This is a genomic window from Streptomyces luteolifulvus (assembly GCF_008806595.1).
In the GTDB taxonomy this organism is placed as follows: domain Bacteria; phylum Actinomycetota; class Actinomycetes; order Streptomycetales; family Streptomycetaceae; genus Streptomyces; species Streptomyces luteolifulvus.
The window spans coordinates 1-57,671 of the sequence record NZ_VZRB01000029.1 but is presented as its reverse complement, the minus strand read 5'-3'; the positions used below and the strand labels follow the sequence as shown (position 1 = coordinate 57,671).

At 68.2% G+C, this 57,671-nt stretch carries 41 protein-coding genes and 2 pseudogenes (1 of these 43 running past the window's edge); 23 read left to right on the top strand and 20 right to left on the bottom strand.

Annotated features, from left to right (window positions below):
- Nucleotides 1-173, bottom strand: partial view of an NlpC/P60 family protein gene (locus F7R91_RS31565; RefSeq protein ID WP_191971707.1) — the start only. 877 nt of this gene lie to the left of the window's left edge; only the first 173 of its 1,050 coding nucleotides appear in the window; it begins with the start codon at nucleotides 171-173; its stop codon lies beyond the left edge, outside the window.
- Between the two features lie 296 nt (nucleotides 174-469).
- On the opposite strand from F7R91_RS31565, the gene F7R91_RS31560 reads away from it, so the two are divergent.
- The 8 genes from F7R91_RS31560 (at nucleotide 470) to F7R91_RS31525 (ending at nucleotide 8,778) form a co-directional block, all read left to right on the top strand.
- Nucleotides 470-943, top strand: a complete 474-nt coding sequence (locus F7R91_RS31560) for a DUF6668 family protein (protein WP_150954676.1) — start codon at nucleotides 470-472, stop codon at nucleotides 941-943.
- 41 nt (nucleotides 944-984) lie between these two features.
- Nucleotides 985-1,314: a hypothetical protein gene (locus F7R91_RS31555; protein ID WP_225320880.1), complete on the top strand. Its 330-nt coding sequence runs from the start codon at nucleotides 985-987 to the stop codon at nucleotides 1,312-1,314.
- 194 nt (nucleotides 1,315-1,508) lie between these two features.
- Nucleotides 1,509-2,270 (top strand): hypothetical protein, encoded by a 762-nt coding sequence (locus tag F7R91_RS31550; protein WP_150954673.1) that lies wholly within the window; start codon nucleotides 1,509-1,511, stop codon nucleotides 2,268-2,270.
- Complete coding sequence (locus F7R91_RS31545) at nucleotides 2,270-3,541, top strand: hypothetical protein (RefSeq protein WP_150954670.1); 1,272 nt, start codon at nucleotides 2,270-2,272, stop codon at nucleotides 3,539-3,541. The genes F7R91_RS31550 and F7R91_RS31545 overlap by 1 nt, the downstream gene beginning before the upstream one ends.
- Nucleotides 3,528-5,027 carry an SCO6880 family protein gene (locus F7R91_RS31540; protein ID WP_150954668.1) on the top strand — a complete coding sequence of 500 codons (1,500 nt, stop codon included), beginning with the start codon at nucleotides 3,528-3,530 and terminating at the stop codon, nucleotides 5,025-5,027. Before F7R91_RS31545 ends, F7R91_RS31540 begins: the two co-directional genes overlap by 14 nt.
- Before the next feature lie 49 nt (nucleotides 5,028-5,076).
- On the top strand, nucleotides 5,077-6,546 hold the full coding sequence (locus F7R91_RS31535; protein WP_150954665.1) for an ATP-binding protein: 1,470 nt from the start codon (nucleotides 5,077-5,079) through the stop codon (nucleotides 6,544-6,546).
- Nucleotides 6,547-6,894: 348 nt separating this feature from the next.
- Entirely contained in the window at nucleotides 6,895-7,611 is a 717-nt protein-coding gene (locus F7R91_RS31530; protein WP_225320879.1) for an SGNH/GDSL hydrolase family protein, read from the top strand.
- A gap of 84 nt (nucleotides 7,612-7,695) precedes the next feature.
- A complete protein-coding gene (locus tag F7R91_RS31525) occupies nucleotides 7,696-8,778 on the top strand; it encodes a fatty acid desaturase family protein (RefSeq protein ID WP_150954659.1) in 1,083 nt (360 codons plus the stop codon).
- A gap of 939 nt (nucleotides 8,779-9,717) precedes the next feature.
- Here the strand turns inward: F7R91_RS31525 and cyaB are convergent.
- Both cyaB and F7R91_RS31515 read right to left on the bottom strand, forming a co-directional pair.
- Complete coding sequence (cyaB, locus tag F7R91_RS31520) at nucleotides 9,718-10,272, bottom strand: class IV adenylate cyclase (RefSeq protein WP_150954656.1); 555 nt, start codon at nucleotides 10,270-10,272, stop codon at nucleotides 9,718-9,720.
- Between the two features lie 20 nt (nucleotides 10,273-10,292).
- A complete protein-coding gene (locus F7R91_RS31515; protein WP_225320878.1) occupies nucleotides 10,293-11,093 on the bottom strand; it encodes an XRE family transcriptional regulator in 801 nt (266 codons plus the stop codon).
- Between the two features lie 100 nt (nucleotides 11,094-11,193).
- Here F7R91_RS31515 and F7R91_RS44385 point away from each other — a divergent pair, with 100 nt between their 5' ends.
- Entirely contained in the window at nucleotides 11,194-12,204 is a 1,011-nt protein-coding gene (locus F7R91_RS44385; protein ID WP_150954653.1) for a cysteine/serine endopeptidase inhibitor, read from the top strand.
- Between the two features lie 551 nt (nucleotides 12,205-12,755).
- Here F7R91_RS44385 and F7R91_RS31505 read toward each other — a convergent pair.
- From F7R91_RS31505 to F7R91_RS31490, 4 genes are all read right to left on the bottom strand, one after another.
- Complete coding sequence (locus F7R91_RS31505) at nucleotides 12,756-13,628, bottom strand: endo alpha-1,4 polygalactosaminidase (protein WP_150954650.1); 873 nt, start codon at nucleotides 13,626-13,628, stop codon at nucleotides 12,756-12,758.
- 60 nt (nucleotides 13,629-13,688) lie between these two features.
- On the bottom strand, nucleotides 13,689-15,074 hold the full coding sequence (locus F7R91_RS31500; protein ID WP_150954647.1) for a sensor histidine kinase: 1,386 nt from the start codon (nucleotides 15,072-15,074) through the stop codon (nucleotides 13,689-13,691).
- The gene (locus tag F7R91_RS31495; protein ID WP_150954644.1) at nucleotides 15,071-15,748 is read right to left on the bottom strand and encodes a response regulator transcription factor; all 678 of its coding nucleotides are present in this window, start codon (nucleotides 15,746-15,748) and stop codon (nucleotides 15,071-15,073) included. Before F7R91_RS31495 ends, F7R91_RS31500 begins: the two co-directional genes overlap by 4 nt.
- A gap of 1,096 nt (nucleotides 15,749-16,844) precedes the next feature.
- Nucleotides 16,845-17,990, bottom strand: a complete 1,146-nt coding sequence (locus tag F7R91_RS31490) for a hypothetical protein (protein WP_150954641.1) — start codon at nucleotides 17,988-17,990, stop codon at nucleotides 16,845-16,847.
- A gap of 488 nt (nucleotides 17,991-18,478) precedes the next feature.
- On the opposite strand from F7R91_RS31490, the pseudogene F7R91_RS43100 reads away from it, so the two are divergent.
- Nucleotides 18,479-18,820 (top strand): annotated as a pseudogene (locus tag F7R91_RS43100) (DUF4913 domain-containing protein); the annotation flags it as partial.
- 222 nt (nucleotides 18,821-19,042) lie between these two features.
- Here F7R91_RS43100 and F7R91_RS31480 read toward each other — a convergent pair.
- The gene (locus F7R91_RS31480) at nucleotides 19,043-20,347 is read right to left on the bottom strand and encodes an RICIN domain-containing protein (protein WP_191971706.1); all 1,305 of its coding nucleotides are present in this window, start codon (nucleotides 20,345-20,347) and stop codon (nucleotides 19,043-19,045) included.
- Between the two features lie 832 nt (nucleotides 20,348-21,179).
- Here F7R91_RS31480 and F7R91_RS31475 point away from each other — a divergent pair.
- Nucleotides 21,180-22,706, top strand: a complete 1,527-nt coding sequence (locus F7R91_RS31475; protein ID WP_408056076.1) for a penicillin-binding transpeptidase domain-containing protein — start codon at nucleotides 21,180-21,182, stop codon at nucleotides 22,704-22,706.
- 241 nt (nucleotides 22,707-22,947) lie between these two features.
- Nucleotides 22,948-24,576 (top strand): glycosyl hydrolase, encoded by a 1,629-nt coding sequence (locus F7R91_RS31470; protein WP_225320877.1) that lies wholly within the window; start codon nucleotides 22,948-22,950, stop codon nucleotides 24,574-24,576.
- 101 nt (nucleotides 24,577-24,677) lie between these two features.
- Here the strand turns inward: F7R91_RS31470 and F7R91_RS31465 are convergent, their stop codons facing one another.
- A complete protein-coding gene (locus tag F7R91_RS31465) occupies nucleotides 24,678-27,614 on the bottom strand; it encodes an AfsR/SARP family transcriptional regulator (protein WP_225320876.1) in 2,937 nt (978 codons plus the stop codon).
- Nucleotides 27,615-28,147: 533 nt separating this feature from the next.
- Between F7R91_RS31465 and F7R91_RS31460 the strand changes: the two genes are divergently transcribed.
- Nucleotides 28,148-29,524 (top strand): hypothetical protein, encoded by a 1,377-nt coding sequence (locus tag F7R91_RS31460; protein WP_150954629.1) that lies wholly within the window; start codon nucleotides 28,148-28,150, stop codon nucleotides 29,522-29,524.
- Nucleotides 29,525-29,873: 349 nt separating this feature from the next.
- Complete coding sequence (locus F7R91_RS31455; protein WP_225320875.1) at nucleotides 29,874-32,858, top strand: AfsR/SARP family transcriptional regulator; 2,985 nt, start codon at nucleotides 29,874-29,876, stop codon at nucleotides 32,856-32,858.
- A 1,739-nt stretch (nucleotides 32,859-34,597) separates the two neighbouring features.
- Here the strand turns inward: F7R91_RS31455 and F7R91_RS31450 are convergent.
- Nucleotides 34,598-36,064 carry an APC family permease gene (locus tag F7R91_RS31450; RefSeq protein ID WP_191971705.1) on the bottom strand — a complete coding sequence of 489 codons (1,467 nt, stop codon included), beginning with the start codon at nucleotides 36,062-36,064 and terminating at the stop codon, nucleotides 34,598-34,600.
- A 409-nt stretch (nucleotides 36,065-36,473) separates the two neighbouring features.
- Here F7R91_RS31450 and F7R91_RS31445 point away from each other — a divergent pair, with 409 nt between their 5' ends.
- On the top strand, nucleotides 36,474-37,289 hold the full coding sequence (locus tag F7R91_RS31445; RefSeq protein ID WP_150954622.1) for a tetratricopeptide repeat protein: 816 nt from the start codon (nucleotides 36,474-36,476) through the stop codon (nucleotides 37,287-37,289).
- Between the two features lie 216 nt (nucleotides 37,290-37,505).
- Here the strand turns inward: F7R91_RS31445 and F7R91_RS31440 are convergent.
- Nucleotides 37,506-37,745, bottom strand: a pseudogene (locus F7R91_RS31440) (transposase); the annotation flags it as partial.
- Nucleotides 37,746-38,530: 785 nt separating this feature from the next.
- Between F7R91_RS31440 and F7R91_RS31435 the strand changes: the two are divergent.
- Together F7R91_RS31435 and F7R91_RS31430 are read left to right on the top strand one after the other, a co-directional pair.
- A complete protein-coding gene (locus F7R91_RS31435) occupies nucleotides 38,531-39,364 on the top strand; it encodes a M20/M25/M40 family metallo-hydrolase (RefSeq protein ID WP_225320874.1) in 834 nt (277 codons plus the stop codon).
- Nucleotides 39,365-39,411: 47 nt separating this feature from the next.
- Nucleotides 39,412-40,851: a M1 family metallopeptidase gene (locus F7R91_RS31430; RefSeq protein WP_150954615.1), complete on the top strand. Its 1,440-nt coding sequence runs from the start codon at nucleotides 39,412-39,414 to the stop codon at nucleotides 40,849-40,851.
- Nucleotides 40,852-41,264: 413 nt separating this feature from the next.
- Here the strand turns inward: F7R91_RS31430 and F7R91_RS31425 are convergent, their stop codons facing one another.
- The 5 genes from F7R91_RS31425 to F7R91_RS31405 all read right to left on the bottom strand — a co-directional run bounded on the left by F7R91_RS31425 (nucleotide 41,265) and on the right by F7R91_RS31405 (nucleotide 45,386).
- The gene (locus tag F7R91_RS31425; RefSeq protein ID WP_150954612.1) at nucleotides 41,265-41,672 is read right to left on the bottom strand and encodes a RidA family protein; all 408 of its coding nucleotides are present in this window, start codon (nucleotides 41,670-41,672) and stop codon (nucleotides 41,265-41,267) included.
- Nucleotides 41,673-42,268: 596 nt separating this feature from the next.
- Entirely contained in the window at nucleotides 42,269-42,745 is a 477-nt protein-coding gene (locus tag F7R91_RS31420; RefSeq protein WP_191971704.1) for an ATP-binding protein, read from the bottom strand.
- A 219-nt stretch (nucleotides 42,746-42,964) separates the two neighbouring features.
- Complete coding sequence (locus F7R91_RS31415; RefSeq protein ID WP_150954607.1) at nucleotides 42,965-43,930, bottom strand: phosphotriesterase family protein; 966 nt, start codon at nucleotides 43,928-43,930, stop codon at nucleotides 42,965-42,967.
- Nucleotides 43,931-44,127: 197 nt separating this feature from the next.
- Nucleotides 44,128-44,946, bottom strand: a complete 819-nt coding sequence (locus tag F7R91_RS31410) for an alpha/beta fold hydrolase (RefSeq protein WP_150954604.1) — start codon at nucleotides 44,944-44,946, stop codon at nucleotides 44,128-44,130.
- Entirely contained in the window at nucleotides 44,943-45,386 is a 444-nt protein-coding gene (locus F7R91_RS31405; protein WP_150954600.1) for a hypothetical protein, read from the bottom strand. Before F7R91_RS31405 ends, F7R91_RS31410 begins: the two co-directional genes overlap by 4 nt.
- 223 nt (nucleotides 45,387-45,609) lie before the next feature.
- Between F7R91_RS31405 and F7R91_RS31400 the strand changes: the two genes are divergently transcribed.
- Entirely contained in the window at nucleotides 45,610-46,914 is a 1,305-nt protein-coding gene (locus tag F7R91_RS31400; protein ID WP_150954597.1) for a transcriptional regulator, read from the top strand.
- Nucleotides 46,915-46,924: 10 nt separating this feature from the next.
- Complete coding sequence (locus tag F7R91_RS31395) at nucleotides 46,925-48,415, top strand: aldehyde dehydrogenase family protein (protein ID WP_150954594.1); 1,491 nt, start codon at nucleotides 46,925-46,927, stop codon at nucleotides 48,413-48,415.
- Nucleotides 48,416-48,506: 91 nt separating this feature from the next.
- Here F7R91_RS31395 and F7R91_RS31390 read toward each other — a convergent pair whose 3' ends face one another.
- The gene (locus tag F7R91_RS31390; RefSeq protein WP_150954591.1) at nucleotides 48,507-49,511 is read right to left on the bottom strand and encodes an IclR family transcriptional regulator; all 1,005 of its coding nucleotides are present in this window, start codon (nucleotides 49,509-49,511) and stop codon (nucleotides 48,507-48,509) included.
- Between the two features lie 168 nt (nucleotides 49,512-49,679).
- Between F7R91_RS31390 and F7R91_RS31385 the strand changes: the two genes are divergently transcribed.
- The 3 genes from F7R91_RS31385 to F7R91_RS31375 are packed head-to-tail and all read left to right on the top strand — an operon-like array spanning nucleotide 49,680 to nucleotide 53,909.
- On the top strand, nucleotides 49,680-51,437 hold the full coding sequence (locus F7R91_RS31385; protein ID WP_150954587.1) for an acetolactate synthase catalytic subunit: 1,758 nt from the start codon (nucleotides 49,680-49,682) through the stop codon (nucleotides 51,435-51,437).
- Nucleotides 51,438-51,444: 7 nt separating this feature from the next.
- On the top strand, nucleotides 51,445-53,094 hold the full coding sequence (locus F7R91_RS31380; RefSeq protein WP_150954583.1) for an AMP-binding protein: 1,650 nt from the start codon (nucleotides 51,445-51,447) through the stop codon (nucleotides 53,092-53,094).
- Nucleotides 53,091-53,909, top strand: coding sequence for an SDR family oxidoreductase (locus tag F7R91_RS31375; RefSeq protein ID WP_150954580.1), 819 nt, complete (start codon nucleotides 53,091-53,093; stop codon nucleotides 53,907-53,909). The genes F7R91_RS31380 and F7R91_RS31375 overlap by 4 nt, the downstream gene beginning before the upstream one ends.
- 122 nt (nucleotides 53,910-54,031) lie before the next feature.
- On the opposite strand, the gene F7R91_RS31370 is transcribed toward F7R91_RS31375, so the two are convergent.
- A complete protein-coding gene (locus F7R91_RS31370) occupies nucleotides 54,032-54,952 on the bottom strand; it encodes a hypothetical protein (protein WP_150954578.1) in 921 nt (306 codons plus the stop codon).
- Entirely contained in the window at nucleotides 54,949-56,154 is a 1,206-nt protein-coding gene (locus F7R91_RS31365) for a hypothetical protein (protein WP_150954575.1), read from the bottom strand. The genes F7R91_RS31370 and F7R91_RS31365 overlap by 4 nt, the downstream gene beginning before the upstream one ends.
- Nucleotides 56,155-56,178: 24 nt before the next feature.
- On the opposite strand from F7R91_RS31365, the gene F7R91_RS31360 reads away from it, so the two are divergent.
- Nucleotides 56,179-56,880, top strand: coding sequence for a UPF0158 family protein (locus tag F7R91_RS31360; RefSeq protein WP_150954572.1), 702 nt, complete (start codon nucleotides 56,179-56,181; stop codon nucleotides 56,878-56,880).
- Nucleotides 56,881-56,893: 13 nt separating this feature from the next.
- Here F7R91_RS31360 and F7R91_RS31355 read toward each other — a convergent pair whose 3' ends face one another.
- Complete coding sequence (locus F7R91_RS31355; RefSeq protein ID WP_150954569.1) at nucleotides 56,894-57,208, bottom strand: hypothetical protein; 315 nt, start codon at nucleotides 57,206-57,208, stop codon at nucleotides 56,894-56,896.
- Nucleotides 57,209-57,671 lie beyond the last annotated feature (463 nt).

Genomic DNA, 57,671 nt, shown 5'->3' with positions numbered 1-57,671 from the left:
TCGGCCGGGACGCGCCCGGAGTCGAACGTGGTGGCGAACCCTACGGGGGCGGCGTCCTGTTCCTGCTCCGCGGCCCCCAGCACCGACAGGCCGACCATGGAGCCGAGCAGCCCGAGGACGGCGCAGCCCGTCACCAGCATCGCCGATCTCGCCTGTGTGGCCTGGCCGCTCATGTCCAACCCCCCAAGAAAGCCTGCGTTTTGGAAGCCCGTACGCCCAGAAAGGGCGTACCGCGCCATATATGCCTTGTTTCTGAAAAATCATTACTTGCACACTGTCGACAACCTGTGTATAAGTTTGGGCTGTTGTGTCAGCAGTTGAAGGAGATGCCGTGGCGGGGGATGTGCCGAATGTCAATCCCTGGTTGCCGCAGCCGCGCCCTTCGGGGGGCCTCAACGGGAAACCCCGGCGATCGGTTCAGGAGGCGTCGGCGGAGCTCACGGGCCCGGCGGCACCCCAGGGTGCCGGAGTGCCGCGGCCCGAGCGCGCGCTGCCCGTCGCCCGACCGCGGACGGATGCCGGACACGCCTGGTGGTGGGTGGGGGTACACGGCGGCGCAGGGGTCAGCACCCTGGAGCGGGCTGTGCCCGGCGGCCGGGATGCGGGCCGTGCCTGGCCGGTGTCCGGGGGCTCCCGGTCGGTCGTGCTCGTCGCCCGCTCCAGCGCGAACGGCATCAGGGCCGCGCAGAACGCGGCGCAGCAGTGGGCCTCCGGCATGGTCACCGGCATCGATCTGCTAGGCCTGGTCGTCGTCGCCGATGCCCCCGGCCGACGCCCCAAGGTCCTGCAGAACCTGGTGCGGCTGGTCTCCGGCGCGGTGCCCCGGCTGTGGGAGATCCCATGGGTGGAGCCCTGGCGGCTCGGCGAGTCGCCCATGGCCCACCTGCCCAAGGAGTGCGCGCCGCTGGCCCGCGACCTGACCCGGCTCACCCGGCCCGTATAGGCCGTCCCCGTCACCCCGTCCCCGTTACAGGGAGGAACCCGTTGTCCAGCCTGCTGGCGGCCGCTCTGGACGCCTCACCCCACATGACCTCTGTCGTCGATGTCGCCGCGGCGTCCGCCGGACCCTCGGGCGTGCCGGACGTCGGCGGGGGAGAGGCGCCGCCCGGCGCGGACGGGCTGCTGACGGTGCTGAAGTGGGTGGCATGGAGCGTCACCGCCCTGTGCGTCGCGGGCATCTTCGGCGTCGCCGCCAGGATGGCGATCGACCACTCCCGGGGCGGTGGCCGCGAGCACGCCAGAGGTCTCGGCTTCGTCCTGGGGGCGTGCCTGCTCGTCGGCTCCGCGTCCGGGATCGTCGGGGCGCTCGTCTGAGCGGTCATGGCGATGTCGGCTCCGGTTCGGCAGCGCCCCAAAGGGGCGCGGGGAACTGCGCGACCAGCCACGACGGTGCCGCAGACGATCGGCGGCATGTCACGGCACGTCCAGCGGCGCGCTGAGCGCCGAGATCCGCAGGACGTCTCATCAGGCGTCTCGTCTCCTGACAACCCACGAGGATGGGAAGGAACATGGCAGAGCCCGGCATCCGCGCGGCGCCCGACGAGCCGCGCAGTCCGTGGCTGCGTACCGGCTTCGTCCTCGCCGCCGCGTTCATCGGCTTCGTCGCCGTCATCGGAGCGGCGATCGCCGTCGGTTCGGACACCTCGGGCAACGACGGCTCCACCACGGCTCAGGCACTCGGCACCCGCACCGCCGACCCGCCGCGGTCCACGCCCGCCGCCGACGGCGCCGAGTGCCCCGAACTCGCCGACGAACGGCAGGACGTGCCCACCTCCGCGCCCGCGGGCGTGACCTGGACCCTGTACGAAGCCGTCGCCCTCCCCTCCTCGAAGGCGGCCGGCCCGGCCGTGGCCGATGAGGACGTGGCGCGCTGCTACGCGCACACCCCCGGCGGCGCCCTGCTGGCCACCAGCCAGATCAGCGTGCGCTACCTGGCCGCCGGCGACTGGCTGAAGGTGACCCGCACCCAGACCGTCGGCGAGGGCCGCGACACCTACATCGCCGACCGGACCGAGGCGGAACGGACGGCACCCCCGGACGAGGAGGGCGGCACCGTGCACGGGCAGATCGCCGGGTTCAGATTCGTCACGTACAACGACACGACGGCGGTGATCCAGACCGTGTGGCGGTTCCCGGACGGCCGTATGCAGGCCGCCACCACCACCGTGCTGTGGCAGGACGGCGACTGGAAGCTGGAGTACCCGGCCGACCCGGCCGCCCCCACCCCGGTCGACTCCCTCGCCGGATACGCCGAGTGGGGAGGCGTGTGATGGCGGGCTGCGACTTCGGCTGGGTGTCCCCGACGATCGGCGGCTACTGCGTGGGGGACGGGGCGGGCACGGCCCCGAAGGACCTCGGTGGCAGTGCGTTCGACGACATCGCCGAGGGCGCCGCACAGGCGGCGAGCACCACCGTCAAGGCACTCGGCGGCGCCTGGATGAACCTGGGCGCGCCCGACCTGAGCGACACCGGCGGCCCGGTGGCGTTCCTGCGCGGATCCACACTCTGGTTCACGTCCTTCGCCGCCGTGCTCTGCCTGCTCGTCGCGGCCGGACACATCGCCTGGCAGCGCCGCGGCGAGCCCGCCCGGCAGGCACTCCAGGGCCTGCTCAATCTGGTGGTGGTCTCCTCGGCCGGGGTGGCCACGGTCAATCTCCTGGCCGTGGCGGGCGACAGGTTCAGCGTCTGGATCATCGACAGGTCCACCGGCTGCGAGCAGATCAGCGCCACCGGCGATCCGGTGGCGAGCTGTGTCGCCGAGTTCGACAAACGCACCTCGGCCATGCTGGCGCTGGGCGGCACGGACTCGTCGTTCCTCGTCCTGATCATGGCCATGCTGGTGATCGCCGGGAGCCTGGCGCAGATCGCGCTGATGATCGTACGGATGGCCATGCTGGTGATCCTCACCGGCACGCTGCCCCTGGCGGCGGCGGCCAGCGGCACCGCCGGCGGCCGGGTCTGGTTCCGCCGGTCCGTGGGCTGGCTGCTCGCCTTCGTGCTGTACAAACCGGCTGCGGCCGTCGTGTACGCGGCGGCGTTCGCGATGAGCGGCCGGAGTCGGGGCAACGAGGTCGTCTCCATGGTCTCCGGAGTCGTACTGATCGTGCTGGCCTGCTTCACCCTGCCCGCGCTGATGCGGTTCGCCGCTCCCGTCGTCCAGGCGGCGGCATCCGGGACGAGCCGCGCGGCCAGGGCCTCCGCCGGGGCCGGCGGCCCGGTGACGGCCACCGGGGCGCTGCCCGTACCGCACCTGCGGAGCCTGGCCGCCGGCCGGTCGGTGTCCGGCGCCGCGCTGAGCCCGGACGGGGCGGGAACCACCGGCGCACGCACCACCCGCGGCCCAGGCCCGGCGCAGGGCGCCGACCGGCCCCGCGGCGCACCGGACGCCGAGCGCATCGCAGGCGGCCACGCCCGGCCGGCGCACTCGGAGGACGTCGGGCAGACAAACCCGTACGACCAGGAGGAAGCGGCGGCCCCCATGCCGGTGCCGGTCCGTCACCCCGCCGACGACCAGCAGGAGAAGCCCCGTGACAGTCACTGAAGCACCCCAGCCCCGTACGTACGGCAACTTCCGCAAGCCCCGCACCTCAGGCCTGCGAGGTCTGTCCCTCGGGGCGACCCTGCTGCTGTTCGCCGGGCTCATCGCCGTGGTCCTGGCCACGCTGATATCGATATGGGCGGCGCTGGGCCTGGCGGTCGCGCTGGCGGTGCTCACGGCCCCGCTCGCCGTACGGGACCGGCACGGCCGCACGCTGATGCAGCGCGCCGCGGTCCGCTTGGCCTGGTGGCGCACCACATCCTCTGGCGGACACCTGTACCGCTCGGGCCCGATGGGCCGAGCCGGCCACGGCACCTGCAAACTGCCCGGTCTGGCCGCCGAGTCCGCGCTGACGGAGGCGCAGGACGGCTACGGACGCCCGTTCGCCGTGATCACGATCCCGGCGACCGGTCACCACACCGTCGTCATCTCCTGCGACGCCGACGGAGCCGCCCTCGTCGACGAGCAGCAGGTCGACACCTGGGTGGCCCACTGGGGCCAGTGGCTTTCCACCCTGGGCGCCGAGCCGGGCCTCGTCGCCGTGAGCGTCACCGTGGAGACCGCCCCCGACTCCGGAGTCCGGCTGCAGCAGGAGCTCGCCGCGAACTGGGTCGCCGGAGCCCCGGACCTGGCCAGATCGATGCTCCGGGAGGTACTGGCCGCCTATCCCGCCGGTTCGGCGCAGATCGCCACGAGGATCGCGTTGACGTACTCCGGCGCGGCCCGCCCCGGCTCACCCCGTCGCGGTGCCGAGGACATGGCGGTGCACATCGGCACCCGCCTGCCCGGCCTGACCGCCGGGCTGGCCATGACCGGCGCCGGCACGGCCGTACCGATGACCGCGACCGAGCTCGCCGAGGCGGTACGCGTCGCCTACGACCCGACCGTGGCGTCCCTGGTGGAGGAAGCACGGGCCACCGGCGGCACCGGACTGACCTGGGACGAGGCCGGGCCCATGGCGGCCCAGGAGGCCTGGGACCACTACCGCCACGACGGCGCGTTCAGCGTGACCTGGGCCATGACGGAGGCCCCGCAGGGCGAGGTCTTCTCCAACGTCCTGACCGGCCTGGTCCAGCCCAACCGCGACATCGCCCGCAAGCGCGTCACCCTCCTCTACCGCCCGCACACCCGCGCCGAGGGCGCCCGCGTCGTGCAACAGGACTACAAGAACGCCCTGTTCACCGCCCAGCAGTCAGAGATCGGCCAGGCCCGCGATGACGCCGAGGTCACCGCCGCGCGCCGGACCACCGAGGAACAGGCCCAGGGCCACGGGGTCATCCGCTTCGGTCTGCTGATCACGGCGACCGTCAACTCCGCCGAGGAACTGACGACGGCGGCCGCGGCCGTGGACAACCTGGCGCCGGCCGCGCGTATCGCCGTACGGCCCGTCTACGGCTCCCAGGCGGCGGCGTTCGCGGCGGCGCTGCCGCTGGGCCTGGTACTGCCGCTGCACACGGCGCTGCCGCAGACGGTACGGGACGCGATGTAGGGCGACGGAGACAGACGCAGGGCAACGGAGACGTAGGAGGACCGACTCGATGGCAGGCACGACAAAGGAACCCCGCGAGCCGCGCCCGACGTCCCGGGGCTGGCCGGGCCCCGGCGGCGGCATGGTCGGCTACGTCGACCCCGCACCCGAATGGCGCGGCACCACGGTCCAGGTCTGCGGCCTGTGGCCGTTCGGTGCCGGAGCCGGAACCCCCATGGTCGGGGTGCCGCTGGGCCGTGACCTGGACTCCGGGGCCACGGTGTGCTGTGACCCCGTGTCGTGGTTCATGCGCACGGGCCTGCTCGCCAACCCGTCCATGTTCGTGCTGGGCCGCCCGGGCCTCGGCAAGTCGACGATCGTACGGCGCATGGCCCTCGGCCTCTCCGGTTACGGCGTCCACCCCCTGATCTTCGGCGACCTCAAGCCCGACTACGCGGACCTGATCCGGGCGATCGGCGGCCAGGTCATCAGCCTGGGCCGGGGCCGCGGCAACCTCAACGTCCTCGACCCCGGCGAGTCCCTCCAGGCCGCGGCCCGGCTCACCGGCGACGCGCGCCGCCGCCTCCTCGCCGACATCCACGGCCGCCGCCTCCACATGGTCTCGGCCCTGGTGACCATCCTGCGCTCGGCGCCGCCGACGGACCGCGAGGAGACGATCCTCTCGGCGGCGCTGAACGTCCTGGACGACCGCCACGCCGCCGGCTCGGGGCGGGGCGTACCGGTGCTCGGCGACCTGGTACAGGTCATCAAGGACGCTCCGGAGGCGGTGCGTTCGGTCGCCCTGGACCGTGGCGACATCACTCGCTACCGGGACATCACGGAGAACCTGGAGGCGTCACTCACCGCCCTGCTGGGCGACGGGCGCCTGGGCGGCACCTTCGCCCGCCCGACGACAGAGGCGATGAAGCTGGACCGCCCGGTCTGCTTCGACGTCAGCGGCATCGACGACAGCGAGGTCCTGCTCCAAGCGGCGGCCCTGCTGTCCTGCTGGTCCTACGGTTTCGGCGCGGTCTCCGCGGCGCACGCCCTGGCGGACGCCGGTCTGGAGCCGCAGCGCAACTACTTCCTCGTCATGGACGAGCTGTGGCGCGTCCTCCAGGCCGGCCGGGGCCTCGTCGACCGCGTCAACGCCCTCACCCGCCTCGACCGGCAGCGCGGCGTCGGCCTGGCCATGGTCACGCACAGCATCGACGACCTCCTCGCCCTGCCCACCGAGGAGGACCGCACCAAGGCGAAGGGTTTCGTCGAACGCGCCGGCATGGTGATCTGTGCAGGCCTGCCCCCGGCCGAGATGCCGCAGCTGGCCCAGGTCGTGGAGCTTACGGAGGCGGAGAAACGCCTGCTGGTCGACTGGTCCACCCCGCCCGCCTGGGACGCCGCGGGCGGCCGCCGCTCCGACCCGCCCGGCCTGGGCAACTTCCTGATCAAGGTCGGCAGCCGCCCCGGAATCCCGCTGCACGTGGACCTGACGGCGGCGGAGCTGGAGGTCAACGACACCAACAAGAGGTGGCACAAGTAGGCGTATGCCAGGTCGAGTTGTCCGCGGAAGCGCATTGAACCACCTGGCCGCCCATCCCGTTGAGGTGGCGAGGCCGCACCACTTGCTCTCCTCCGGGCGGCCTCCTGGCCGGGACCGGCACCGACGGCCGCTTCCCGGCGGGTCCGCGGACAGTGGCGTGGATCACAGCGCAGTCCAAGTCGAACCGCTGCTGAGCCTGATTCAGGCTCGACGATCAAGAAGGAAGCCATGCGCAAACTGAAGTCGGCCGCCGTTGCCGCCTTGATGATAGTCGCCGCTACGGGAGCTGCGATCAGCACTCCTCTAGGGGGTACGGAGACCGCGGCCAGCACCTCTGCACAGCGGGAAATGGGTCGGTACACCGCGCTCGGGGATTCGTACGCATCCGGGGTCGGCGCGGGCCGGAACGACCCCTCCAGCGGCGACTGCCTGCGGAGCGAGAACAACTATCCGAACCAGTGGGCGTTCCGTCACCCCGACTGGGTTCTGAGAGACGTCACCTGCAGCGGTGCGACCATCGCTGACGTGCGGGAGAAGCAATTGTACGCCGTGAACGAGGAGACCAACCTCGTCACGGTCACGGTGGGCGGCAACGACGCCCAGTTCGCCTCGGTGGCGGAGGCGTGCCTTACCAAGGACGACAGCTACTGCAAAACGGCGACGCAGTGGATGTCGCACTACGCCAAGAACCAGATGGTGGAGGAACTCTCCGCCCTGTACACCGACATCAAGGCCCGCGCGCCACGGGCCCTGGTCCTCGTGTTCGGCTACCCGCGGGTGATCGCCGAGAACGGTTCGTGCGCTGCCCCGATCGACCTCAGCGCCGACAAGCGGGCCGACATGAACGCGCTCGCCGACGCGCTGGCCGAGGGCACCCTGGCCGCTACCACCAAGGCCGGTGTCTACTTCGTCGACATGCGCGAGCATTTCAACGGGCACGAGGCATGCAGCGACGACCCGTGGATCCACGGCGTCGACCCGATCGATCGGACCGTGACCTTCCACCCCAACCTGGACGGCCACGCCAAGGGCTACGGCGAGAAGTTCAGCGCCACCTGGGGCTGACGGCCCTGGCGGCCCGGGGGGAACCTTCCCGGGCCGCCACGCCACGCAATCTTGGATCTCCATGCTACGGATTTGGTGTGCACGATGAACGAAAGCGCGCTTGAGACCGCGCCAGGACCGTCGGCTCTTCCTGACATACCGGCGAAAGGAAGTGACTTCGCGAGGTTGTCTGCGAGGATCGCCGCCGCGGGACTTCTGCGACGACGCCCGCTCTACTACACGCTGCGCTTCGGGGCAGTGGGCCTGTCGGGCGTCGTGTGCGGCGTAGCGTTCTTCGCCCTGGGGGACACCTGGCTGCAGATTCTCCTGGCCGTCGCCCTGTCCGTCGTCTTCGGCCAGCTCGCGCTGGCAACCCACGACCTGGCCCACCGGCAGGTCTTCACACGGCGGCGCGCCAGTGAGACCGGCGGCCTGATCACGGCCAACCTCCTGCTCGGTATGAGCTACGGCTGGTGGATGAACAAGCACACACGCCACCACGCCAACCCCAACCACGAGGAAAAGGACCCGGACGTCCTCCCCGACGTCCTGGTGTTCTCGAAGGACCAGGCACGGGCCGCCACGGGGCTGCCCCGGTTCATCGGCGCGCACCAGGCACCTCTCTTCTACCCGCTGCTGACACTGGAGGGCCTGGCCCTCAGCTTCGCCAGTTTCCGCGCGCTGCGCGAGCCCAGCATGAAACGCCCCGTGCTGGAAGGCACCTTGCTGGTCATCCACTTCGCCGCCTATTTCGGCGTGCTGTTCACGGCGCTCCCACCCATCAAGGCGATCGCCTTCATCGCCGTCCATCAGGCGCTCTTCGGCATCTACCTGGGCTCCGTCTTCGCCCCCAATCACAAGGGGATGCCGATGATCGGCCCCGAGGACAGGCTCGACTTCCTGCGCCGCCAGGTGCTCACCTCGCGCAATGTACGGGGCGGTGCGTTCATCGACGTGTTGATGGGCGGACTCAACTACCAGATCGAGCACCACCTTTTCCCGAGCATGCCGACTCCGGCCCTCAAACGTGCTCAGGTCATCACCGAGGCGTACTGCGCCGAACTGGGAATTCCCTATCACCAGACAGGGCTGATCGCCTCACACCGTGAGGCCCTGCGCCACCTGAGGAACGCGGGCGAACCGTTGCGCCGAAGGAACGCCGGCCAACCGCCTTCCGACAACCGCTGAACCCCGCGTCCGGGGGAGTCCCGTCCGAAACGACGCGATGAACCACTCCGGCACCATTCCCGTTGTGGGGCACAGGAGGCCGCCGTCCCCCCGGCGGCCTCCCTCCGGGGCCGGGCCTGACGACACTCTCCCGCTGTCGCCGGGCCCGGTCCTCCGGCGGCGGAGTTTCCACTGCCACGCACCCTGATGTGTTGCTACCCCCTGATGTGCCCTGTCCCTGTCTCTGTTCACGTCCCTGTCCAAACCGACGTCGCGATCCGGAGCAGCAGTTGTGGGAATAGCGAAGAGAATCGGGCGGGCGCTGCTGAGGACTGGACGGGGGATCGCACGGACGCTGTCGAGGACGGCACCTGTGTGGGGTCTGGGGCTGTTCGGATTGGGCGTGGGACTCACACTGGGAGCGACGCTGGGGCTGGCGCTGCCGCTAGGGCTGGCCGGGATGGTGACCTGGGCTGCCATCGGACGGGAAATGTCGAGGCGGCGGGCTTCGTTCGGGAATTCGGCAGGAACGACGTCATGGGGGCAGGAGCAGTCGTCGCCGACACCTGCCACACCGTGGACGGGCAACTGGAGCAGGGGCCCAGGCACCGCACCATCACATGCCGGCTATTCGCCGCCGCCGTACAGCTGGGGTCAGGCTCCGCCCCAGTGGCAGCAACGGCAGCAGCGGCAGCCGCCTGTGCCGGCGCACTCGCCAGAGGTGGCCGGTATGAGGCCACCTGGGTTTCCTGAGGCCACGTCGCCCGCACAGAGGCCCGTACAGAGCGATCCCACCACGACAGCCGCCCCCCGGCGCCATTCCGCGCCTCCTGCCTCCCGTCAGGCCCGCGGACGGTGACCTGGACATCATGGCGTTCGGCGTGCCACTCACCTTCCCCACGGCGAGCGGCGAACAGGGCTGCGTCGTTCTCGCGGTTGGCCCCGGAGCCGCGGGTAGGGTCAGCGGCGCGTCGCAGCGACCCCGCCCGTGTACGTTTCCCTCGTCAGGTCCTGCGGCCCGATGCCCAGGTCGGCGAGCACAGCGCGGATGTCGTCCAGGGCGGCACTGAGGTCGACTTCGTCGACGAGGGTCTCGACTTCCAGGAAGATGCCGTCGAGTTCGGGAACGCGCACAAGGGTGGCGAGCATCGTCCGGCCACGGGCCGTGAAGACGTAGTTGCGGCAGCGCTTCTCGAACGCGATGAACGGCACATGCCCGAGCCCGCGCAGGATGGCGTGTGCTGCCTCCGCGTCCTCGACGCGGGTCTCATGCTCTGGCTTGGACCCAGACGCCTCATCGACTGCTGCGCCCTTGTACGTGAGGACGGTGCGGGTTCCGTCCACGCCGTGAACGGTACGCACCCGCAGCTCTTCGCCAGCCTTCTCAAGCGATCCGTCGGACCGGTCGTAATACGTGTCCCGATACACCTCGACACGGGCCGTGGCCAGCTGGTCGAGCTGCCGCATCACCGCCTCGGGCGAATGCACGCGGGCCTTCAACTCCGCTTCGATCACCAGCGGTTTCCCCTCTCAACTCACACCGTGCGCTGCGCGCCGTCGATGACTGCCTCGAACATCCTGCGGAAGCCCCGGAACAGGGGTCCGTGCGGCGTCTCCGTCACCTTGTACGTCGCCGACTCGTGGCCCTCCCAGCCCGCGTCGAAGGCGCCGACGAACATGGTGGAGCCCGTGCGGACAACCCGCCAAGTGGGGAGCATGCGGTACCGCCACACACCGATGTCGCACGAGTCGGCCAGCTCCCGCAGGCGCGCCTCGGCGAGGTGCACGCCACTGGCGAGGGACTCGGCGGACTCCCCGATCTCGGCCGCGCGCTTCGCCAGGGCATCACTGTCGGAGTCGAGCAGGGCCACCCGCACCCGTAAGCCCTTCCCACCCTGGTCGCGCGGCAGGCAGGCGCGCAGGAGGCTGTCGTTCAGCCCGATCAGGCCGAGGCCGCGCACGGCCAGGACATCCAACTCCCGCGCCTCACGGGCCTGCTGCTGGATCTCCTCCGCCGCGGAGTTCTGCGCCGCATAGACGCGGACGACTTCGGGGAATGCGGCGAGATCGAAGGCGGCCCCACCGGAGCGCTTCTCGCGGCTCGCGGCGAGGGCCGAGCAAGTGGCGGGCGTCGTCGGGCATGTGAAGTATGCGCGGACGCCTGTCCCGTCGGTGTAACCGGAAGCACCCGGCGGGCGGGTCCCACGGCCCCGCCCGCTCGTCTCCCCCGTGACGGCGGTCGGGGCTCTCTCGTGCTGGCGTGCGTACGGGACACTGCCAGATCTTCCGGCGCCCGCTCCGGCACGCGGGCTTTGAACCGTGCAGGGCTTGCGCACGTTTGTGCCAGCGCTGTCCCGCGCGGCAGTCGACGCGCGGTTGTCCTCTGTTCCCCTGTCCCTAGGAAGACGTATGCAGCATGCTCTGAAACGCACCGTCATGACAGTTCTGTTGGCCGGTGCCCTGGTCGGCGCCGCCGCGGTCGCGCTGTTCGGCTTCGGCCAGGACTTGTCCGCGACCCCCGTCAGCGAGTCCAGAACCGGCAAGATGACCTGGTACGACAACGTGGGAACGGGTTCGTGCGGCACCGACATCAACGCCGCCAGCGAGGAACTCGTCGCGGTTTCCCACGAGTTGTGGACCGCCGGCAACCCGAACGAAGACGACCTCTGCAAAGGGGCGCTCGTCGAGGTCACTTACAACGGCAACACGATCACCGTGCCGGTCAAGGACAAGTGCATGGGGTGCGCGGCGGAGCACATCGACCTGAGTAAGGCCGCCTTCCAGAAACTGTCCAACCTGGACGTGGGCGTCGTCAGCGGCATCACCTGGAAGTTCGTCGACACCGGCGCCGGCGGGAACGGCGATGGCGGGAACAGCGACGGCGCCGGCGGGAACGGCGCCGGCGGGAACGGCGATGGCGGGAACAGCGACGGCGGTGGCGGGGACACGGAGGCGCCGACGGCGCCCGCGAACCTGCGCTCGACCGGCCAGACGCCGACCAGTGTGTCGCTGACCTGGGACGCCGCCGGCGACAACGTCGGCGTGACCGGCTACGACGTTCACGTGGGCGCCACCAAGCTCTCCCTGGGCACGGAGACCTCAGTCACGGTCGACGGCCTGTCCGCGAACACCACCCACAGCTTCACCGTCGTGGCACGTGACGCGGCCGGGAACGTGTCCGGTGCCTCCGACAGCATCTCGGTCACCATCGCCGGCACCGAGGGCACCGACGGAGGCGACGGGGACGGGGACGGGGGCGACGGAGACGACGGAAGTACGGAGAGCGGCACCTGCCCGTCCGAGTGGAGCTCCACCTCGTCGTACGTCCCCGGTGACGAGGTCTCCTTCGCGGGCCACAAGTACACCGCGACCTTCTACGCCACCGGTCCCGTACCGAACGACCCGACCTCCTGGGCGGTATGGCGCGACGACGGCGTCTGCGGTTGATCCGGCCGCCCGCGAGGGAACGGGTCTCTCCGGTGGGGCCCGGTGAACGGTTTGCACCGTGAGGCGCTGTGGTCCGGGCGGCGGCCGATCCCGGCCGCCGCCCGGACCACCCATCCCTCGCAGGCTCCACCTCCAGGATGCACCCGGGCTCTGCCCTGGTCAGTGCGGGATGCGAGGTTCTCAGGCGGCTCAACTGACCTACCGCACAGTCTCATTGACGGCCCGGACGACCAGGATCGACGAGACGAACACGACTTCAGCCGAGGTGTCGGGGATGCGGCACAGAGAGAATTGCCGATCTACGAGATTCAGGGGTGTCGACGAATCACACCGCAGGCCAGGTGATCCGTGGCGCGTATGACGAGCCGTGCCGAGGCAGCGGGTCGAAGACGCGGACGGGCCAGCACATGGCGGGGGCAGTCGGACCATTGGGGCCGGACAGGCAGCACCTGGCGTTCCGGTCAGTGATCGCGAATGCGGGACGGGCGGTGCCGGCGGGAAGGGGGATATCCGTCGGCACTGCCCGGGTTCACGGGGTCGGTTCGCAGTGATCAGCAAGCGCGGTAGTGGTAGGAGCCGCCCGGCGCGCTCACGTCGAGATCGCGCTGGACGATCGAGAGCTTGCTGCCCCAGCCTTTGCAGGCGCGGTTGAAACCACCGTTCGTGTACTCGATCGCGTAGACACGGTTGGCGTACACCGTCGCGTAGTTCCCGCATTCCTGGTACTGACCGCACTCCTCCGCCACGGCGAAGTCGAAGCCGATCTTCTTGCGTTCGGGCAGCAGGTCAGTGGTGTTCTTCTGGCCGATGGCGAGCCCGGCGGCATGGGCGCGCTGGGCCAAGAGCTTGGCGAAGGCCGCGTTGTGCTGTTTCGTGAGGCGCTTGCCGGAGCGTTCGAAGGAGTCGAGGTTGTCCGGCTCGACGGCCTGGAATCCGCTCTTGGCGCAGCCGTCGATCCAGCCACCGACGATCTTCGCCAGCCGGGTCCGCTTGTCCGCGGTGGAGGTGTCGAGGAGCACCTCGCCCCAGTCCTCGTCCTCGACGGGCTTCTTGGCGCCGTCGCGCAGCAGCAGGCCGGGATGGTTCTTCTGCCACCAGCCCAGGGCGTCCGGCTGGGTCTGGAAGGCGTTGACGTAGCAGATGTTGTACAGGCCGCGCGCGGGCTTGGCGGTGCGGTCCCGGGAGACGACCTTGACGTTCTTCGGAGGCGTGTACGCGCCGCCGATCTGGTAGTCGAAGGGCTGGTTCGGCTTCGGCAGGGTGAACTTCGCCGCACTGGCCATGGGGGCGTCGGACGTCGGGGCGCCCGAGGCGAAGGCCTGGGTGAACAGCAGACCGGCGCCCAGTGCGGTGACCGCACCGCCCCCCAGAGCGACCCGTGCGGACTTCTTGCGGTGGAACGGCGCAGGGTAATGCTTTGGCATACGTGCTCCAGTACGACTATGAATACGTGTGCGCATGCTGCTGGTTCGATCGTGAGGAAACTATGAGGAGCCGGCACCGGGGCCCGTGCGGGCGTGCCGCGCGTGACTCGGGCCGAGGGCGAGCAGGAACAGCGAGCCGCCGCCGGGACGCGTGCGAGCGGTGAGTGTCCCACCGTGGGCGGCCGCGATCTCGCGTACCAGGGACAGTCCGATGCCCGAGCCTCCGCCGGGCGAGTGGAACCGCTCGGTGAGCTGCTCCAGTTCCTCGCCGGCCAGGCCCGGCCCCCGGTCGGCCACGGCCACGCGGTGTCCGCGGACACTGACGTCGATCTCCGCACCGCCGCCGGGGTCCCCCGGCGTGCGGCCGTGCCGCAGGGCGTTGTCGAGGAGGTTGCTGACGGCGATCCGGACCAGGGCGGGGTCGGCGTTCACCACCGCCTCGTCCAGACGCAGCGTGAGCGTGCACCGGTCCCGCGTCAGGTCGGCACTGGCGTCCTCGACGATCTGGTCCAGGCGCAGGGGAACGGGCATGAAGGTGGCCGCCGAGTTCTGGAGCCGGCCCCGGGCCAACACGTTCTCGACGACGTCGGTCAGCCGGTCCGTGGCCCGGCGGATGCGGGGCAGGTGGGTGGGAAGGGACCTGGGGTCGGTTCCCGCGATGTCCACCGTGCTCCTCATGACCGCCACCGGGGTGCGCAATTCGTGCGCGGCATCGGCCAGCAGCCGCTCCTGCGCCTCCAGCGCCTGCCAGGCGGGGCGCAGGCTCCGCCCGGACAGCAGATGGCCGGTGACCGCTGCGAGGGCGGTGAGCAGGCCGGAACCGGCGAGCACCGCGTACGTCAGGCGCTGGTGCTCGGCCAACCGCAGCCCGGGGTCTCCGATGACGACGACGGCGCCCGTCGTCCGGTGCGTCTCGTCGTGGTAGAAGGGCCGCGCCACGGCACAGGCGACCCGGCCACCGGCCGGGATCTCCTTGCGAACGGTGACGTCCTCGTCCATGGCCGATCGGGCGAGAGCGGCGATCTGGTCGTCGGTGACGTCGAGGGCCCTCTTCCCGGATGCGAACACCCGCTCCAGGCCGCCACGCCCGTGGCCCGGCTCGGTGGCGCCCGTGAGCCGGCCGTCCGTCCCGGGGGAGGGCCCGCCGTCCTTCGGCCGTCGGAGCAAGATGTTGACCAGGTGGCGGCCGCGCGTGGACTCGTCGTCGCGCAGCCCGTCGAGCTGGATGCCCGCGTCCGTGTAATAGATCAGCGAGGTGCTGACGGCGGCGTGGCGGGCCATCTCGTCGAACTCGGCGGTACGCCAGGACCGTCCGTCCGTACGGATGACCAGCCAGGACAGCACGCTCACCCCAGCCAGCGTGACCAGCGTGTACGCGAGGGTGAGCCGCAGTTGCAGCCGTCGCAGCCGACGGCGCGGCCCGGGCGCCCGGGCCTGGCGGCTCACGGCTGGTCACCGGCCGGCCTGCCGAGGAGGAAGCCGTGGCCGCGCACGGTCCTGATCAGCGGCGGGGAGCCGAGCTTGCGGCGCAGTCCGGTCATCACCGCGTCGACCACGTTGGACACCGGATCAGCCATCTCGTCCCAGCAGTGCTCGACCAGTGCGGTACGGGTGACGACGCTCTCCCGGTGCACCAGCAGGTAGCGCAGGACGGCGTACTCCTTGGGCGTCAGCGAGAGCAGGATGCCACCTCGGCGGACCTCTCGCCGGGCGTCGTCCAGTTCGAGATCAGCGTGTGTGACGTGGACGGGCAAGCGGCCCGGGGCGCGCCGCGCGAGACTGCCGACCCGCATGACCAGCTCGACCATCGCGAACGGTTTGGCGAGGTAGTCGTCCGCGCCCGCGCGGAAGCCGTCGACCCTGTCCGTCAGGGCGTGCAGGGCGGTCAGGCACAGCACCGGAGTGGACCAGCCGGCTCGACGGCGGGCGTCGAGGGCCCGGAGCGTGTCCCCTGAGGGAACGTGGCGGTCCAGAACCACGCAGTCGTATTCCGTGAGGGTCAGCAGCATGTCGGCCTGCGGCCAGTCGGCCACCGCGTCGACGGCGTACCCGGCGCTCGCCAGACCGGCCGAGATGAGGTCACGGAGATCGGTCTCGTCCTCGACGAGGAGTACGCGCATCTGGTGTCACCCTTGCGGTTCATGCCGGCGCACCGGGGTGCGGACAGGAAGAGGGCCCCGCGCAGAGGCGGTCGCGAACGGACCGCGAGGAGCGGGACGGGAACGTCATATTAATCAGGCCAGGGGCGGGCCGGCGGGGGGAGGTTCAGGAGGCTCCGACCCGCGAATTCGCGCCACATGAAGTGTGCAGCGGGGGTGAGCAGTCCGGTGGTCCTCACGGACATGTCCAGCCCCTTGCGAAACAACGGTCCGAGCTGCCAGCTCCGATGCGCCAGGCAGGCTGTCACGTAGGGTTCAGCTTCTTACTTGCTCGGCCCCTTCTTCTTGTTGCCTGACGGCGACGTGCCCGCGATCCACTTCATCCAGGAGGGCGGCTCCTGACGCCAGCTGTCAAGCTGTCATGGTGGCGCTCCCGTAACGCCTCGACGACGAGCTGCTCGCCTCCGCGCTTTCGGCAGGTGGATCGCTGGGGCCCTCTGGACCCGCGTCAGATCGGCACCGTCGTATTCCGATGAACCCGTGCTTGGGGTTCTCTGTACGTCACTGTACGTGGGGCTGAAGTCCTGGACGCCGCTGACCGGCGCGGCGGGATGGGCGTAGGCGGACCCGGCCTGTGGCTGGGTGGTGTACTCCGACCTCCCGGTCGAACTGGTCGGATGCCTGCGCTCCAACCGCGTGCTCAGGCTGCTGAAGCCGCCGCGCGCGTCTACGATCCGAAAGGCGGCCGCCCGCCGAAGTACGGACCGGAGTTCCGCCTGGCGAAGCCGTCGCAGTCGACGGCAAGACCCTGCGCGGCTCGCGTACCACTACCAAGCGGGCCCTGCACCGGTTGTCCACGGACACCCACCCCCGAACGCGCCACGCTCAACCAGCACCAAGTCACTGGCCAGAAATGCGAGGTCAGTGTGGAACTTCACCATCATCCCGGCACGCTTCACCGGCTGGACCAACACCGCCGAACCGTGACACGCAATCGACCTCGCCCGGCCCGGCGGGTGACAGCGCACCCACCGGTCCGGGCACCGAGTACCGGCATGGCCGCCGTGGCGCTACCAGCACTCGGGAACATCCTGGTTCCAGGGATTTCACCCGGAGATCAGCGGCTCCTCTTCCCCTTTTTCCCCTTCCCCTTCTCCTGGGCCGGAGCGGCCGATGAACTCGAGCCTTGGGCCGCGGCCGTATCGGCTTGCGCCCCTTTCTCGACCTTGCGCGCAGTCTCCCATTCATTCGTCGCCGCGTTGAGGACTTGCGTACCCTTGGGGGCGAAGTCCCAGCCGGCCTTATCCCCTTCCTCGCCGTTGTAGATCGCCAGTTTCCCCTCGAATTGGGTGGTAAGCCAGGCCATCTGAGTTTCTCCGTTTTCGTTGGCGATCATTGCCTCCCAAGTGTCGCCCTGGGCGGAATCGGTCGACTGCGGCGTTTCATAAGGCTGCGGAGTCTGGGACTTCGGAGGGGTGCCGCCGGTGCTGTTGCTGGGGGACGAGAAGTTCGGTGAGTGTCGGTCGGACTCCGGGACTCTGGAACCGGAATAGGAAGCTCCAGCAGCGTCTTCAGGCGCAACCCAGCCTGCCTCGCCGCCCGGAGTGTGCGACGCTTGCCAATATAGATCAGACGTTTCAGGGTGGTGGTCCTGTGTGTACGCGTTCGATTTCAACTTGGCGTCAGCATAACCATATGTGGACAGGGCTTGTCCCGTTTCGCGATCCCTCCTACCGGGAGCCATGGGGAGGTTCTGGTAGTTGTCGTAGTTCGGCTTGACTGCTACCCTCCATGTATTTTTGGAATTGCTATAGGTGGCTGGGAAGATGTCGGTCATGTCGTTTGCGAACTTCTGCTGGCGCACCTTGCAGCCGTTGCATGTGCCATTCTTGAGCGCCACGAGATCGTACTGGACTGAGTGGACCCCTTTTTTGTTCGCCTTGAAGTCCCGTGCTGCCGCCTTGGCTTTGTCGTAACCCCAGTCGAGGGTAGGTACCTCCGCGTCGTTATAGGACATGCGTACTTCTTTCCCCATTTCGTCGTCCCGCCGCATTTCGCTCCGCAGCGCGTACCTGCTGTTCCTGCGTGCCGCCCCTTGGCCGCTTGTAAAGATGGGCGACCTTGCGTACTCCTTGTTGTTGATGTAGAGGATTCCCTGGATTTGGGTGGTCCCTCCCTGCTGGCTCTGCGTGAGGGCATCGAATGCCTGGGCACGGGCTGGTGAGGCGGCGCCGTACTGCTCTTCGCCTGCTGGTGTGGTCATGACTGCTCCTGCCTGGCGCGGTGATCGTTTTGGGGTGAAGCGCGACTCGTTCATGTCGACGGCTCGGCGCGGGAAACAGTTCAACTCTGCAAGGAGGGAGCCTCATTTGCGGCGAAATGTGATGTTGCTGCTTCGTGGTGCCGTCCCTCTCGGGGCCACGGCTTCGGGCCACCTGGACAGAGTCTGGTGAACCCCACGCCGTGTGCGTGCGTTGTGATGCCCGTACAGGACCTGATCTTCATGGCTCCAAGGCTTCCCGGGCAGCCGTCCGAGGCGGTCTCACTCGCACATCAGGAAGGAAGAGCAGCCATGTGCAGCCCTCTGTCAGCTGCAGTCGTACCTGCTGGAGAACAGCGGGAGCGGTCATGACGGCCGACACCACTCATGCCGAACAGGAAGCCGGGCAAGACGCCGATGCGGCCCGGAAGCCCCCCTCCGCGGCCCCCCCGCCCCCTCCTCCACCCCCAGAACCCGCCCGGCCACGATTCATTCTCTACCTGAAGGGGCCCGAGTACGCGCAGACACTGAGGCAGCTGACCCTGTGGACCCACCACGTGCTGCTGCCGGTCTATGGCAGGGAGGTCACCTCTACGGAGCCCTGGTGCTCCCGCTGGTGGGATCATCCGGAGGCGGTAGCCCAACTCCATGGTCTCTGGCTCGCTTGGGACGAGTTGACTGGTGCCGACTCCGGGATGTGCGGGCCCGCCAACTGGCACCGCGACTACTTGGGACCCGTGATGACCGCCTTGCGGGACCCGATGGGGCCCTTCGCCGGTTGCAAGCCCGGCAACCACCGCCCGAAGGAGGTCCCTCCCGTCGACGCCAAGGATCCGTTCAGCCCACCACCGAGCCCGCCTGCCGGGCCGCAGCCCCCTCCACCGTCCGTCCGACCCACCCGGCCTGGCGGAGAGGCCACGGCTGCGGTCGCCCCGTCTCGTGGAGGGCCCACGGTCGCGTAGAACGGCCCTCCCCGTTACCGGCTCAGGGTGACGGGGAGGGCCGTGTCGTCTGTCTGATCGGGTGTGCGCGGCGGGGCCGCCGCGCACACCCGATCAGGTCTTGATGAAGCTCCACGCGTGGTCGTCGAGGTCGCTGCACCCGTACACCGTGGCGTTGGTGTGCGCGCTCTCCTTGTCCGTCCGCGCCACGTCCAGGCACAGGTCGCCGCTCTTCTGGTTGCGGATCCAGTACGTGCCGTCCGGGCGCTTGTCGAACCACCAGAGCTGGTTGTCGTTGTCGGTGCCGTCGCAGTGGTACTCGGTCACCTGTGTCCTCGCCTGGACGGGGCCGTAGTTCGGCAGGTCGAAGCAGAGGTCGTCCTTGGCGTTGCGGATCAGGTACAGGTCGGCGCCGCGGGTGCCGCCGCCTTTCGAGCGCAGCTTCAGGGCCCAGCGCTGGTTGTCGGCGCTCGACGGCTTGCAGGCACCGTCCTGGACCCTGCCGTCCGGCTTGCCCTTGCCCGTGCCGGGCAGGTCGACGCAGAAGCCGTACTTCTTGTTCTTGATCAGGACCGCATCGGTCGGGATGCCGGAGCCGTCCTGGGGATTTTGGGGCGCCGGCTGCGTCTGCTTCTTCGGGGGGCTGGGCTTCGTTGTCGTCTTCGTCTTCGCCTTGGGTTTCGGTGAAGCGGACGGGGACTTCGACGCTGAGCCGGAGGGTGAGGCAGATGACAAGGGAGGGAGCAAAGCCGGCGGTGGCAAGGTGAGGTGTGGCGAAGGGGTTGGTACGGGTTGGAGGTTCGTCGGCGACTTGTCCGCTTCGGTGCCCGTACCGGCGGCTTGGTTCTGCCCGCCGTCTGAACCTCCGCTGCCCAGGGCCACCATCGAGCCGATGACGAGTGCCGCCACGGCGACGCCCACCGTCCCGACGACCAGGGGCCTGTGGAGCAGTCCGGGCCCCTCGTACTCGTCGTCGGACTGGGACAAAGCCTTTCTGCGGCCCGGTTCCCGGTCGGGGTCCGGGCCGAGAGTCGGGGGCGTGACCCGCGGCCCCGAGGGCTGCGGCAGCGCGGCCACCTCGTCCGCGTCGTCCGCGTCGAACTGATCGACGTCAAAGGGCCCGGCCTCTTCGAACGGTCCGGCAGGCACAGCGCGTTCAGTTGACCCGGCAGGTCCAGCGTGCCCGGTCGGTTCCTGTTCGTGATGCTGTTCCAGAAGCCTGCTGGAGCCGTCCGGCGCGACCTCGACGATCGCCACGTAACCCGCGGCCGGGTCGGAGATGGCCGCCGTCACGGGGGCGTCCCGGCTGCGCGCATAGCCGTGCAGCGTGTCGAGGACGGCGACGTCGACCGACTCGCCCGCCACCACCGGCACCGGCACACCGTCGATCGCGGCGGACCCGTCACCGGAGATGATCACAGGCAGGGGAGAGGATGATGACGGCTCTGCGGTCTCCTCACCGGCGCCCGGTCGGCCTGGACCCGCCGGTTCCCCGGACAAGGGGCGCGTGTCCTCTGCGGTCGGCCAGTCCGCCTCTTCACCCCGGTTCATGTCCATCCCTCTCCTGCGGTGTCGACTGCTCGGTCTCGTCGGGTCGTCGGGTCCGCCGTGGCTCGAAGGGCACGGGACGGGTGTCACGACGGTCCCCGCGCACCGCAACGGACAGCGGAGGGAAACAGTTCAATGCCGTGCCCGCCGTTCGACTCGGGGTCTCGGGGGACGGCGGCAGGTGACACACGGTGATGCGGAACTGGCGCCCCGGTTCGGATGCCGGGCGCACTCGAGGGTCTGAACAGCGCATCGCGATGAGAGCTCTCTCTGGTGAACCACGGACCGCTTCTCCCCGTTAGTGCTGCGGAGCCTGATTCGTCGGCCGGTGTCTCCTGGCACACGGATCCGAGCGGTCAGCAGGAATTCGCAGTCGCCCCGTGGCACGCCCGTGCACTCACATGAAGGAAATCCTTGTGTTCTTTCCGACTCGAACTGCCGTTACTGCAACCGTGATCTTCCTGTTTGCAGCAGCCGTGACGGGTTGCAGAGTAGGCGGTGACGACACTCAAACCGCTCCGGCCAAAGTTGATGGGAAGCCAGTTGCAGGTGCGGCGCTGATCGCGCCGACGCGCTGACGTCACCACGAGATTTCTGAGACAGGTCAACAAGGCGCCGCGGTCGCGTCGAATTGAGAGAAGAAGGAATGCGAAAAAACACGAGACGTGGATTGGGCGGGGCTTCGGTGCTCCTGGCTGTGGCGTTGGGCGCCTATTATGTCGTCGATCCCTTTTCAGAGCCTTCGAAGCCTGCGCCGCTGAGCGGCGAGGAGGTGAGCGTCGCAGCCAAGAGCTTTCTCGACGCCTGGGCCGAAGGAGATTTTCCAGCGGCTGTCGAAGCCACGAGTGATGCCGAAGCTGCCACCAACGCGCTTCGTGACTTCCGGGAAAGGGCGCGAGTAGCCCGGGTGTCATATGGGGCCGTACGCCGTGCGGGCACGACCGTCGCCTTCTCCCTGCGAGCACTCATACGTGCGGACGGTGGGGAGGTGCCCTGGAGATATCAATCGTCGCTGAAGGTGGTACGCAATCAGAGCAGCGGTGAGCCGCAGGTGGAGTGGGACCCTTCCGTCATTCACCCGCGTCTCGGGCAGGGTGATGTCCTGGAGACCGCGCGGGCGCAGAAGCCCGAGCTCCAGGCGCTCGACCGCGACGGCAAGGCTCTGAATCCGGAGGACTTCCCCTCACTCGCCGGAATTCTTGCGGCGCTTGATGAGCGGTACGGCCGTCTGGTGGCAGGTACTCCTGGATTTCAGGTGCAGATCCGGGAATCTGGAAATCGTGCTGTGACGCCGTTGCATCCGGTCACGCCGGGTAAGCCCGGAAAGATCCGCACTACGCTTTCCGTCTCGTTGCAGCGTGCCGCGGAGAAGGCGGCGAAGAAGCATCCGGAGTCCTCTGCCGTCGCCATCCAGCCCAGCAGTGGGCACATTCTGGCAGTGGCCAACCACCGTAAGGACGGTTTCAATGCGGCCTTCCTTGGCAAGCTCGCCCCCGGTTCGACGATGAAGATCATCACGGCGGCCATGTTGCTGGAGAAACGTCTGGTGGCCGAGACCGGAAAAGTTCCGTGTCCGAAATTCTCGACGTTCGAGGGGGCAACGTTCCATAATGTCAATAAGTTCGACATTCCGGAGGGTTCCTTTTCGGACGGTTTCATCCAGTCCTGCAACACCACCTTCATAGAGTTCGCCGATGACGTCGCTGCTGACGATCTGACCAAGGAGTCGCAGGAGGTCTTCGGTATCGGGCTGAATTGGCGCAGTGGAGTCTCGACCTTTGACGGGGCCGTTCCCGTGGCGGAGGGCTCCGAGAGCGCGGCAGCAATGATCGGGCAGGGCCGGGTGCAGATGAACCCCCTCAATATGGCGTCCGTGGTGGCGACTGCGTCAACCGGCACGTTCAGGCAGCCGGTCCTCGTGCCGCCCGAACTGGACGGCCGGGCGATCGTGCGATCACAGCGCACGCTGCCGCGGGTGGTCGCGCGACAACTGCGAAGCATGCTGGCCAGAACCGCGACGGAAGGAACGGCGGCTGATGCCATGCGCGGGCTGCCCGGCGATGTGGGGGCCAAGACCGGCTCGGCGGAAGTCGGTGGCTCGGACGTTGCCGACAGTTGGTTCACCGCCTACCGCGGCGATGTCGCTGCGGCGGCCGTCGTGCAGCGAGGTGGCCATGGAGGGGATGCGGCCGGCCCCTTGGTGCGCGAGATCCTCCAGGCCGGCGGCTGACGGCCAAATGGCCTGAGGGGGTGGATGGCCGGACGGTTCACGGAGGGCGGCCATCAGTGCTCCGTAATGCTCCGTCAGGCACCCCAGTCCGTACGCGAGTCCGCGATCAGGGGCTCTCCCGGCCACCCGGTGAACCATCCGCTGCGCCCATCCGTCGTGCCCCCGCGGGCGATCCCTCGATCCCTGATCGCCAGTTCCTGATCACCGATCATGCACAAGCCCGACCGAGAGGCACGTTCACATGCCTATGCCTTTGCCCCCGTCCCTGCCCAGACGCCCGTTCCTGCTGGCTCTGTTACTGGCCGTCGTCGCCGGTGTGACCGCCGTGGCCGCAGCCGTCTACGCCCCTCACGGCGACCGAGCGGACCGAAGCGACCGCATCACCGGGGTGGCAGCCACGGGTGAGCACACCGTCACTTTCCAGAACAAGATGTCCGAACGTATCTGGATCGGTACCACGGTCAACGCCGACGGTTCCGCCCCGGTCACCGGACTGCCGGTGCTGGACCCGGGACAGTCCGCCACCATCACCATCCCGGAGCACTCGGACGCCGGACACTGGCGTGGGAAGTTCTTCGCCCGCCAGGGGTGCAGTGGTGAGGAGGGCAGTACGTTCCACTGTGCCGTCGGCGACTGCGGGCCGTATGCCGACCGCTGCTCCACCGGGGAACAGCCCGTCAGCCTGGCCGAGTTCAACTTCGATCCGACCGACGCCTCGGCGCCCTGGTACAACGTCAGCTACGTCAACGCCGTCTCGTCGACCATCACGATCGTCCCCGACGGGGTGACACCGCCCGAGAACGGCGGCGAGTGCGCCGAGGTGGGCTGCCCCGGCGACCTGCTGGCCGTCTGCCCGCCCGAGAACCTGACCACGGACCAGGCGACGAGCAAACCGCTGGTGTGCGTCAACCCGAACCGGGACGCGAAGACCGCCTACAGCGAGGCGCTCACGCAGGAGTGCCCCAAGGCGTACTCATGGTCCAAGCACGACGCAGAGCCGGGCAACGAGGTCGTACGTCAGTGCACCCAGTGCACCGGCATGACCGTCACCTTCCACGGAGCGGCAGACCCCTCCGCCACCACCGTCCCCGGGCCCACCTCCACCTTCGAAGCCCTTGACCCCGATCCCGCCGTCTCCGTGCTCGGCAACGGCAAGGGCGTCAGCCTCAACCCCGTCGACGGCGCAGCCCAGGCGCTGGCCGACTCCGGCGCGTCCTGGTACTACAACTGGACCTCCTCCACCGGCGAGGTCGCGAAGCCGGAAGGCGTCGAGTACGTCCCGATGATCTGGGGCCCCGGCTCGGTCACCGACGCCGAACTGGGCCGGGCCGCCGAGGAGGGCACGCACCTCCTCGGCTTCAACGAGCCCGACTCACCCGCCCAGGCAGGCATCAGCCCCGAGCAGGCGCTGGATCTCTGGCCCCGGCTGGAGCAGACCGGCCTGCGTCTGGGTGCCCCGGCCGTCGCAGCCGACGGAGATGTCGAGGGCGGCTGGCTGGACCGGTTCATGCAGGGAGCCGACGAGCGCGGTCTGCGCGTCGACTTCATCCCCCTGCACTGGTACGGCGCCGACTTCGGCCCCGACGCCACCGAGCACCTGCGCGGCTACCTGAAGGCCGTCCACAACCGCTACCAGAAGCCGATCTGGCTGACCGAGTACGGCCTCATCGACTTCTCCCAGGGCACCCCCCGCTACCCCAGCGAGCAGGAGCAGACCGCCTTCATCGAGTCGTCGACGACCATGCTCGAGGGCCTGGACTTCGTGGAGCGCTACGCGTGGTTCACCCTGTCCACCCGGACCAGTCCGACCGGCCTCTACGACGGGACGACCGCGAACGCCGGCGGCCGTGCCTACCGCGACGTGGGCTGACGCTCACGCGCAGGGGCAGGAAGTGCCCCGTGTCGAGCCGGGTTGAACCGTTTCCCACTGTCGCCTGAGGGAGGGGCGAGCTCGCCGTGACCCAGTCGGGGTCACGGCGAGTCCCCGGTCGGCAGTGTCAGCTTCCGGCCGCCTGCCGGATCTGGCCGTGAGCCGGCCGTGCGTTCGTCCAGGCGGCGAAGTCTCTCCCGGAACTTCTCGGCGTCCGGGTGGTCGAACTCCTCGAAGAGCGCAAGTGCCTGCCGCCAGCTGGCGCGAGCGGCCTCCGGCTCGCCGGAGGCCAGGAGGACGTCGCCGAGGCTGCCGAGGGTGCTGCCTTCTCCCGACCGGTTGCGCACGTCTCGATGTGCTTCGAGCGCCTGGTGGTAGCGGGCGATCGCGTCGTCATGGTGGTGGAGCCGGTGGTTGACCGTGCCGAGGACGTCGAGTGCGATGCCTTCGACCCAGCGGCCTCCGATGGCGCGCACCACGGTCAGCGCCTGCTCCAGGCAGCCGATGGCGTCGTCGAACCGGCCGAGCCGCTGGTGGGCGTCGCCCAGGTTGGTCAGGGCGACTCCCTCTCCCCAGGCGCTGCCGTTGGTCCGGAAGGCGGTCAGCGCTCGGCGGCTGTATTCGACGGCCTTGTCGAGCCGGCCGGTCTCAAGGTAGACCTTGCCCAGTCTGGCCACGGTTCTGGCCGTGCCGTATGTGTCCCCGAGTTCCTGGCAGAGGGCTGCAGCCTGCTGGAAGTGTTCGAATGCCTCGTCGGACCGGCCGAGGCCGGTCAGAGCGCTGGCCACGTTCGCGAGGAGCCAGGCCTCCCCCTCGCGGTCGCGGGCGCTGCGAGCGGCGGACAGGCCCGCTTGGCAGGTGTCGAGCCAGTCGTGCAGATGGCTGCGGAGGTGGAAGAACCCCTGCAGGACGGCGGACAGCTGCACCGTGGTGCTCAGCCGCCCGGAGGCGGCGGCCTGGTGCACCGCGGCGACGAGGTTCTGGCGCTCGGTCTCGAACCAGTCCAAGGTCTGCTCGCGCGTCGTGAACACCAGGGGCCGGCAGGAGGAGGGCATCGGTTCGAGAGGCTGCCGCACAACATGTGGAATGAGAAGCGGGGTGGCGCCGTCCGCGGTGTGCAGGTACCAGGCGAGGAGCCGATCGACGGCCCGGTCCCGCTCCTGTGGTGTCTCCTCGGTGAGGACGCGTTCGGCGGCGTAGACGCGCAGCAGATCGTGCAGCGTGTGGCGGCCGGGCCGGTGCTCGGTGAGCAGGTGGGCGCCGGTGAGTTCGACGAGCAGGCCGCGGGTTTCCCGGAGGGGGAGTCCGGCGAGGGCGGCCGCGGCGGGCGTGGAGATGTCCGGGCCGGAGTGCAGGCCCAGCAAGTGGAACAGCCGGGCGGCCGGGGCGGACAGGCCGTGGTACGACCAGGAGAAGACGGCCCGCACGTCGGTACTGAGGTCGCCGCTCGTGAAGGCGTCGAGACTGCCGTGGCTGTCACGCAGTTCGTCGGCGATGGCGCTGAGGGGGAAACCGGGATTGGCGGCGGCTCGGGCGGCGACGATGGCCAGCGCAAGAGGCAGCCGGGCACAGTGCGCGACGACCTCGTCCGCTGCCCGTGGTTCCGCCGCCAGCCGTGCGGCGCCGAGGCGGCGGACGAGGAAGCCGTGTGCCTCGGTGGGCGTCAGCGGGTTGAGCGTCAGTGGACGCGCCCCGTCGTTGACGACCAGGCCGGTGAGCTGGTTGCGGCTGGTGACGATGACCAGGCTGCCGGGGGAACCGGGGAGCAGCGGGCGGACCTGGTCGGTGTCGCGGGCGTTGTCGAGAAGGATCAGCACCCGGCGGTGGGCGAGCAGACTGCGGTACAGCGCCGTCTGGGCGTCGAGGCCGGCGGGTATCCGCCGCGGGGGGACGCCGAGCGCGTCGAGGAAGATGCGGATGGCTTCCCCCGGCGGCACGATCGCGCCGGCCGGGTCGAAACCGCGCAGGTTGACGTAGAGCTGTCCGTCGGGGAAGCGGTCGGCCATCTCGTGGGCCCAGTGCACGGCCAGGGTCGTCTTTCCGACGCCGGCCATGCCACCGATCGCGCTGATCACCACGGTGGCCGGAGGGGCGCCGTCCTTGGACAGCAGGGCGCGGGTCTGGTCGAGTTCGTCCTGCCGGCCGGTGAACGTAGGCAGATCGGCGGGTAGTTGCGCCGGACGGACCACGTGGACGGTGGGCTGAGGACCCGGGGTGTCCGGCGGCGCGTCTGCCCGCTCCCGCGGGGCGGAGGGGGCCAGTGACGCGTCGGCCGCCAGGATGAGGTCGTGCAACTCCCGTAAGGGCGCGCCGGGTTCGACACCCAGCTCGGCCACCAGGGTGCCGCGTGTCCTGCGGTAGACCGCCAGCGCCTCGGCCTGCCGCCCGGACCGGTACAGCGCCAGCATGAGCAGTCGGCACAGCCGCTCCCGCAGCGGATGCTCGGCGGTCAGCAAGGTGAGCTCGGCGATCACATCACGGTGGCGCCCCAGCTGGACGTCGAGGTCCAAGCGGGTCTCCAGCGTGGTCAACCGCTCCTCGGTCAACCGGGAACGCTCGGCCTCGGCCAGTGGCCCGGGGAGTCCGGCCAGTGGAGATCCCTGCCATCCGCCGAGCGCCGCGCGCAGCAGGTCCGCGGCGGCGGACTCCTCGCCCGCGGCGCGCAGCTTCTCCGCCTCGGCGACCTGCCGCTCGAACAGGCCCAGGTCCAGGGCGTCATCGGGGACGCGGGCCAGGTACCCGTCCGCGACCGAGACGACCACGCGCGGGGATCCGGCCGCGTCACGACCGGGCTCCAGTGTCTTGCGCAGCCGCGAAACATAGGTGCGCAGGACGGACACGGCGGCCGTCGGTGGCTCCTCACCCCAGACGGCGTCGACGAGCTCCCCGACCGTGACGGGGCGCCCGCGCCGTAGCAGCAGTGCCGTCAGCACCACTCGCTGCTGGGGCGAACCGAGGTTCAGTTCCTGCTCACCGAGCCATGCCCGGACCGGCCCCAACACAGCGAAGCGTATGGAATCTTGGTAGGCGGTGTTCACTCCTGGGACTCTACTGACTGACGGCCTCGATACCGCCGCCTGCCCCGAACACGCAATGCCCTGCCGATACGGGTGAAGCTGCCCTGACCCAGGCCGACGACGGCCCCGTGGGCATTTCGGGGCGTTACTGCCAGTCACGAGGCATGCGCGTCGCCTGAGCCGCCGCCATGCCTTCGTGAGAACGGCTGGTCCCGGTGTGCATGGTCGGGATGCGATCGCTCCCTGCGGATACGGGTCAACCTGCCGGCCGCGGTGACGTCACGCGGCCGGCAGGGCCGGGCGGCGCCGCGAGGCACGAGGGGACCTGGGTGCCGCCGTCGCGTACCACGGCAGGAGCACGCATTCGGTTCACTGCCGTTCACTGCCCCGTGGTCTCGTGCCCGGCGGAGGCTCGGAGCCGAAGAGTTGAACCGTTTTCCTCCGCTGCCCGTTGCGGGGCGCGGGACCGCCGTCACGCCCGGCCGGTGACCGTTCGAGGCCGCAGCGGACCCGCACGAGGCCATGCGGCCGACATCACAAGGAAGGGGATGGGCATGAACCGGGGTGAGGAAGCGGACAGGCCGATCACGGGGGACGATCCCCTCACGCCCGGGGAACCGGCGGAGCCAGGCCGACCGGGCGCCGTGGAGGAGACCGCAGAGCCGTCCTCCCTCCTGTCCGTGATCATCGCCGGTGACGGGTCCGCCGCGATCGACGGCGTGCCCGTACCGGTGGTGCCGGGTGAGTCAGTCGATGTCGCCGTCCTCGACACGCTGCACGGCTATGCTCGCAGCCGGGACGCCCCCGTGACGGCGGCCATCTCCGATCCGGCCGCGGGTTACGTGGCGATCGTCGAGGTCGCGTCGGACGGCTCCAGCAGGCTTCTGGAACAGCATCACGAACAGGAACCGACCGGGCACGCTGGACCTGCCGGGTCAACTGAACGCGGTGTGCTTGCCGGACCGTTCCAAGGGGCCGGGCCCTTTGACGTCGATCAGTTCGACGCGGACGACGCGGACGACGCGGACGAGGTGGCCGCGCCGCCGCAGCCCGCGGGGCCGCGGGTAACGCCCCCGGCTCTCGGCCCGGACCCCGACCGGGAACCGGGCCGCAGAAAGGCTTTGTCCCAGTCCGACGACGAGTACGAGGGGCCCGGACTGCTCCAAAGGCCCCTGGTCGTCGGGACGGTGGGCGTCGCCGTGGCGGCACTCGTCATCGGCTCGCTGGTGGCCCTGGGCAGCGGAGGTTCAGAGGGCGGGCAGAACCAAGCCGCCGGTACGGGCACCGAAGCGGACAAGTCGCCGACGAACCTCCAGCCCCCACCCCCACCACCCCCTTCAGAGTTCATGAGCGCATCGCCGTCGGTATCGCCCTCGCCCTCCTCCTCGTCTTCGGCGCCGGACCCGCCGCCGGTGTCACCGACACCGACACCGACACCGACACCGACACAGACGTCGACCAGGCCCGCGCAGGAGACCGCAGCGATCGCCGTCTCGAAGCTGGCCGCCAGGTCGCCTGGGCGGCACATCTGCTATCGCGCATACTTCGAGCACAGTGGCTGGCAGAAACCGGTGTGCGACGGCGCCACGGCCGGCGCGGTGAAAGGGGACAAGAAGATCAAGTCCCTCAACATCGCGGTGTCCGGCACGAAGGGCACGGCGGCCAATGCCTACCTCCACGACGACGGTTGGTGGAAGACACCCTGGCCCGGCGTGGTCGACGGCATGGACAACTACATCAACAGCACCAGGAAGAACGCTCCGTACATGCTGGGCTTCGCCATCAACGTCGGCGAGGGCACGGTCTGCCAGAACGCCTACGTCCACACCAAGGGATGGCACGGCCTGGCGTGCGACGAACCCGGCAGCCACATCTTCGGCGGCACTCTCGACAACTCCCTCTGGCTCAAGGCCGTCAGGTTCACGGTGTGAACGAGATGAACATGAGAGGAAGAGGAACCGCGACGGGTTCAGCGGTGTCTGTCCGGTCCAGCGGGCGTTGAGGGACGCGATCCGCTACGTCGCCGCCCGGGGCGGACAGGAACTTCACCTTGCGCCTTGCGGCGTTGGCCGGACCACAGGCGGTGCGCAGGGCGGCACCACGGCGAGCCCGCCGGTGCACCCGTTGCGGATTCGTGTGTTCCGTCACGTTCCCCCGGGTGAGTGAAACGCCGGAAACCCTGTTGACCACGGGTTCCGCCGCATGCCGACGCGCCGACGCGATCGAGAGCGAGCCGCTTCCGGCTGACACCCGCCCGTGCCGATCGCTAGGGTCCGGGCCGTGGAGGCCATAGACCGCTCGGTTGCGCACTCCCTGCGCTTCTCGCTGCTCGGACCGCTGCGGGCCTGGTTCGGTGACGCGGAGCTGGCGCTCGGATCACCCCAACAGCGAGCCGTTCTCGCGCTGTTGCTGATGGGCCGGGGACGGGTTGTCGGCCTCGGCGACCTGGTCGACGGCATATGGGGTACCGATCCACCGCCTGGCGCGGTCTCGGTTCTCCGCACCTACGTCTCGCGCCTGCGCAAGCTGCTGGAGCCCGACCGGGCCCCGGGGGAACCGCCCAGGCTCGTGGTGTCCATCGGGGACGGATACGTCCTGAGGACCGAATCGGTCTCCATCGATCTCGGTCAGTTCGAGGACCACGTGAACCGGGCCGAGCGCCGGCGCGCCGCGGACGACCACCCCACCGCCGCCCGGCTGCTGCGCACCGCGCTGGCTCTCTGGCACGGCACTCCGCTGGCCGGGATCCCCGGACCGTACGCCGAGGCCGAGCGCGCATACCTGGAGGGGCTGCGCCTGAACGCCCAGGAGACCTCGATGCGCGCCGAGCTCGAACTCGGGCACCATACGGAGGTGTTGCCGGACCTGGTGGCGCTGCACGACGCGCACCCGTTGCGCGAGGAGGTGTGCGAACTGCTGCTGATCGCCCTGTACCGGTGCGGGAGGCAGGCCGAGGCTCTGGAGGTCTACGCGAGCACCCGCCGCACTCTCGTCGAGGAACTGGGGATCGAACCGGGCCCGTCCCTGCAGGCCGTACACGCGCGGCTGTTGGCCGGGGATCCGTCCCTCGCCCAGCCGAAGAAGCGGGAACCAGCGGCGGGCATCGGCTTCGCCGGCACCGGCACTTCGCGTGCCGGCGACGGGGCCGGTCCTCCGGCATCGGGGGATCAAGAGCCGGTACGTCCGGCAAGGACGGTGTCTCCCTCCCAACTGCCGGCCGATCTACCGGCGTTCACCGGGCGACGGGCCGAACTTGAGCGTGTGGCCGCGCTTGTGCCCGACGAGGGGCACCCACACACAACCGTGATCGCCCTCATCGACGGGATGGCGGGGGCCGGCAAGACCACCCTGGCCGTGCACGGGGCCCACCGGATCGCCCACCGTTTCCCCGATGGCAGTCTCTACGTAAACCTCCGCGGATACGACCGGAAGGGCTCCGCGGTGGACCCCTCCGACGCGATCACGGCGTTTCTGGTCGCGCTCGGGGTCGCACAGCACTCCGTCCCGGACGGCCTCGACGCACAGGCCGCTCTCTATCGCAGCGTCCTCGCCGACCGCCGCGTCCTGATCGTGCTGGACAACGCCCGCGATGCCGAACAGGTACGGCCGCTGCTGCCCGGCACTTCGGGCTGTCTGGTCATTGTCACCAGCCGCAGCCGGTTGAGCGGCCTGGTGGCCGGGCAGAGCGCCCATCCGCTCACGCTGGGCCTGCCGACGGCCGAGGAGGCCCGTGAGATGCTGGCCCGGCGGCTGGGCGCCGAGCGGATCGAGGCCGAGCCGGCGGCCGCGGACGACATCGTCAGCCTGTGCGCCCGGTTGCCACTGACCCTGGCCATCGTGGCGGCCCGCGCCGCCCACCACCCCGCCTTCCGGCTCGCGGACATCGCCGGGGAACTGCGGGAGAGCCATGGCAGCCTGGACGCGTTCACCGGCGGCGATGTCGGCACCGATGTGCGCGCCGTCTTCTCCTGGTCCTACGACGCGTTGCCACCCGAGACGACGGAACTCTTCCGCCGGCTGTCCCTGCACCCAGGCCCCGACGTCAGCACCGCCGCGGCGGCGGCCCTGGCCGGCGTCCCCCCACGCCGGGCCCGCGCCCTGCTCGCCGAGCTCACCGGGGCCAGCCTGCTCACCGAACGGGAGCCCGGCCGCTTCGTCTTCCACGACCTGCTGTGCGCCTACGCCGCCGAACTCGCCGGGACCGAGGACACCGAGAGCGAACGCCGGGAGGCACTGCTGAGATTGCACGACCACTATCTGCACACGGCCCACAACTGCGCTTCAGTCCTCGACCCTTTCCGCCAGACCCTCTCCCCCCAGCCGGGCACAACGGGCAGCGCGCCCCTCCGGTTCAACGACCGGAAGAACGCCACCTCGTGGTTGCGCACCGAACGGTACGTCCTGCGGGCGATCGTCGAGCACGCCGCCGCCCACGGCTTCGACGACCACGCCTGGCGCACCGCCTATGCCCTGGACGTGTACTTCAACCGTCTCGGCTTCTGGCACGACCTAATGGAGATCAACAGCGTCGCGCTGAGAGCCGCGCGGGTCGTCGGCGATAGTATCGGCCAGGCGTATGCCCTGTGCGGGCTGGGCGTGGCCCACGCGCAACTCGAACACACTGATCAGGCACTGCAGTACCAAGAGCGTGCACTGGAGTTGTTCCAGGAGACCGGCGAGGCGCACGGCCAGGCCCACACCCATCGCGCCCTCGCCTACCGTGCCAACAAGACGGGAGCGTACACAGCTGCGCTCGATCACTACGACCGCGCCCGCGAGCTGTACCGGGCCCAGGAGGACCTCAGCGGTGAGGCCGGCGTTCTCAACCAGGTCGCCTGGACGTACATCCTGATGGGCGAGCACGACAGGGCCCTGGAGCACTGCGAGAAGGGCATCGCCCTCTACCAGAAGATCGGCGAGGACTACGGAGAGGCCTCGACGCAGGACACCACCGGCTACGCCCATCACCACCTCGGCCGGTACGACGCGGCCATCGAGTGCTTCGAGGTGTCATTGAGGCTGTTCCGGGAAATCGGGGACCGCTATCTCGAGGCCGACGTCCTGCGGCACCTCGGAGCCTCGCACCGGGCCGCAGGCGATCGCGACGCGGCCCGCGCCGCCTGGCGCAGGGCGCTCGTGCTGCTGGAGGAAGCCGCTCATCCGGAGGCCAACGACATGCGCGCGAGCCTGCACGACTTGGACGCCGAGGACGCCGAGGACGCCGACGGTCCGGACGGGCGACGGCGGGCCACCGAGTCGGCGTAACCCACCGAAGCCCTGCACCGTCTGCCCCTGTGAGCACGCCGTCTCCTGCTGCCGGTGTGCCCTGCGCGCTGTCGGTGGGTGGGCCGGGCGGTGCGGCCAGCCGTTCGCCGCACGTCGTTTCCACGGCCGCTTCGCGGACGCGGCCGAAGCGGCCGACCCGCGCCCCCGGTGCAGTGGATCCGCTGACGCGGCGCATGCGGGCGACGAGGGGAGCGCCGGGCGTTGAACCGTTCGTCCCGGCGGCCCGTTGTCCCACACGTCAGCACCTCCGACCATGAAAAGGGGCACCATGGCCGATGCCAACCCGAGTCCCCAGGGCAGCCGGAACCGGCTGACCGCGCCGGGGAAACTGGCGCGAGAGCTGCTCGGGACGGAACGCAGCAGGTGGCAGAGAACGCTGGACCTGTTTCGTCGTTTCAGGGCCTGGTGGCGATCGAGGTCGCGTGGCAAAGGCACCTCGTCCGCCGATGGGTTCGAGACCGGCGGCCCCGGTCCGGTCGGATACGGGTCGGCGCGCGGCTGGCCGACGATGCCCGAGCAGCAGATGCCGTACGCCTCCGAGAGGTCGGCGAACAGGGACTCCTCACGCGAGAGGAAAAGGGAAGAGAAGCTCAGCAAGCTTGAATCCCAGATCGGTGCCCTTTCGAAAGATGATCGCGAGGCATTCGAGGACGCGGTTCTGCGCGAGATCAGGAAAAGTAGCGGTCTGAAGTGGGCGTACGGCAAAGGTTTGCTGCCGATAGCCGGAGACTACGCCGGCAACGCGTACGAGAGGGAACTGCAGAAGTCCGCCGCGCAACAGTCCGACTCAACGACGGGACCCACCTTTGAGGAACCGTCGCGCTTTGCACGCGGGCGACAGGAGGAGCAAGGGTCCTTGGGGAAAGGTCCGTCGGGGCCGACCGCTGGGATTGGACCTGACATGAGAGGGGGGCCGGACAGTGGGATCGACGCCTCTATGGCCCAATTCGCCCTGACGGGGAACGCGGCGTCCAACGCGCAAACAGCAACGCGGGAAATGCAGAAAACGGACTCGGCGGCTCAGAATGCATTCCTCACGCAGCACCTTGAGCGAGCGCTGGAAGGCTTCTATGGGACGGGCCAGTCGGCGCCGTCCACTGAGGCGTCGCCCAGCGTCGGGTCAGAGGGGCTTGGGTCGCCCGGGGTCGGATTGAACGACGGAGCGGCTGCCGCCCAGCTGGATCCGTCAAGCCAGGTGAGTCCCCCGTCCCCGTCCCCTTCGTCCTGGTCAGGCTCGACCGTTTCCCCACCTTTTTCCCTGATCCCCTCCGAAGGGTTTTCGATCCATGTCCACGTCCAGGCCTCGGTTCCCGCTGGCCCCCCAGGCTCGAGCAACTCAGGACGCAGCTCCTCGGCCAGCCAAAGCCAGGTCAGGACGCCACCGCCGCAAGGGAGGCGCCCGGGCAGAGGGAAATGACGCACCCTACGGCAGGTATCGAACAGCACGATGACCGAGCATCGTTCCGATTGGTCGAGGACCGAACCCGCACGCTCGAGCGCACGCTCATCGGGATCTGCGCCCGAACCGCGTGCGGGCCGACCGGGTCCGCAACCGCCTGAAGCACGGCACGCGCGGCGGTCGGCCCCGGGGCCCCAATACACAGATCTACAACCAAGGGTCTTTGCGGGTGCCGACTGTGACCGAAGGCCAACGGTCGGCTTCGCCCGTCACGGGCCAGACGGACTCTCCCCGTCGTGGAGCAACCGCCGAACCGTGTTCACGATGCGAGTCGCTCGTACGCGTCCGGCTGTCGCTGTCGGAGCCAAAACGCGCGGGCGCATCCGAAGAGAACCGCGGCCGGGACGATGAGCGGCAAAATGATGTTGACTATCCCGGAACGCCCGGTGAAGAGATCGAGCTGGTCGATGATTAGCCAGGTGACGAAGGCGAGGGCAGCGGCAGCGAGAAGGGGGCAGAACCAAACTTGCCAGGCCGGGAGGCCGCGCTTGTTTCGAAGGAAGTAGGCAAACACCGCCACCGAGGCAAGGCATGTCAGGACCGGGAGGCCGATCACCCCTGGCGTGGTGCAGAGAACGAACAGGTCCAGGTACGGATCCAGGTGACCGATGGCGAAGATCGACACAACCAGCAGCGTGCAGATCGAAAGCCCAGCACTGGCAGCCCATGGTGACCCGGTACGCTGCTGCACTCTCCCGAACATCGGCGGTAGCACGCGGTCACGCCCCATGGCGAAGAGATAGCGCGAGGCAGCGTTGTGGAAGGCGAGGATCGCGGCGAACCAGCTGGTGACGACGACAACATTCAACGTCTGCGCCGCCCAGTTCCCGATGAAGCTGTGTGTGGCAGTGAAGAACATGTTGGTCGGGTCGGTGTTCGCCTGCGCCACCGCACCGGCGTCACCGAAGGCCTGGACCACTGCCCAGCAGACGAACGCGTAGAGAAACATCATGACGCTGATCGCCCCGTAGGTTGCCCGTCGGATGGTGCGATGACCGTCTCGGACCTCCTCGGCGTACAGTACCGTCGCCTCGAAGCCGGCAAACGCTGTGATCGCGATCGCCATCATCGGTCCCGGTTGTCTTCCGAACACTTCGTGCGGTGAGAATGCCGTGGCCGACAGCCCGTCCTCTCCACCGCTCATCGTCACAACCAGAGCGAAGACCAGCAGAATAGCGATCTCGCACGTTACGACGATGCCCAGCACACGGGCGTTGAGGTCGACGCCCAGCAGCCCGAGCAGCGCCATCGAGGCAACGGCCACGAAGGCCCACAACTCCCACGGTGTGTTCCAGTGCAGTAGATTCTGTACCGCGTGCTGTGCGAAAACTGCGAACGCGCCAACCGAACCGATTGAAGCTACGGCATAAGACAGCACCGCGAGAAAGGCCGATCCCACCCCCAGTGGCCGCCCCAGTCCCTCCGTGACGAACAGATACAGGCCGCCGACCTTGCGGATATGACGAGCCATCGCTACATATCCCACTGAGAAGACGGCGAAGATGGCTCCACAGACCAGAAGCATGCCCGCAGTGCCGATGCCTCCGCGTCCGATCGCCAGGGGAATCGCACCCACCGAAAATCCCAGCGGCGCCGCCGCTGCGATCACGAAGAAAATCACCTGCCGTGCCGTCAGAACCCCGAATCGCAGCGAAGTCACACCGCTGGGATTCGGATCGCTCCCCGGATCAGCCGTAGTATCAGTGTCCCAGATTTGATTCTCCACTTTCCCTCCACATGGTGACTGTGCCGCGATGGGCAGAATCCGCGCAGATGACGTTCGGTGACTGCCCCTGGCGCCAGCAAGATCCGCTTGAGCTGTCGGCTGGTGAGGACGGCCCACCTGCCGGCCTCGGGCACGTCGCGCTGTGCAATTCGACGTCGTCGACACCGTCGCCCGAGCGAGGCGGTGCTTCGGCCATCGTTCCGGACACCGGCGGAGGCCACATTAAGTGTGAAATGTTGGCGAAGTGTTGGTGCGGAGGAGGCTCTAGCATGCGTGCATGCCAATCTTCTCAACCCGCGGGAGAACTCCGCGCCTTGCCCCGGAACTCGACGACGTTGAACTGGGTAGGCTCCTGAAGCGGCTGCGTTCCACCAAGAGGTCGAGCCCAGCTGGGGCGACAGACATTGCTGTGGCTCAGATAGCTCAGATTCTGGATCAGGATCCCCAGAACTTCGACCGCAGGACACACCGTCTCTCCGTCCTTTCCAGTTTCCTGCCGGAGTCGCATCTTCCTGCTGCCTGGGTGAAGCGGGAGCCGCAGAACGTCAACGCTTTGGTCCTTTACTCCCTGGCCGAACTCGAACACGGCCGCAGGAGTGGAGCTCTGCCGGATGGGTCAGCGACGTGGGCCAGATGTCAACGGGCGGCGGATCTCGACCCTCAGAACCCCGCGCCCTGGGTGGCGATGCTGGGCATCGCACGGCTGGAGCGTGCACACCGCCGCGAGGTCTTTGCGATCTGGGATGAGATCGTGGCCCGGGACAGGTGGCATCGCGAGGCGTATTTCAGCATGCTGCACTACCTCGGTCCGCAGGAATCGGGTTCCCTCGGCCGGGCAATCGAGTTCGTCGACTCTCTGCTCACGCGGATGCCACCGAACGCTCCCTGCGCTGCCGTCGAGCTCGAAGTCCACCTCATGCGGTATCACTCCGCAAAGGCACGTGGCGGAGCGGAGGCACTTCTGGCGCGCGACCAGTGGGACAGCACGCAGACGGCACAGTTTCTGGTCCGGGCGCAAGCCACCTGGCCACGTCCGGCGTTCTTCTCTCATGCGGCGGCCGTTTCCGATCTCAACCTTCTCGCGTATGCGCTGACTGCCGCCGGCAGGCTACGAGGAGCCGCACCCGTTTTCGAAGCCGTCGGAGGAAGGGTCACCAGTTGGCCCTGGCGCTATGAAGGAGATCCACTGACGGTGTTCGAGTCTGCCCGCAACAAGGCTCGCTGATCTCCGCCTCCGTGAGACGATCGTGCTTCCTGCTCGATCGCGGAATCGTGACGCCGCGGGTGAAGTCGCCCGAGCGCGAGGTCCCGGTACGGCATCAGGGTCGTTGATCAGGTGCCAGGCGACGACGAGGATCGAGCGGGCGACGGCGACGAGGGCCTTCTTGCGGCCGCGGCGTTTGACGATGCGCCGGTAGCGGACGCCGAGGAAGGCATCGGTGCGCTCGATCGCCCGGGAGGAGCGGACGCCGGTGGTGTAGCCGTAGATCAGCAGGCGCACCATCGCCTGGGGTCGTAGGGCGGGTAGCCGCGTTTTTCCGCGTAGTCGGCAAGGATCAGCGAGAGTTCGAGCGTCTGGTCGATCGGGTCGGCGACGAACCGGGCCAGGTGGTCCTCGGGCGGCCAGTCGTCCGGCGGCAGCAGCAGGACCGGGATCAAACGCCCGGAACCGCTTGTCCACCGCCGCCGGACGCGCCTGCCACCGCTTCGGTTCGACCGCCTCGACCTCGAACAATACAGACCCGCTCGAACAGGCCGTGGACGAGCTGTCGACCGCCTTCGACCACCCCCCGCGTCGCCCTTCGACAGCGGGTGTTCACCACGGACACGCCCTTGGTGGGCGGAACGTACGGCTTTCCCACCGGGCAGCGCGCCTACCGGCTCACCAGCGATTTATCCCGCCCAGCCGTCCTCTCCGGCGTCAGCACCCGGGTGACCGCGGAGCGGACCTTCCGCTCCGCGCATGCGGCGGGGACACGCCGATGCGTCTGCCGCCGTCTTTGGCGCGCTTCACGTCCAAGCCGGGGACGGCCCGGCACGGCCACGTCGGGCAGGGCCGTCCCGTCCCGTTCACGGTCGAGGGCGGGGCCACCGCCCGCAAGCCGCGCGTACCGCACCACCAAGTAGGCCCTGTGCGGCAGGGAACCAACCCCTGACACTTTGCGAGCTCTTTGCAACCGAACTCACTGCCCCACGTCTCTCTGTCCGAGGCCCAGGGCGCCGCAACCGCCCTGTCCCGGACGTCACGGCCAGACCGGCGGACGTCCATCGTGATCCACCGCGCCCTGGCCCCCGGGCGCGCCCAGCCATCACCTCACCCCAGAGAGAGCCACACCGATGCACCCGATCAGCACGCCAGGCCGCCCTACAGCCGACCCTCGTACATCCGGCCCCCGCACGCCGCGGCTGCGTGCGTCGTCCCGCCTCCGTCGCACGACCGCGGCCCTGGGCCTTAACGCCGTCCTCGTGGGCGTCCTCGTGGGCGTCCCCGCCGCCGCGGCCGAACGCCGCGCGGATCTCACCCCGCCCGTCGTCACCGCGGACGAGGTCATGCCGCACCTCGACGTCCTGCAGCGGATCGCGGACCGCTCCGGGGGCAACCGCGCCCACGGCACCCGGGGCTACCGCGACTCGGTCGCCTACGTGAAGGCCGTGCTGGACAGGGCTGGTTTCCGCACCACCTTGCACCGCTTCACGCACGACGGCGCCACCAGTTACAACCTCCTCGCGGACTGGCCCGGAGGGGACCCCGAGCACGTCGTGTTCGCCGGGGCGCACCTCGACAGCGTGGCGGACGGCCCCGGAATCAACGACAACGGCTCCGGCTCCGCCGCTCTGCTCGCCACCGCCCTGGAGGTGTCCAAGGCGGGCCTCAGGCCCGACCGCCATCTGCGTTTCGCCTGGTGGGGTGCTGAGGAGGTCGGCCTGGTGGGATCCAGTGCCTACGTGAGGGATCTGCCGGCCGCCGAACGCGAGCGGATCGACGTCTACTTGAACGTGGACATGGCCGGCACCAGGAACAGCGGGCGGTGGCTCGTCGTCCACGACGACACCGCGGCGGCCGAGGCGTTCGAGGGGTACTTCGCAGCCCGGAACCTGCCCACGATCGGGATCGGCATCGGCGGCAGCGACCACGTGTCGTTCGGCGACGTCGGCATCCCGGTGGGCGGCTTCGCCACGGGGATCGACGAGTGCACCCACGCCGCGTGCGACCGCGTCGAGAACGTGGACCCGCAGACCGAGACCATCAGCACCAACGCCGTCATCAGCACGGTCTGGCAGCTCGCCGCGCGCCGATGACTCCCCCCGCCGGCCCACCCCCGAACGCCTCTTCAAGGAGCAGACGCATGCCCGCCCGCCGGAAACAGCACCGCCGCATCACCGCCGTCGCCACAGCCGTGGCCGTCGGCATCGTGCTCACCACCCTGCCCGCCTCCGCCGCCTCTGGCGGCTCCGGCGCCGGTGACCCGTACTATCCCGACGACGGGAACTTCGGCTACGACGTCACCCACTACGACGTGCGCGTGAACTACGACCCGGCCCGCCCCCGCCACCTGGAGGGCGACACCACCATGCAGGCCGTCGCCACCCAGGGCCTGGACCGGTTGCACCTCGACCTGGAGGGCTTCCAGGTCACATCCGTCACCGTCGACGGCACGCCCGCCCGCGCCGTAACCCGCGAGGGCAAGCACGAACTCGTCATCACTCCCGCCCGGCCGCTCGCGAAGAACGTGCGCTTCTCCGTACGTGTCCGCTACTCCGGTGAACCGGTCGGCGAGGGCTGGCACACCCTCACCGACGGCGGCGCGAACGTGACGGGCGAGCCGCACTCCGCCACGGCCTGGTACCCGGCCAACGACCACCCCTCGGACAAGGCGACCTTCCGGCTCACGGCCACGGTCCCGACCGGCTGGACGGTGGTCGGCAACGGGAGGCCGGGCGCCACCACCACCGGCCGGGGCACGACCACCTTCCGCTGGTACGAGGACCGACCCATGGCCACGTTCCTCAGCACCATGGCCATCGACAGGTTCACGGTGCGCACCTCGGAACTCTCCGACGGCACCCCCGTCGTTCACGCCTACAGCCCCGGGGCCGACATCGACCCGGAGGCGGAGGCGCTGCTGCCGGAAGTCATCGACTTCCTGGCCTCGAAGTTCGGCCCGTACCCCTTCTCCTCGGCCGGGGGGATCGTCATCGCCGGCGACGACGGCAGCGGCCCCCTCGCCCTGGAGACACAGAGCCGCCCGACGTATCACAGGAAGTTCTTCGACGTCTCCATGGTCCACGAGAACGCCCACCAGTGGTTCGGCAACAGCGTCTCCCTCTCCGACTGGCGCGATGGCTGCCTGGCCGAGTGCTTCGCCCAGTACGCCGTCCAGCTGTGGTACGAGAAGTTCGGAGACGACCTGGACAACGGCTTCTACCGCGCCATGGTCGAGGAGAGCACGGCCGACCCCGACTTCTGGACGACCAGGCTGTACGACCCCGGCCAGGGCCGCGAACTGGACAGTGCCCTCTACAGCAAGGGCTCCATGATGCTGCACGCCCTGCGCCGCACGGTCGGCGACCCGGCCTTCTTCGCCACGCTCAGGCGCTGGCAACGCGACCATCGCTACGGCAACGCGTCCTGGCCACAGTTCGAGACGCTCGCCGAGGAAATCTCCGGCAACGACCTCAACGGCTTCTTCGCGGCATGGGCGCACGGCACCACTGCCCCGCCGAAGGAGTACCTCTTCCCGGGCCCCCTCGCAGCACTCGCCCCGACCGTCGACCCGCCGCACTGAGCGTGTCTCGGGTGGCGGCAGCCGCGTTTTGCTGATCCGTGGTCGGCGCGGCAGCAGCCGAGCGCCTGTGACCGCTGCAGTGATCGGGGCGGTCGGCTCGCTGCCGACGGCGGGCACGATGGCGGCAGCACGGGTGATGCTGCAGCACGGCGGCCGGGGCCGCGGTTAAGCAGGCCCGGCCGGGGTTGCATCCGGGCACGGCGTTGGTGGCGTCCAGCATCGCCATGCGCATGAATTGATGGACCGTCAACAGTGCTCACACCTCCTGGCGCAGGCCCTGTGGGTCGCCCGAGCGCAGGACACGGCCGAAGCCCACGCACACCAGACCATCGACCAGCAACTTCACGATGCACACAGCTGACTGGGTGCAGTTGTCGGCCCGCGTCGGCGGCCAGCGCGGGGAGAGTATCTGTTCAGTTGATGATCGCGGCGGCTTCCACTTCGACCAGATAGTCGGGCGAGGCCAGCGCTGCGACGCCGATCAGTGTGCCAGGAGCGAGCGGGGTGACCCCGAGCTTCGTGGAAGCCCGGGCGACTCCCTCGAGGAACAGGGGCATCTTTTCAGGAGTCCAGTCGACGACGTAGACGGTCAGCTTGGCCACGTCCTCGAAGGAGGCACCGACCTCGGCCAGGGCGGTGCCGATGTTGAGGTAACTCTGCTCAACCTGTGCGGCGAGATCGCCTTCGCCGACAGTGGCTCCGTCGGCATCGAAGGCGACCTGCCCTGCGATGAAGACCAGCTTCGAGCCAGTCCCAACCGAGACCTGCCGGTACACATCGATCTTCGGCAGTCCTGCCGGGTTCACCAGAGTGATGGCCATGATGATTGTCTCCTTTATGAGGGGCCCCGTGGGGCCGTGTACAGAACCGAGGCGCTTTTCGGTCACCTGCGCTACCCATGAACTGCAGGGAGTGGCCGCTGGCATGGAAGAACGCACTCCGTCGTGACCTGGGAACCTTGTGGTGACCACCCATTAGTTCCCGAATCTTTCCAACTCTGTTCCGCGCTCGGTGCGACAGTGCACAACGAGTCGAAGGCGTCAGCCTCAAGATGCTGATCGCGCATGCTGGCACGCAACTGCATGGTCGACCGAACCACGGTGCCACCGGGGGCCGACAGGCACTACGGCGACCAGGTCCGCTTGGCCCTGACGGAAACCAGGCCGCGGGCCTGCATACGCACCACACCAATTCCGTGACTGCTCATGCCACCACTGCTCTCAAGAACTGCCGTCTCGTGGCCGGTCGAGCCAGCCGTCGCGACTTTTCGGCGCTGAGACTTCGCGACCGCCCGATGCAGACAGCTGAAGTCGCGCGTGTGGCAGTCGCTTGTGGTCTGACGGCGATACTTGTCGCACTCGCCGTATGAGGCCCTTGGCAGCACTACATGGTGCCTGTCCCTTCCGCGTGGACGACTTCAGCAACACCCGCGAGATCGGCGATATGCGGCCCCTGCCTGCTCGCGAGCATGCACCGTGAACCCTCGGCGTGTCCGTCGGCGTTCCGCTTCCGCCGGGGCGTGCGGGGCCAGCGGAAGCTCAAACCAGACGCTCTTGCCGCCTGGGGTCTGGTAGCTTCCCCAGGAGTCGGCGAGCGCGTCGAGCAATGCCAGACCACGGCCGCCCTCGTCCTCGTCTCCGGCCACGCTGCGCTGTGGCGTCTGTGCGCTGGCGTCCTCGACGTCACACCGCAGAACGGTGGCGTACTTACGGAGACTGAGCCGAATCGGGCCTGGCGCGTGACGAATGGCGTTGGTGACCGCCTCGCTGATCAGTAGTTGCGCAGTGTCGATCAGACTGGACAGTCCCCAGTCGATCAGCTGTCCGGCCGCAAGTCGCCGCGCCTGGGCGGCCGAGAGAGCCTCATGGCTGAGCGGCCAGGAGGTGATCGGCACAGGATCCGTGCGACCTCCGAGGTCGGGATGGGCAACAAGCATGGTCTGGCCGTCCGTTCTGTGATTGGGGCGTTTCCACAGCGTGCCTGCGGCCGGCGCGCTGAGTTTGAGGTGCCAGGTGCCCCGTAAGCACAAGCGAGTGCGGAGGTGAGAGCCGACGAGGACGACGTTGTCCGGACCGTTCCTTACGCACCCGCAAGCTGAGTGCCTGAGGCTCGCTCAGCCGGCCAGGTAGCGCCTGGGGTTCGTGACGAGGATGGTGTTGATGTCGTGTTCGCTCAGTCCTCGTTCCAGGAGGGCGGGAATGACGTCTTCGCTGATGTGGCGGTAGTTCCAGTTGGGCAGCATTTCCCGTTTGGCTGTGGGATCGCAGAAGTCGATGAAGCAGGAGGCATCGTGGGAGATCACGATGTTTTCGACGAAGCCGCGACGCACGAGTTCGACGATGACGTCGACGCGTTTGGCGAAGGGCAGGAACGGGTCGAGGCCGAACCGGTCCATGCCCAGCAGGGAACCGCGTTCCGCCAGCCGGGTGAGGTAGTCGAGGTCGTCGGAATCCCCGGAGTGACCGACGATCACCTTCGACAGGTCGACACCTTCCTTCTCCAGCACGGCTTGCGCCACCAGGCCGGTTTGGGTTGCCGCGTGCGTGTGCACGGTGATCGGGGCTCCGGTCGCGACGCTTGCCTGCGCCACCGCACGCATAGCGCGTTCGACTCCCGGTGTCAGCCCCGGCTCGTCTATGGCGCACTTGAGGAATGCGGCGCGGACGCCCGTGTCGGCGATACCGGAGGTGATGTCCTTGACGAAGAGTTCGGTCAGGAGCTCGGGCCTGTCGAACATGAGGCCTGGTCCCTGGTAGTGGAACTGGTGCGGTACGTCGTTGAACGTGTAAAGCCCGGTTGCCACGACGATGTTGAGGTCGATCTGTTCCGCGATTCGCTGGATGCGCGGGACATAGCGGCCCAGGCCGAGAACCGTCGGGTCGAGGATTGTGTCGATCCCCAGGCTCTTGAGCTCGCTCAGCTCTCGGACTGCTTCTCTGACCTTCTGTTCCTCGTCCCAATCCGTCTGGTAGTTGTTGCGGTATTCCTCGCCGAGCACGAAGACGTGCTCGTGAACGAGTGTCCTGCCAAGATCTTCCGGTCTTATTGGACCGCCGGCAGTGTGGATCTCTTTCGTCATGGAGGTCACCTTTCTGGTTCGTCTCTCTCGGGACCTAGCGGTGAACCAGGTCGACCTGAGGCCGCTCGTCCCTTTGCGGGCCCGGGTCGGTTACAGCTTCCCGGTGCCTCACCACCAATGGCTGCCGAACGTGACCGTACGCGCTGCCCGATTCGGCGTCCAAAGTGCAACCACCAAGGTGCGGCGCGGAAATCGACTCAGCGCTGTGCCTGGAGGAATTCCAGTACCTTCGGGATCACGAGGTCCGGTCGTTCCAGCAGAGGGCTGTGACCGACGCCGGGTACCATCATCAATTCCGAGGCGGGAAGTCCACTCGCGAACTCCTCAGCCCACTCCGGCGGTCGCACCGGACACTCCTCACCACTGATGACCAACGTCGGTACTCGCACCTCAGGCAGCAGGCCTGTGGCATCCCCGCGCAAAGCAACACCGGCCATGGCAGGCCTCAGGCTGGGTGGAAGCTGGGCCAGGCGATCCGTCCAGAGCGCGACCGTCTCCTTCATACGGCTTGAGGCACGCGTCGACTCTCCGAACATGACATGCACCACGAACTCGAGCCGTTCTCCCGTGAAGCCGTTCTGGACAACGTCGTCGATCCACGTCATGTAAGCGTCGACCTTGTCGGCCGGTTCGGACCGTGCTGAGGAACCAAGGAAGATCATCGACTTCACGAGGTCAGGACGGTATGCGGCAAGGCGCACCCCGACGTCTCCGCCCATGGAGGAGACCAGCACCTGGGCCCGGGAAACTTCCAATTGATCCAGAAGAGCCGCGATGTCACCGGCGCACTGCTCCATCGTGACCACGTCGCGGTCGGTCCCGGCGCTTCGGCCCTGGCCGCGGAAGTCCGGGCGGATCAGCCGAAAGGCGCCTGTCGCCTCTTCGACGAAGCTGTCGAACATCCGGTTGTCCAGGAAGAGCGAATGGAGACAGACGACCGGCTCCAGCGACTCCTCACCAGTGTCATCCACGTGGAGGGACGTTCCTGCCACCCGGATCGTGTCAGCAGTTTTCATGGTGCACTTCTTTCTGCGTGGAGAGCGTCCTTCTCCTGCGGTACGTCCATGGGCCCCGAGCCGGGCCTGCGGTCGCGTGGAAGGTGAGGCTTGCGAATGGTTCGGATGGCGCGGTCCACGACGAGGCCGAACGGTTGACGGCGCCCGTGCCTGCCGCAGCGATGAGCGGGTCCCCGCCGCGTCTCGGGGCGGCCCTGGGTCAACGTCATCGCTGGCATCCATGCGACGACACCCGTGCTTTTGATCTTCAGCCCGATCACCCGCTCGTCCGTGCTGCGTCTGACATTCAGGCTCAGCGGCACGTGCTCTGTCGTGTCGCAGCCGACGGAGTCCACGGGCTTGTCCAGACCCACCGCGACCAGGGTTGGGCTCACTTCGCAGTAGCCCACGTTGCCGCCGCGTGACGCGACGAGCAACGTCGTCATGGTTGTGTCCAGCATGGTCCCGTGGCTTTCTTGCGCGGCGGCCTCCGGGTCTCCGAGCGACGCCGCAGCGCGCGGCCGGCGTGTCGACGCGGCTCCAAGACCCGAATTCCCCTGGATTGGCGAGACATGGTTTGCACCACACCGCTATCAGCGTATGGTCGCTGCACACGCATGTCAATATTCGCAATGAATTTCAAATAATGAAACCCAGCCTCCCCGGACAGCAAGGAGAACGGCCATGGGTCCATCGATGGAACGGGCGGTGCCCCCAGCCAGGGAGTTGCGCGCGCTGCGCGACACGTGGGCCTTGCACTGGGCGGCGTTCTTCGAGTCAGGTGGCGAGGCGGCGCCATCGCTGCCACAAGACATCCGCGACAGCTGGGTCCGTACCAGAGAGCTCACCGCACCGCTGACAACGGTCGCCGCGGCGCATCGACTGGCCGCGAACGAAGCGGACTTCCCCCTGCGTAGCGCTGCACGTCACTTGGAACCGCACATGCGGGCGCTCTCCGTGGAGTCCGGCTACCTGATCGCAATCGCAGACACGGCAGGTGCGCTGGTCCATACCTCAGCCGGCCGGGACATGCTCAGACGGGCCGAGCGTGTGAACGCGGTGCCTCAGAGCACCTGGGCCGAGCATGTAATGGGCACGAACGCCTTGAGTATCACGCTCCGCACGGGGCGTCCCGCCCAAGTGTGCGCAAGCCAGCATGCCGCCCAAACGCTCCATGACTGGACCTGCTGGGCAGTACCCATACGCGCAGGGGGCACTGGTGCCCTGAGCGGGGTGGTGAACATCGCCGCCCCGTGGGATCACTACGCACCCATGGGTGCCGCGCTTGCGCGAAGCGTCGCCCTCATGGTCGAGGAGGCTCAGGCAGGACTGGGGTACTCAGGCTCCGGTGAGCGGCCGCAACTGGTCATACGCCTGCTGGGCCCTGCACAGGTGGCTCTGCGAGGAGCGCCTGTACCCCTTTCCCCGCGGCAAATCGAGATCGTTGCCATTCTCGCGATGACGCCCGGCGGTGTCTCCTTCGATCAGTTGCACAGTCACCTGTACGGCGACCGGCGCGTTGCCGCCACGACGTTGCGGGTCGAGTTGTCGAAGCTGCGATCCCTCCTGGGAGGCGACGTGCTGCTCAGCCGGCCCTACCGGTTGAACGCGAAGGTCGATCTCGACCTGTCCCGAGCCCTTGGGCATCTCGCGGCAGGTGAAACGCATCAGGTCCTGGATCTGCTCCGTGGAGAGCCACTGCCCGGGTCGGCCTCGCCCTACCTCCAGGAGATATGTACTCATGTGTGCGTCTCTCTTCGAAACCGCCTGCTCCTCACGGGTTGTGCCAGCGGTGCCCTGCGTTATGCCGAGATCTTTCCCTGGGATGACGAGGTCCTCCGCACTGCGATAGAGCACACTCCGCAGCATGATCCGCGTCTTTCCCTGCTGCTCGGGCGGCTTGCGGCCTCGGCGTCCCCGGCGCCAACACTTCGCCAACATCTCGGACCTACGCTCGGCGCCCGAGACGGCAACCTAGTGCCGTGGTAAGGAGTAGAGGATGTCAGAAACGCTGGCGGCCGACCGGCGGACGCCTTTCCTGTCCAAGCCTGCCAAGCTGTTCATCGACGGAGAGTTCGTCGACGCCGCGGACGGACGCACATTCACGACCGTCGATCCAGGCACTGCCAAGCCCCTGGCCGAGGTCGCGGAAGCGTCGGCAGAGGATGTGAACCGCGCCGTTGCGGCCGCACGCCGGGCTCTCGAGGGCCCCTGGTCTCGTCTGTCGCCGAGTGAGCGTGGCCGAATGATCCATCGCATAGGCGATCTATTGGCCGAGCACGCCGAGGAATTCGCTGAGCTGGAAAGCCTCGACAACGGCAAGCCCTTCAGCGCCGCCCTCGGCGTCGAGGTGCCCCTTGCGGCCGACATGTTCCATTACATGGCCGGCGCGGCGACGCGGCTACGAGGCGCCACAATGACCCCGTCCGTTCCCTATATGCCGGGCAAGGAGTTTCACGCGTACACCCTACGGGAGCCTGTTGGCGTCGTGGGACAGATCATCCCTTGGAATGTCCCCCTCCTCATGGCGGCATGGAAGCTCGCACCGGCGCTCGCGGCCGGGAACACCGTGGTGCTGAAGCCGGCCGAACAGACCCCACTGTCTGCGCTTCGCCTGGGGGAGCTGTTGCAGGAGGCGGGGCTCCCCGCCGGGGTCGTCAACATCGTGCCAGGCTTCGGTGAGACAGCCGGCGCTCACCTCGCCCAGCACGACGGAATCGACAAGATCGCTTTTACGGGCTCGACCGAGGTCGGCAAGGCGATCGTCCGCGCATCGGCCGGCAACTTGAAGCGGGTCTCGCTGGAGCTCGGCGGGAAGTCGCCGAACATCATCTTTGCCGACGCAGACATCGACGCCGCCATCGAGGGCGCCGCCCTGGGCGCGTTCTACAACCAGGGGGAGGTGTGCTCGGCCGGCTCTCGCCTGTACGTACAGGAAGCGCAGTTCGATCGCGTTGTCGAGGCGCTGGCCTCCTACGCCTCCGCCATCGAGGTGGGGTATGGGCTGCATCCCGATTCACAGATGGGACCGCTGGTGTCGAAGGAGCACCAGGACCGCGTCGGCGCGTATCTCGAGCTCGGTCAGGAGTGCGGCGGGGAGGTACTCGCCGGCGGAAAGCTCATGGAGGGCCCCGGCTTCTTCGTGCAGCCCAGCGTGATCGCACGGCCGAACACGGACCACCGGCTCGTTCGTGAGGAGATATTCGGACCTGTCGTAACAGCTCTGCCCTTCCAGGACATCGACGACCTCGCCGATCAGGCGAACGACACGGTCTACGGCCTTGCTGCCGGCATATGGACGACCGACATCTCCAAGGCACACCGCCTCGCGAAACGTCTCAAGGCAGGCACAGTGCACGTCAACACCTACCACGTCTTTGCAGCAGAAACCCCCTTCGGTGGCTACAAGCAGAGCGGATGGGGAAGGGAGAAGGGCGACGAGGTGCTCGATCATTACCTTGAGACGAAGTCAGTGATCGTCGGGCTTTGACCCATCACGAGCGTCGAAGCGGGAGCCGCATCCCGGTATCCGGGTCCTCGCATGGCCGCGCACCAACAAGCGCGGCCATGCAATGGCGCCATCAGCTGGTGAGGAGTGCGGTTGCCTGACGGGCCGCCTCCAGGACATCATGGACCCGCTCGGAATGCGTGCTGCTGATCCTGGATGTCGGGGCCACGATGCCAACCGCGCCGTACACGTTCCCGCCCTTGTCGAACACAGGGGACCCGATGGCCGAGATACCGAGGCTTGACTTCGTGTCCACCGCCCAGCCCTGACGGCGAATCACCTCAAACTCCCGATCCAGAGCCGCAAGCATGTCCTGCTGCTCGGCCTCCGAGTATTCTCCCAAGTCCTTGAGTACCATCTCGCGTTGCTGCTCGGGGCTCAGATGCGCAAGCACCGCCTTGCCCGCTGCCCGGATGTATTCTCGGCCCGCCAGCCCGACGTACAGACCACTGACCCTCAACGGCTGCGATCCTTCGACAAGCACCTTGAGAATCACCCGGTTATTGGTCTCCAAGGTGGAGAAGAACGCCGTCTCCTCACACTTCCGCGCAAGTTCGTCCACGAGCGCAGACAGCTTCTCACTGACGTTGAAGCTGCGCTGAAACCCGTTGAACAGAGCCCCGACGCTCGCTCCCAGGGTCAGCCTGAGGTCTGGTCGTCGTTCGAGATATCCACGACCGACCAGCGTCCGCATCAGGTGGTAACACGTCGTGATGTTCAAGCCCAGATCAGAGGACACCTCCTGAACAGTCGGCGGGGCATCGCGTCCAGCAACGTATTCGAGAAAGTTCAGCGCACGCTCGACCGTCTGGAGCGGAGGCTGCTTACTTGATCGCGTGTTCACATTATGAAAATTAGCACGCGGTGAACGCGCCTCAGGAGCTGATCGACAGGGGGAACAGCCATGCCGGCCCGGAGGCCAGCGGCCCTCTTGCAGGACCGCGACGAAACATGACCGGGGTCTGGCTGATGCGCGGCGCCACCACTGCGGCAAGAGTCCACCTGCATCGCGCCGCAGGTACAGCCGATGCGGTCGGGCCGGCGCCCTGCGTCTGCTCAAGGCCGCCCCCTGACGCATTAGAGACGTACGTACCTGCCGGCCGACGTCGTCTGCGCACGCGCGGCAGCTGATGTGTGCCCCTGCGCTGCCGAGGTCGGACCCCTCAACCCTCGAGTTCCGTGTTTTCAATAGTTGACATAGATTTCATAGTATGAAATGGTCGGGCGCATAACGAGGAGGAAGCTCATGAGTGACACCGTTGCTGACGTACTCGCCAAGGCCCTTGCCCGGCATGGTGTGACATCGATCTTTGGCCAGAGCAACCCAACGGCTTTCATGCTGGCTGCCGAGCGGATAGGGATCCGCCAGATCCTGTACCGCACCGAGAACGCCGCAGGCGTGATGGCTGACGGCTTCGCCCGGATCAGCAATCGGATCGCTGTTGTCGCTGCCCAGAACGGTCCGGCCGCCACGCTCATGGTGCCGCCCATGGCGGAAGCCCTGAAGGCGTCAATCCCGATGCTGGTTCTGGTGCAGGAGGTACCGGCGTCGGCGCGGGACCGTAACGCCTTCCAAGAACTGGATCACTTCGCCCTCTTCGCCGGGGTTTCGAAGTGGACGCGCCGAGTCGACGACCCCTCGAGAGTCGAAGACAACGTGGACATGGCCATGACGGTCGCCAGCAGTGGTCGGCCAGGCCCCGTCGTGCTACTGCTCCCGAGAGACGTCCTGCAGGCGCCGGCAGCAACAGCCCGTTTCACGCGCCAGCGCGACCTGGGAGGGTTTCCACTCGACCGGCCGCGGCCCGAGGCCACTGCAGTTGCGGAGGCGGCTCGCCTCATCGCTCAGGCTCGCTCACCCTTGGTGGTCGCAGGTGGCGGAGTGCACCTTTCTGGTGCGGTAAGGGAACTGACCGCACTCCAACGCGTTGCGCACCTGCCCGTCGTGACGACGAACATGGGGAAGGGGGCGGTGAGTGAGCTGGACGCGCTGTCGTTGGGCGTGGCAGCGAATGTAACGGGCCAAAGGGGCCCGGCCCACCACCATCTGTCCCTCATCCAGGAGGCCGACGTCGTCCTACTGGTCGGGACACGGACCAACGAGAACGGGACGGAGGGATGGACCCTCACCTCGCCCAGCGCAAAGTACATCCACATCGACATGGATCCGCTGGAAGTCGGCCGCAATTACGAAGCGTTGCGGCTTGTCGGCGACGCAAGATCGGCTCTTGGTGATCTCGCTGACGCACTGGAGGCATGCGACCTCACGAGGCGGCAGCTCGCAGCAGAATCTCTTCGCGAGCGCATCTCCGAGGGACGTCAGCGCCGCGCTGATGAGATCGAGGCGGCGGTGCCCTTCGACAATCATCCCATCGCTCCCGAGAGGCTTCTGCGGGAGCTGGATGCGTTGCTCGTCCCCGACGACATCGTCGTCGCGGACGCCAGCTACTCCTCGTTCTGGGTAGCGAGCTACCTCACGGCCAAGCGGGCCGGCCAGCGGTTCATACTGCCCCGTGGTCTGGCAGGGCTGGGGTGGGGTCTACCTCTGGGGTTGGGAGTGAAGCTGGCAACTCCCGACGCCCGCGTGGTCGCCGTCGTCGGCGACGGCGGGTTCGCCCATGTGTGGTCCGAACTGGAGACAGCCATCCGTGAGGACCTCCCTGTGACCGTGATTGTGCTCAACAACCAGCTCCTCGCCGCTCAGGCGCACGCAGAGATGGCCGCCTTCGGGCAGACGACCACCGGCATCGATTTCAAGCCGGTGGATCACGCAGCGATGGCGGAGGCGGTCGGGGCCGCCGGAGCCCGCATCACCAGCCCCGATCAGCTGGAGCCTGCACTCAAAGATGCTCTGGCATCCACCATGGTGACTGTGTTGGACGTAGTGGTCGATCCGCATTCGTATCCCCCAGTGCGCGCCTGGGACGGAAATACAGACCGGATCAACCGGCGACCCAAGGCCGACCAAGGCGTGCCCGCAATGCCCAACCATCCGAAGGGATGACGAAGAGGTGTCGTCAAGAGACTACGAAACGAGAGCGTCGCACTGGCCTGCCACGACCACAATCTCCGACTGCGACTACACAATCGGTGACGCCCTTCGGAAGGCCGCTGCCCGTTGGCCTTCTCGGACCGCACTGGTGGAGGGCATCGTCGGATGTGACGCACGCACCTGGTCCTACGCTGAGCTCCTTCGTGACTCGGAGGCGGTAGCGAGTGCTCTGCTGGCCCATTTCCGCCCCGGCGAACGGATTGCTGTCTGGTCAGCCAACTCCCCGGAATGGGTATGCCTGGAGCTCGGAGCGGCGCTGGCGGGCATCACTCTCGTGACCGTCAACCCGGCCTATCGTTCTGCTGAACTTGAATTCGTCCTCCGGCAGTCACGGGCACATGGAATCTTCGTCCAACCGCAGGTCCACTCACGCGATCTGCTGGCCATGGCACGGACCGTGTCCGAAGAGCTGCCCGAGCTTCGACTCGTCCAGTCTCTGGAGCAGTGGGACGACTTCCTGTCCTCCTCTTCAGCCGGCACCCTCCACCTGCCACACGTCGGTTTCACTGACCCCGCCCAGATCCAGTACACCTCGGGGACTACCGGCTTTCCCAAGGGCGCCATGCTCTCCCACCGAGCCCTTGCCGTGAACGGTCGCCTGTATGCAGAGACGATCGGGGCGACACCGGAAGACGTATGGGTCAATCCCATGCCGCTGTTCCACACGGCTGGCTGTGGGCTCGTCACCCTGGGCGCACTGCAGACCGGCGGTGTCCACGTGTTGCCGGGCAGGTTCGACGCCGATCTGATGCTGGATCTGTTCGAGCGCCACCGCGGGACGATTCTGCTGTCAGTGCCCACCATGCTCATCCGGATGTTGGACGCTCAGCGCGCGTCAGCGCGTGACCTCAGTTCGTGGAGGCTCGCAACATTGGGCGGCGCTCCTGTGCCGGTCGAGCTCATCCGTCGGGCCCGGCGCGACTTCGGCGTCGACGTCGGGATCGGCTACGGACAGACGGAAGCGGCGCCCTACATCACCCACACCGTCCCGAGTGACATGCATCCGCAGTGGATGGAGACGGTCGGACGGCCCCTGCCGCAGGTAGAAGTGAAGATCGCCCCCCAGGGCACCGGCGAGCCGCTGCCCATCGGTGAACTGGGCGAAATCTGCACGCGGAGCATCTGCGTAATGAGCGGCTACTTCGAGAACCCGGAGGCTACCGCCACGGCCATCGACAAGGACGGCTGGCTCCGCACCGGCGACCTGGGAAGCATGGACGCGGCGGGATACGTGCGTATCACGGGCCGGGTCAAGGACATGATCATCCGCGGTGGCGAGAACATCTATCCCCGCGAGATCGAGGATCTCCTTTTCACCCACGAATCGGTCGCCAACGTGTCGGTCGTAGGCCTGCCGCATCACGAGTGGGGAGAAATTGTCGCTGCATTCGTCCAGGCCCGACCCGGTGCACCCCTCACGCAGGAGGCCCTGATCAGCCACTGCACGGGGCGGATCGCCAGCTACAAGATCCCGCAGGTCTGGGAATTCGTCGCCGACTTCCCGCAGACAGCGTCCGGGAAGATTCAGAAGTTCGCGCTTCGCGACCACTATCTCAGCCGCACCGGCCCGCCACCCCAGCCGGACGACCTGCATCGGAGAGGCGCATGACCGCCATGAAGGACAAGACGCTCTTCATCACCGGCGGCAGCCGTGGCATCGGCCGTGCCATTGCGCTCCGGGCTGCCGCCGAGGGAGCCAACGTCGTTATCGCAGCCAAGACAGCCGAACCACACCCAAAGCTCCCGGGGACCATCCACACCGTCGCGGCCGAGATCGAGGCGGCAGGCGGGCGTGCACTCCCTCTGGCTCTCGATGTACGCGAAGAGGATCAGGTCGCGGAGGCCGTGGCATCGGCCGCCCACCACTTCGGTGGTATCGATGTGCTGGTGAACAACGCAAGTGCGGTGTTTCTTGCAAAGACCGCGGAAACGCCACTCAAGCGTTTCGATTTGATGTTCGACATCAATGTGCGAGGAACGTTCGCCGCGTCGCAGGCGTGCATCCCATACCTCGAACGTTCCGAGAACGGACACATCCTGACCATGTCGCCGCCGATCGATCTGCACCCCGGCTGGTTCGCCGGCCGAAGCGCTTACACCATGTCCAAGTTCGCAATGAGCATGACGGTGCTCGGTTTGGCGGAAGAACTACGAGCCAGCAACGTGGCCGTCAACGCGCTGTGGCCCAGGACCATGATCTACACAGCCGCATCCGCGATCTTCGGTCTCGACCGAGCGGGCTGCCGTTCGACCGGCATCATGGCCGATGCAGCGCACGCCATCCTCACCCGTCCGAGCGCCGAATGCACCGGCAACTTTTTCCTCGATGAGGAGGTACTTCGCGAGGAAGGTGTCACCGACTTTGCGAAGTACGAACTCGTTCCCGGCACGCCGCCTGAAATCGACCTCTTCGTGACACCCTGACAGGGCGGCAAACCATGTTGTCAACGGCCAGTTCGTTCTCCCCAGAGTGTGAGGTCCCGCGAGATCTTGGACAGTTTGGTCCCAGAAGACGCTGGACGTCACCGGTAGATGCTGGACAGTCGCTACTCCCTCGTGCGTGCGACCGCCTTGAACTGCCTGATCGGTTTGTCGCTGGTGCGGGCGTGGGTGGACAGTTCGACGTCGCCGTCCAGGACGCGGAAGACGGTGTCCTCCATGAGGATGGTCACGGTCTCGGTGCGCGGCACCATGCCAGGCAGGTACCAGTCGTAGCGGTCGGCGGCCTCGACGACCAGGGCGCGGGGCAGGTAGCCGGCCTGGGTCAGTGCCACGCCGTCGCCGGCCGACTCCAGCAGCCAGCGCAGGGGTTCGGCCGCGTTGTCGTGTACTTCGGGCGCGGTGGCGAGCAGGTTGGCCAGTCGGCTGCGCAGACGGCGGCGGGCGGCGGGCGGGGCTTCCGCCCACGCGCAGCGGCGTTCGCTGTGGATCGCGTCCAGCGGGGCCTGGCCGTCATGGGCGGGGTGCGGGGTCGTGAGCCAGCGTTCCAGGTGCAAGGTGCGGGCGGTGGCGTATCCGCGGGCGCTCGGCACGAGCACACTGTCGTCCAGTGCCTGTTCCAGCATCCGGGACGCGTTGCTGCGGGCGACGGCTTCGTCGATGCCCATCACCGGCCCCCAGGCGAGCAGTGCGGTGTCCGGCGGGGTCACCGGGGAGGCGTCCACCGCTTGCCGGAAGGCGGCCCGACCCTCTTCGGACGTGCGCTGCCACGCGTCGAGGATCGCGAGGGTGGCCGCTGACGTACAGACCGCGGCGGCGCGGGGCCGGTCCGCGTCGTTGAGAAGCTCGGCCAGGGCGGCGAGAATGTGCGGGTACTCGGCGGGCTCGGCAGCCCACTTGACCGGCAGTTCGTACCAGCAGAACCGTTCTACATCCTGCTGGGCGAACGAGCCGGCCGGGTCGCCGTCCGGCAGCAGCCAGCCCAGCAGGTGATCCCGAACGTCTCCCGTGTTGCCGGTGTGCATCATGTATGTCCTTCTTGTTCGACTTCGAGGGCCCGGCGCCGGACCCAGTCCTGATGCAACCCCGGGCGGTCCGCAGCCCGGAGCACGGCACACGCGGTCGTGGCATCACCGCGCCGCAGGGCGCAGGCGACCATGGCGTCCAAGGGCTGCCAGTCCTCTGAGCCGAGCAGGGCCGCGGTGGCGGCGAACCGGTCCACCGCTCCGGCCGCGACCTGGGCGTAGGCGCGCCGGCCGAGGATCTCAAGGGCGCGGAAGTCCCAGCGAGCCGCGGCGTACTCGCGGTGCAACTCCGCGACCAGATCATCCACAAGTTCCAGATCGCTCTGGACCCCGGCGTGCAGGAACACCTGGGTCTCCTGCCGGAAGGTCCCGCCGAAGTCGCCGGTCTCACCGAGGACTTCGAGGAAGTCCCGCCAGAACACCGCGGCGGGGATCGACACCTGCCGCCACGGAACGGCGGTGTACTCGGCCACCGCGTGGCGCAGCCACTCGCCCAGGGTGCCGCACGAGTCGTCGCACACGCGCAGCGCCCGCACCCCGCACGTCAGCGCGGCCCGCCGGACGGCCAGCAGCCGCGCCGGATCGCCGCCTGCCGCCTCGATCTGGCCGATGGTGGTTTCGACGAGCACCTCAGCCAGTGCCATGGTCGCCCACTGGCCATGGTGCCGGTCCAGATCCACCCCTTGGACAAGCGTCTCGTACGGCCCCTGAGGCGAGACGGGAAAACTTGGCCATGCCCCGGTCAGGGCCCGCTCGGACAGTCGCCGACCGGGAGTGCTGCACATGGCCTCCGTCTTCGCCCGCCCCTCCAACGGCTGCCTCCATACCTTGGCGCGGGCCCGCGCGACGACCTTCGGGTCGCGCACCGCCTCGTCGGCCAGCTCGGCCGCGCCCAGCCGAGCCGCCGTGAGGCGCTCACGCAGGTCCAGGAGGTGGCTCCACAGCGGTTCCAGAAACGTCCCGTGCATCATCCCGCCGGACCGCTCCCGCGTCAGGTGCGCATCGAACTCATCCCAGTCGCTCCCGCAGTCCACCACGCACACGACGGCGAACCACACGTCCCAGTACGTCCACCGGCCGGACGGCGCCGCATGCGGCCAGGGCTCCGGGCCGAACACCGGCGGTCGCCGCCTGCCGGAGGGCTTCCCGGCATTGCTCTCCATGGCCACCACCGCATACTGACAGCAGCCGATGGCTTGCGGCATACCCGTCGGCGTAGCCTCGCGGACATGACCGAGGCCTGGACCGAGCACGCGCTCAAGGCGCTCCGTGCCGCCTGCCGTACCGAGGACGGCGCGTCCCTGCTCGCCGTGCTGCGCATGCAGGACCTCGGTGATGTGCTGCAGCAGTGCGGCGACGCGCTCAGCGTGGCCGCATCGCGGGGCGTGCCCGGTGCCGGGGAGACGGCGGCCCGGTGTGCGGCCGCTCTGCGCGAGCGGGACTGGCCCGGCGATGAGGTGCTCGTCGGACAGCTCGACACCGCGGTCGGCTCCGTGGCCTCCGCGCTGCGACCGCTGCCGGTGGATCTGGAGGAGTTGTCCGGCCTGCTGGAAGGCGATCCTGCCTGGAGCGGTGGTCGTATCCACCTGAACACCGGCGAGTGCCGCCCCGCTGTCGGGGACGACGAACTGCCGTGGTCCGAGGACGAATCGGAGGACGAGCGCTGGCTGCACGTTCCGGGCGCGGGTTCGCGTGACGCCTACCGTGACATGGAGGACTTCATCGTCACCATCGATGACCAGGACCTGGCCAAGTTCCTCGGCATCGCGATCCAGGGGCAGGGGGCTTTCCACCGCTTCAAGGACATGCTGGCCACCTCACCTGCGCAGCTGCAGCGGTACTGGTTGTTCTCGGCGGAACGGCAGTTGGGCCGGGCCCGGGCCTGGCTCGCGGAGCACGGCTACCGGCCCGCGTCACCGGGAGGTCGCTGACCCAGACGGCCCTTTACGGTCCCCAGCGCCGGTACGCCTCGATCCACTCGGCTCCCTCGGGTGCCGGATCAGGCAGCGGAAGGTCGAGGATGCCGATCGCCTGCCGATGCCTGTCGCGTGTGCAGACCGCCACGATCCGACTGCCCGGCAGCAGGTCCACCTTCTTCACGGTGACCTTCACCCCGAGAACGACCGTCTCGAACGGGACGGCGAGATGCTCGGCGATCATCGTGAACAGGCCGGTGAGCTGCTCCTCGTCGTCGTAGGCATCCACGGTGGCCTGTGCGACCAGTTCGTCGAGCTGTGCCTCGCTCAGCTGCTTGCCCATGGCCACCAACGTATCCGTGAGACAGGTCAGGTTAGGCACGCCAAGGGGCGACTTCTTCGCGAGGGGCTACCTACCCGTGGTCGCGGAACGACGTGATGGCCAACAGCGGCCGTCCTGACCGAGCTTGCCGGGCAGCGGAAGCCGAGAGACCCGCGCAAGTTGTAACGGACAGTGAAGTTTCCGTGATTCGCGACATGCACCCGGGGCGCGAACCTGCGGCTGCGCGATGAGACGACCAAGACCTGGTGAGACGGGGTATCACCCGCGGATACGTGCCCGTGCAGAGAGGTGTCGCGATAGGGCGCGACCTCGCGAGGAAACCAGGAAAATGCCCGTTGACCTGACCCTATGAGGGCGGGGGCTCCCCCTCCCGGCTCGTTCAGGGAACAATCGTTCTGGGGGAGCCGAGTCGGGGTCTGGAGGCCCGCGATGTCGGCTTACGTAGGGATCGATGTGCACCGGC

Excerpts from the sequence above, each read along its gene's own strand:
- F7R91_RS31375 (WP_150954580.1), top strand. The coding sequence starts at position 53,091 with ATGACCGCCATGAAGGACAAGACGCTCTTCATCACCGGCGGCAGCCGT.
- F7R91_RS31525 (WP_150954659.1), top strand. The coding sequence starts at position 7,696 with ATGAACGAAAGCGCGCTTGAGACCGCGCCAGGACCGTCGGCTCTTCCT.
- F7R91_RS44385 (WP_150954653.1), top strand. The coding sequence starts at position 11,194 with ATGACAGTTCTGTTGGCCGGTGCCCTGGTCGGCGCCGCCGCGGTCGCG.
- F7R91_RS31370 (WP_150954578.1), bottom strand. The coding sequence starts at position 54,952 with ATGATGCACACCGGCAACACGGGAGACGTTCGGGATCACCTGCTGGGC.
- F7R91_RS31355 (WP_150954569.1), bottom strand. The coding sequence starts at position 57,208 with ATGGGCAAGCAGCTGAGCGAGGCACAGCTCGACGAACTGGTCGCACAG.
- F7R91_RS31405 (WP_150954600.1), bottom strand. The coding sequence starts at position 45,386 with ATGCTGGACACAACCATGACGACGTTGCTCGTCGCGTCACGCGGCGGC.
- F7R91_RS31395 (WP_150954594.1), top strand. The coding sequence starts at position 46,925 with ATGTCAGAAACGCTGGCGGCCGACCGGCGGACGCCTTTCCTGTCCAAG.
- F7R91_RS31495 (WP_150954644.1), bottom strand. The coding sequence starts at position 15,748 with ATGCGCGTACTCCTCGTCGAGGACGAGACCGATCTCCGTGACCTCATC.
- F7R91_RS31365 (WP_150954575.1), bottom strand. The coding sequence starts at position 56,154 with ATGCCGCAAGCCATCGGCTGCTGTCAGTATGCGGTGGTGGCCATGGAG.
- F7R91_RS31470 (WP_225320877.1), top strand. The coding sequence starts at position 22,948 with ATGCCTATGCCTTTGCCCCCGTCCCTGCCCAGACGCCCGTTCCTGCTG.
- F7R91_RS31460 (WP_150954629.1), top strand. The coding sequence starts at position 28,148 with ATGAACCGGGGTGAGGAAGCGGACAGGCCGATCACGGGGGACGATCCC.
- F7R91_RS31430 (WP_150954615.1), top strand. The coding sequence starts at position 39,412 with ATGCCCGCCCGCCGGAAACAGCACCGCCGCATCACCGCCGTCGCCACA.
- F7R91_RS31400 (WP_150954597.1), top strand. The coding sequence starts at position 45,610 with ATGGGTCCATCGATGGAACGGGCGGTGCCCCCAGCCAGGGAGTTGCGC.
- F7R91_RS31505 (WP_150954650.1), bottom strand. The coding sequence starts at position 13,628 with ATGCCAAAGCATTACCCTGCGCCGTTCCACCGCAAGAAGTCCGCACGG.
- F7R91_RS31550 (WP_150954673.1), top strand. The coding sequence starts at position 1,509 with ATGGCAGAGCCCGGCATCCGCGCGGCGCCCGACGAGCCGCGCAGTCCG.
- F7R91_RS31360 (WP_150954572.1), top strand. The coding sequence starts at position 56,179 with ATGACCGAGGCCTGGACCGAGCACGCGCTCAAGGCGCTCCGTGCCGCC.
- F7R91_RS31530 (WP_225320879.1), top strand. The coding sequence starts at position 6,895 with ATGGGTCGGTACACCGCGCTCGGGGATTCGTACGCATCCGGGGTCGGC.
- F7R91_RS31410 (WP_150954604.1), bottom strand. The coding sequence starts at position 44,946 with ATGAAAACTGCTGACACGATCCGGGTGGCAGGAACGTCCCTCCACGTG.
- F7R91_RS31425 (WP_150954612.1), bottom strand. The coding sequence starts at position 41,672 with ATGGCCATCACTCTGGTGAACCCGGCAGGACTGCCGAAGATCGATGTG.
- F7R91_RS31385 (WP_150954587.1), top strand. The coding sequence starts at position 49,680 with ATGAGTGACACCGTTGCTGACGTACTCGCCAAGGCCCTTGCCCGGCAT.
- F7R91_RS31390 (WP_150954591.1), bottom strand. The coding sequence starts at position 49,511 with ATGCGTCAGGGGGCGGCCTTGAGCAGACGCAGGGCGCCGGCCCGACCG.
- F7R91_RS31545 (WP_150954670.1), top strand. The coding sequence starts at position 2,270 with ATGGCGGGCTGCGACTTCGGCTGGGTGTCCCCGACGATCGGCGGCTAC.
- F7R91_RS31490 (WP_150954641.1), bottom strand. The coding sequence starts at position 17,990 with ATGACCACACCAGCAGGCGAAGAGCAGTACGGCGCCGCCTCACCAGCC.
- F7R91_RS31535 (WP_150954665.1), top strand. The coding sequence starts at position 5,077 with ATGGCAGGCACGACAAAGGAACCCCGCGAGCCGCGCCCGACGTCCCGG.
- F7R91_RS31415 (WP_150954607.1), bottom strand. The coding sequence starts at position 43,930 with ATGACGAAAGAGATCCACACTGCCGGCGGTCCAATAAGACCGGAAGAT.